Here is a 50941-nt window from a genome sequence, read left to right on the forward strand (position 1 = left end):
GGGGGGGGCGGGGTGAGGCTTGGCTTTTACGCTGTGTCCGCGGACGGGACAGTATGCGCGTTAGCTTTTCCCCTCCCCAACTCTAGAGGCCCCCCCGCGATGAGCATCAAATCGGACAAGTGGATTCGCCGCATGGCGCAGGAACACGGCATGATCGAGCCATTCGTCGAGCGCCAAGTGCGCGGCGAGCAGGACAGCCGGGTCATCTCCTTCGGCGTCTCCAGCTACGGCTACGACGTACGCTGCGCTGATGAATTCAAAGTGTTCACCAACATCAACTCGGCCACCGTCGACCCGAAAAACTTCGATGCCGGCAGCTTCGTCGACGTCAAGAGCGATGTGTGCATCATCCCGCCCAACTCCTTCGCCCTGGCCCGTACCGTCGAGTATTTCCGTATTCCGCGCAACGTTCTGACCATCTGCCTGGGCAAAAGCACCTATGCCCGTTGCGGCATCATCGTGAACGTGACGCCGCTGGAGCCTGAGTGGGAGGGCCATGTGACGTTGGAGTTTTCCAACACCACTACCTTGCCGGCGAAGATCTACGCCAATGAAGGTGTGGCGCAGATGCTGTTCCTCGAATCCGATGAAGAGTGCGAAGTGTCGTACAAGGACCGTGGCGGCAAGTACCAAGGGCAACGCGGCGTTACCCTGCCTCGCACCTGATCCGACGAGCGCGGGGAATTAGTTTCGACCTTGGCACTCCAACAGATTGAACAGTGCTGATACGTATGCAACGTGTCGGCCCTAGTCAGGAGTTGCCTATGAAACTTGACCCCGCAATCAGTGCCAAGCTGGCTGTCATGCAGCCCAACCAGATTGGGTTGCTGGCCTGGTCAGTACTCGCGCATCCACTTCCCCTTCAGGCCGGTGGTGTGCCGCACCAGCCCGATCCTGATACGCCGCAACCTACACAGCCTGGCGATACGCCCAATGAGCCGGGTAACCCCACCCGCCCCGATGATCCGCCTCCTTCACCCGTAGTGTGACTGCTAGGCCAGCGCCCAGATCTGGTCGCCTCCAGTGAGGTAGACGCGGGCGCCATGGCCGGGCTCAACCAACCATCCACCGGTGAACTCCCCGAAGGCCGGTAGCAGGCTGACCTGTGCGTCCATGAGGAAGCACGGCAGCCTGAGCCTTTGCCGTGCGCGCCCACGCAGCAGGTATGCCGGATGCACGTGCCCGGCCAGCACCGGGTACTCTGGATGCGGTTGTGGCTCATGCTGCAAGGCAAAAGGAGCCATCAACAGGGGCTCGTCCTGTACCTCTATGGCTAATGTGGCAGGTGGGTCCCCTGCATGGTGGTCATGGTTGCCACGTACCAGTACGATCTTCAACCGACCATGCCGGGTTCTCCACTCATGCAGCCTGGCCAGGGTGGCCGGGGCGTGGGCTTTGCGCGCATGCAGGAAGTCGCCAAGGATGATCAACTGCTCGCACGGGTACTGCTGCAGCAAGGCGTCCAGGCGCGCCAGGGTCGCCGATGTGGTGCCGCGGGGAACGGGTTGATGCAGCGCTCGGTAACTGGCTGCCTTGCCGATATGCACGTCGGCCACCAGCAGGGCGCGATGTGCTGGCCAATAGATGGCCTTGTCCGCCAGCAACCAGAGCGTCTCGCCGCAGTGTTCGATAACCAGGTGATTACTCGTCATCGATTGGCCGCTTTTTCCAAGTCTGCCACCATGCGCGCGATACGGTCTGCCAGCTTTTCAGTACTCAAGGTTTCCCGCATGCCCTCGACCAGCAGAGCGAAAGCCAGCGGGCCAGGCCGCTGCAGCGGGCGCAGGTCCAGTTGCAACTGCTGCATCTTGGTTAACTGACGGTGTAGTCGTTCGATTTCCAACTCCTCGTTAAGCACCTCATCGCGCGCCTGGCCAAGCAGCAAGTTGCCAGCATCATGCTTGCGGAACACTTCGTAGAACAGGCCGCTGGACGCCTGGATCTGCCGTGTGCTTTTTTGCGCGGCAGGGTACCCACCGAACACCAGCCCGGCGATCTGAGCGATTTCACGAAAACGCCGCAGCGCCATTTCCCCAGCATTCAGGCTGGCCATCACATCCTCCAGCAGGTTGTCGCCGCCAAGCGCATCCGGCAAGCAACCGGCCCAATCCACATCGCTAGGGCTGAGCAGTTCGAAACCGTAGTCGTTCACAGCGATGGATACCGATAACGGCTGCTCTCGGCTCACCCGCCAGGCGATCAGGTTGGCCAGGCCCAGGTTGGCCATGCGCCCGGCGAATGGGTAGAGAAACAGGTGCGAGCCCTGGCGGGTGCTGAGCGTTTCTGCCAATAGGGTGTTGCAGGTTGGCAAGGCTGACCACTGCGCCTGCAACGTGAGCAGGGGCCGTACCGCTTGCATCTCTGGCCCTCGGAACTGTTCCTGTGAGGCAGCATCGAGCTGTTCGACGAGTGCGTCAGCCAGTTCGCTGGACAGTGGCATGCGCCCCCCATTCCAGCGCGCCAGCGCAGCCTTGCGCGAAGTGCTGCGCCGTACATAGGCGGTCATGCCTTCAACCCGCACCAGCTCCAGGATACGGCCGCCGAATACCAGGCTGTCACCGGGCCGCAAGCGGGCGATGAAGGCTTCTTCGACGCTCCCCAGGTGTTTGCCGCCGCCGCCCTTGCTCCAGTATTTGAGCTGCAGGCTGGCCTCGCTGACGATGGTGCCGATACCCATGCGCTGGCGGCGCGCCAGGCGTTCGCTGGCTACCCGCCAGACACCGTCGGGGTGTGCCTCGACGCGCTGGTAATCCGGGTATGCGGTCAAGGCGTGGCCGCCGTGGTTGACGAAGTCCAGCGCCCAGTGCCACTGGCTGTCGCGCAGCTCGCGGAACGCCCAGGTACTGCGCACTTCGGCGAGCAATTGGTCCGGGCGAAAACCACTGCCCAATGCCATGCTCACCAGGTGCTGGACCAGCACGTCCATACACAGGCGTGGCGAGCGACGCGCTTCGATATGCCCCTCAGCCAGTGCTGCCCGGGCTGCGGCGGCCTCGACCAACTCTAGGCTGTGGGTCGGCACCAAGGTGATGCGCGAACGCCGCCCTGGGGCATGGCCAGAGCGACCGGCGCGCTGCATGAGGCGGGCAATGCCTTTGGTCGAGCCGATCTGCAGCACACGTTCCACCGGCAGGAAGTCCACGCCCAGGTCGAGGCTGGAGGTGCAGATCACGGCCTTGAGCGTGCCCTGCTTGAGGCTTTGCTCGACCCAGTCACGTGTTGCCCGGGCCAGCGATGCATGGTGCAAGGCAATCTGCCCGGCCCAGTCGGGGCGGGCATCAAGCAATGCCTGGTACCAGAGTTCGGCCTGGGCGCGGGTGTTGGTGAATACTAGGCTGCTGGTGCTGGCATCGAGTTCATGGGCAACCTGGTCAAGCATTTTCAGCCCCATGTGCCCGGCCCAGGGAAAGCGCTCAATCGCTGTGGGCAGCAAGGTGTCGACCAGCAATTGCTTGTCCTGGCGGCCTTTGACCAATTGGCCGCCACCCGGTAGCAGCACCTCCAGGGCGTGGGACAGGTTGCCTAGAGTCGCTGACAAGCCCCAGGTTACCAGCCCCGGGTGCCATCGACGCAAACGCGCCAATGCCAGTTGCAACTGCACGCCACGCTTGTTGCCGAGCAGTTCATGCCACTCATCCACCACCACCAGGCGCAGGTTAGCGAAGTCTTCAGCCGCCTGAGCTCGGGTCAGCAGCAGTGTCAGGCTTTCTGGTGTGGTGATCAGGGTGCTTGGCAAACGCCGGGCCTGCCGAGCGCGCTCGGCGCTGCCAGTGTCGCCACTGCGCACGCCAACCGTCCAGTCCAAGCCAAGCTCATCCAATGGCGCCTGCAGGGCGCGCGCGGTATCTGCGGCCAGTGCGCGCATTGGGGTGATCCATAACACCTGCAGCGGTGCAGGCTGGCGCCCCTTGGTTGGCTTGGCGAATGCGCGCAGCGCTGCCAGCCATAGCGCGTAGGTTTTGCCTGCCCCGGTGCTGGCATGCAGCAGCCCGGATTCGCCGCGACCTACTGCTGCCCACACCTGGCGCTGAAACGCGAATGGCTTCCAGTTGCGGGCTTTGAACCAGGCATTGGCTAGGTCGGAATGAGCGGGCATGGTGCCGAAGGTCCTGAGAGATCGTGTTCTACAGACCACCGGCCACCAGTATTGGTTTTAATCGATCAATTGGCCAAGAGGTAACCGCTGCGGCACACCTGCTCGCCTGCGACATGGGCAATCACCATGCCTGCTGTGGCCATGCGCCGAACATTGCGCGCATACAGCAGGCCCGGCTGGCTGTTGCGGATTGCGCTCACACGGTCGCTCAACGGGTCAATGACTTCGGCGATCAGTTGCCCTGCCTGCAGATACTGGCCAGGGCGCGCGTGGTACACCAGCAGCCCACCGAGCGGGGCAATCACCGGCTCCACAGCGGCCAGCGGGGTGGCTGGGTGAGGCAGCGCTGGCAGTGGGGCAGGGGTGCCCTGGATGACTTTCGTGTGGGTCAGGTAGTCGAGTATGGCCTGGCTGTCCTGATTGGCCAGCTCATGGGTCACATCCGCCTGGCCGCGCAGCTCCACAGTGACCGCGAGGCTGCCCAGTGGGATCGGGAAGCGCTTGCCAAAGCGCTGTTGCAGTTGCCACCACACCAGGCTGAAACACTCATCAAAAGACTGCCCGCCTGAGTCGGTGGCCAGCAGGCTCGCCTGCGCCCCCAGGTAGCGCGCCAGTGGCTCGACCTGAGGCCAGGCTTCGGGGGTGGTGTAGAGGTGCTCGACTGCCTCGAAATCACAGTGCAGGTCCAGCACCATGTCGGCATCGCACGCCAGACGTTGCAAGGCCAGGCGTTGAGACTGCAGTGGCGTCTGCGCCGTCTGGGCATCCAGGCCGCGACGCAGATACTCGCGTATCAGTGCCCGGTTGTGGGCTGGGTCTTGAGTCAGATGGCCTTCGATCTGGTCACCGATGCTGTCGGAGAGGTCGACGAAGTTGCGGTTGAAGTTCTCCCCGCTTTGCAGCTCGAAACGGCCCAAGGGGGCGTCCAGCATCACCTGCGCCAGGCCAACCGGGTTGGCCACCGGTACCAGGATGATCTCGCCGAGCAGGCGGCCTTGCTGTTCAAGTTCGCTCAGGCGGCGTTTGAGGTGCCAGGCTACGAGCATACCGGGCAGTTCGTCGGCGTGCAGCGAAGCCTGGATATACACCTTCGCCCCCCCTTTTGGGCCGAAGTGGAAGCTGTGCAGTTGGCGGGTGATGCCCGGCACGGGCGAAAGCAGTTCGTGGGTCGAGTGATGCATGGTGGTCCTGGCTGCGTGGCGAAAACGGTCTGCGACACGGGTCGGCAGAAAGATAGAAGCATACTTTCTGCGATAGCGCCTCACCGTGTGCCCTGTTCAGACCAGCAAGGCCTGCAGACTGGCCAGGTCGTCGGCTTCGTCCACCGGCTTGTCCAGGCGCCAGCGCAGCATCCGTGGAAAGCGCACGGCGATGCCGCTCTTGTGGCGTTTGGAGAGTGCAATGCCCTCGAAGCCCAACTCGAATACCAGCGTAGGCTTGACGCTTCGCACTGGCCCGAACGTCTCCACCGTGGTTTTGCGAATGATCGCGTCGACCTTGCGCATTTCCTCGTCGCTAAGCCCGGAGTACGCCTTGGCGAATGGCACCAGGGCCCGGTCGGGAGTGCCGGGTGGCGCATTCCACACAGCGAAGGTGTAGTCGCTGTACAAACTGGCACGGCGGCCATGCCCGCGCTGGGCGTAGATCAGAACCGCATCGACGCTGAACGGGTCGATCTTCCACTTCCACCACAGGCCCATGTCTTTGGTGCGGCCTACGCCGTACAGGGCATCGCGCTGCTTGAGCATCAGGCCCTCGACACCCAGAACACGGGACTGCTCCCGTTGTTGGGCCAGGTCGCCCCAATCGTTACCTTCGAGCAAGGGCGAAAGCAGCAACGGCGCCAGTGGCTGGTCCTGCACCAGACGCTCTAGCTGTTGACGCCGCTCGTGTTGCGGCCGGCTGCGCCAGTCTTCGCCTTGCCATTCCAACAGGTCATAGGCTTGCAGCACTACCGGAGCGTCGGCCAGTAGTTTCTTGCCCAAGGTTTTGCGGCCGATGCGTTGCTGCAGCACCGCGAAGGGTTGCACGGCCGGCACATCAGGGTCGCCAGCGGGCTTCCAGACCAGAATCTCGCCGTCCAGTACTGTGCCGTCAGGTAGGCTTTCAGCCAATGCATGCAGCTCGGGAAAGCGGTCGGTGACCAGCTCTTCGCCGCGTGACCAGATCCACAGCTGGCCCTCACGCTTGACCACCTGGGCACGTATGCCATCCCACTTCCATTCGATCTGCCATTCAGAGGGCGGGCCGAGCTGAGCCTGAAACTCCTCAGCCGGGGCTTGCAGCGGGTGAGCGAGGAAGAACGGATAAGGCTGGCCGCCGCGCTGGCTGTGTTCATCGGCGGATTCTTCAGCGACCAGCTTGTGGTAACTGGTGGCCGTCGGCCGATGGCTGATGTCGGTGTAGCCTACCATTCGCTGAGCGACGCGCTTGGCGTCCAGGCCTGCGAGTTGGGCCAGGGCGCGAGTGACCAGCAATTTGGAAACGCCTACGCGAAAACTGCCCGTGATCAGCTTCAGGCATAGCATCAGGCTAGGGCGGTCCAATTGTGCCCACAAAGGCGGCAGTCGCTGCTGGATGACCTCTGCGGGCAGCCCACGCAAGGGCAGCAGATGAGTTTCGACCCAGTAGGCCAGGCCCTCGTCGCTGCCCTGGCTAGCGTCAGGCAGCAGCAGCGAAATGGCTTCGGCCAAATCGCCTACGGCTTGATAGCTCTCTTCGAACAACCACTCAGGCAAACCGGCCATCGCCGTTGCCAGTTCACGCAGTGTCCGTGTGGGCACCAATTGCCGAGGGCGGCCCCCAGCAAGAAAATACACAGCCCATGCAGCATCTTCGGCAGGCGCCGATGCGAAGTAGTCGCGCAACGCCTCGAGCTTGGCATTGCTGGACGTAGTGGCATCCAGGCGCAGGTAAAGTTCGGCGAATGCTTTCATGCCTCGGGCTCCGTGGCCGGGGTGTCATCCTCTTCGCCATACTCGGTGACGAAAGCCCGAGCATCCAGGCCTTGCTCATTGAGGTAGCGCACCAGCACGTTCACTGAGCCGTGGGTCACCATGACCCGCTCGGCGCCAGTCTGGCCGATGGCCCAGAGCAGCCCTGGCCAGTCGACATGGTCGGACAACACGAAGCCGCGGTCCACACCGCGGCGCCGCCGTGTTCCGCGCAGCAGCATCCAGCCGCTGGCGAAGGCGTCGCTGTAATCGCCGAAACGGCGCATCCACGTGCTGCCAGCGGCCGAAGGTGGCGCCAGCACCAGCGCTTTTTGCATCAGTGGGTCTTTGCGCGGAATGTCGCCGGCATACCGAGTAGGCGGCAGGTACACCCCAGCTTCGCGGTAGACCCGGTTCAGTGGCTCGACAGCGCCATGCACCAGGATCGGGCCGATGTCCGGGTCCAGGCCATGCAGAATCCGCTGCGCCTTGCCGAAGGCATAGCAGAACAACACACTGGCCTTGCCTTGCTCACAATTGCTGCGCCACCAAGCATTGATGCCGGCGAAGATTTCCGCCTGGCTGGGCCAGCGGTAAATGGGCAGGCCGAACGTGGATTCGGTGATGAAGGTATGGCAGCGCACCGGCTCGAAGGCGCTACAGGTGCCATCCGGTTCGACTTTGTAATCGCCCGACGCGACCCACACTTCGCCTTGGTATTCCAGGCGCACCTGCGCCGACCCCAACACGTGGCCGGCCGGGTGCAGGCTTAGGGTGACGCCATGGTGCTGGATGCGCTCACCGTAGGCCAGGGTCTGCAAGTCGATGCCCTGGCCCAAGCGGCTGCGCAGGATGCCCTCACCGGGTGCAGCGGTCAGGTAATGGCTATTGCCCGTGCGGGCATGGTCGCCGTGCCCGTGGGTGATCACGGCGCGCTCGACCGGGCGCCAGGGGTCTATGTAAAAGTCGCCGGGCGGGCAGTACAGGCCTTCGGGGCGGGCGATGACGAGGTCCATGGCATGCCTGTGCTGGTTGTGGGTTACCAGTTAGGAGCTTTGGCCACGGGGGGAAGTTCGTATGGAATTGGCTCACAGCTGCCTGGCCTGGCTAAGGCGGCGGCTGGAGTGCAGCCGGCTGCTCGATCCCTCAGGCGCTGAAGATGCTGAGGCGTGCCCACTGACACGCCTCGCTTTGCGTCATTGTGCTGCAACCCTCAACGCCCCGGCACCAAGGTCAAGCGCTGGCTGCCATAAGCCCGTGCGAAATGCTGCGGCTGCAGCGGCAGGCTCATGAAGCGCCCTTTGAACCAGGCATCCAGGCCGTCGGCGTAGTGCGCGCTGGCCGGGTTGCCGGACTGTCCGCTGCTGGTCAGCACCTGTAGGGGTTCGGCCTGGCTGAAATCGACGATCATTCGTGCCGAAGCCGGCAGGCGCGTGTCGAAATCGCTACCCCAGGCGTATGGGGTCAGGCTCAGCGTGGTGAAGTCGCCACCGGCGGCCAGTGGTGAGTGGCTAAGCGCGTCACCCAGGCCGTGATAAGCGGGCGCCGGCCAGCGATACTGGTGCAGCTTGCCCCATTGCCAGGCGCTTAGGTCGCTGCCCAGTTGCGCGGAGCCAACATCTACCGCAGCTGCCAGGCTGCGGGCGAGGATGGCCGGTTTGTCCTCTTTTTGCGCTGTGCTGCGATCATCCCAGAATGGGCTGTCGTCGCGCCCCAGCAGGTGGTCGGCCTGAGCCGAGTAAGACAATCGGGCATTACTGACGAATGCTTGCCAGGCAGGGCCCGACTCCGGGCCGAGGTCGTCGAGGAAGGTCTGCCGAGTGACTTCCTGAAGGAACAGCTCGTAAAGCGCTGCATCCGCCGAAACCGGGCTCAGGCGGCCATCGAATGCCTTCAGACGAGCAAGCGCGTTACGCGCTTTTTCGCGCTGAGCCGGCGGCAGAGCATCGATGGCCTGCTTGAGCGGCTGGGCCATGCCGGGAGCCTCGAACATCTGCTTGAGCTTGGCGGCCATCAGCGTCACCTGATCATTCTGCATGGCCATCAGGCTGCGCGCGTCGTGTCGGCCGTTGCCGGCCAGCTGGGCCAGGCGCTCTGCACGCTCAGGGTAGTACCAGGTGCTGGACAGCTGCATGCCATAGCCACGGGGCAGGCTGCGCTGGTTGGCGTGGGCGATCCAGCCGGCCGGAGGGTCCTGGTCATAGGGGTGCAGCATCGGGTCGGCATAGCCGTCCCAGTCATAGCGCCCATCCCAGCCTGGCGACGGCAGCAGACCCTGGCCCTCACGGCGGTTGGGGTAGCGGCCGCTGACCTGCCAGCCGATGTGCTCAGGTTCGGCGAAGACGAAGTTCAGGGCAGCGCTGGCCACCTCACGGGTACTGTCGAAGGCACGCTCCACATTCTGTGCCCGGGTCAGGTCGAACAGTGCGTCGAGGCTGCGGTCGCCCTTGAACTGTGGCAGGCTCAGGGCCAGGCCTAGGCTCGGGTTGCCGGCCTGGGGCAGCAGGGTGCCGTGGCGAGTGTCGTACATCACTTCGCGCTGTGGGCGCTGGCCGCGTACGAAGAACGTCTCGCTGCGCGCCCGCGCCGCTAGCCATTTGCCGTCGGCCAGGTAGCTCACCTGGCTGCCGGCATGCCGCAGTTGCTCCAGGTACAGGTCTTGGTTATCGGCCATTACTGCGCTGCTGCTCCAGGCCAGTTTGCCGTTGTAACCGGCCAACACGATGGGAAAGCCCGGCAGAGAAAGGCCCGCGACCTGATACTTGCCCGTGTGGATCTGCACCGGGCTCAAGGCCCAGGTGGCGCGGCTGTCACTGGCCAACAGGCTCTTGCCACTGCGGCTGCGCTGCGGGCCGAGCGCCAGGTTGGCAGACCCAGGGCTGCCGAGCAGGTCGAGGTCGGCGAGTTTCTGGCTGGCTGCCGCCAATGCGGGCAAGCCTGGTAATTGGCTGCCCAGGTTCAGGCCTTTGAGTTTCTCCACCTCGGCGTCAGGCAGAGGTTCGTCCGGTGCGCCGGGCAGCAGCCAAGGCAATTTGGCGCTGCCCACCTTTTGCGCCAGGGTCAGAGCGCTGAGCTCTTCGTGCAAATTCACCGACTGGCTGAAGGCGTAGAGGCTGAAAATCAGTGCCGAATCCTCAGGCTTCCAGTACTCCGCCCGATACCCGGTGCTGGCCAGGTTCGCTGGTAGTTTGTCGCGGTATCGGAACAGGTAGGCATTGACGCCTCGTGCATACACCTCGAAAAAGCGCTTCAAGCGCGGCGAGGCATCGGCGTATTGCTGGGCAGCACGCTGCTTGAGGTTGGCGGCGCGCATCAGGCGGTCGATATCCAGCGCCTCGCTGCCGGCCAACTCTGCCAGGCGGCCTTGGGCCAGCAGGCGCATGGCGAGCATCTGCTCGATGCGATCACCGGCATGCACATAGCCAAGGGTGAACAGGGCATCATGGAAGCTGCTGCTTTCGATCAGCGCTGCACCCATGGCGTTGCGCCGTACCGATACGTTCTGGGCCAGGCCCTTGAGCGGCTGTACCCCCGTGGTTGGCGGCACGCTGTCCTGATAGCCCCCCATCTGGCAGCCGGCCAGGCCGAGCATGCCTAGCAAGGTGGCGGCGGCGGTGAACCGCAGGCGGAAGGGAGGGCGGACGAGGGCGGCCATGACAAGGGCTCCTGCAAGGCGTGGCGAGGTTGGAAAGGCGCTAAGGTAGTGAGCGCGCAGGCGCCGTGCAAGGTGTGCGCAAGCTTTATTTACCAGCGGTCGCTGCAGCGCATTCGGGCAACTGCAGCGACCGGCATTCAAGGTGTCAGGCGCCGTGGCACTTCTTGAACTTCTTCTCGCTGCCGCATGGGCATGGATCGTTGCGACCAACGTCTTTCAGGGCGTTGCGCACCGGCTCCTGGTGGCCGTGGTTGCAGTGCGGGCCGTGCACATGGCCGTGGTCGTGATCATGATGATCGTGACCGTGGTTGCAGTCTGGGCCATGAACATGGGGTTGCTGGGTCATTGCTGGTTACTCCGGTTTGAGATCGCCGGGCATTATCTCACCACTGCGGCGCAAGTGCAGGTCCTGATGGATGATCAGCCCGGTTTCGAGCTCGCCTTGCAGGCGATAATGCAGCGCCTGGTTGCTTTTGAGTAATTTGACCAACGGCTTGAGATGCTGCCATAGATTGGTCCGCGCGGTGATCTTGAACGTGCGCCGTGCGTGCCCGCCAACACTGCGCCAGAGGCTGACATCATCCTGCACCAGCAAAAGGTCGTTCAGCCATACCGAGTAACTGAGGTTGCGGATGAACAGGCGGCTGTCATTGGGGTTGTCGACGCGAAGGTGCAGGACGAACTCCTGTTGCAGCAACCGTGCCTTGACCGTTTCGACCTTGTCCAGGTGTAACTGAGGTTCGCGCCAGTCGTCATCGCCCCAGCTCGCACAGCCTCCCAGCAGCACCAGAAGGACACTTAATAGGAGCAAGCGGCTGGCGGCAATCATGCTCAATTACCGACGTAACTGGCGCAGCATTTCTTGAACTTCTGCCCGCTGGCGCAGGGGCAGGGGTCGTTGCGACCGGCCTTGAGTGCGACGGTGGGGTCGATGAAGTACCAGCGCCCCTCGTGCTGCACGAAAGCGGAGCGTTCTCGGTGTTGATGGTCGCCTTGCAGGTCATGCCAGCGCGCGATGAAGGTCACGAAGGCGTGCTCGGGCTTACCGCCAAGCACTTCAGCGCTCTGCACCTGTAGGCCCAACCAGGTGCTCTGGGCGCTCCAGGCTGCAATCGCATCACGGTCCAGTTCGTCTTGTTGGGCAGGCAGCGTGGTAGCCACCAGGTAGTCGACCAGCCCCAATACATAGGCGCTGTAACGCGAGCGCATCAATGCCTGGGCGTCGGGAGCCGGGGTGCCGGCGTGGTAATGCCCACAGCAAGCCTCGAGCAAATTGCCGCTGCCACACGGGCAAACCGAGACACTCATCATCACCACCAATACTTGCCGAAATTTTCAGGGTTGGCCCAGAACTTGGCGTTGAGCCAGTCCGGGACCTGCTTGTAGTCATGTAGATCATAGGTGAACAAGCTCAAGACCTGCTGGTCACGGCGGAATTTCTCGCTGGCCGACAGTGCCAGGGAGAAGAAATCGGTATCCCGCCAGCCACAGGCGGGTAGGTCGGCCAGTACCGCCACGCGGCTGGCATTGAGGTTGCGAATGCCGCCCAACAATTGCAGGCCCGTGCGTTTGGGCAGGTGCTCCAGGCAGTCCACCAGTACGGCCAGGTCAAAGCGCTGAGCCGCCACCGTTGCCGGCAAGGGCCCTGGCGGGCAGGTTTCGATCGTGACCTGCGGGTGAGCATCGGCAAAGGCGTCCAGGGCTGGGAAGCGGGTGCCCACCAGCAGCAGGCGCTGCGGCGTGAAGCGTTCTAGCAGGGCGGCCAAAGCTTGTTGCGGGGTGCGCTGGGAAAAACCGTCGGTCATTGCCAATCCTCGTTCTAGACACCCAAGACTAGCGGGCCGTTGCCCGTCGGCATAGAGGAAAGTGGCTGCGCAGTGGCTTATTGCTGGCAGGGATGGATAGTGCCGTCTTTACTCCGAAAGATCGGCCTTGAGTCGATTCCCCTAGGAGAAGCTACGAAATGAGCATAGTACGCACAGCGTTACCCTTGGTGTTGCTCACCAGTGTGTTGACTGGTTGCGCAGGTTTGCAAAAAACCGACTGGCCGAAGTGTGCTGCCGTCGGGGGTATCACCGGAGCCGGCCTGGGCGCCATCGAAAGCTCCAGTTGGGCGGGTTGGGGCGCGCTGCTTGGTGGTGGTCTGGCCGCGGGTTATTGCTGGGCTCATGGCGACGGTGACGAGGATGGCGATGGCGTGCCGGACAGCCGCGACAAGTGTCCAGGCACGCCCCGCGGCGTGAAGGTCGATGCCAACGGTTGCCCTCCACCAGCGCCGGCTCCGGTGGTCGAGGAAGTAGTTGTTGTGAAGGAGGAAGTGATCGTCATTCGTGATGTGCACTTCGAGTTCAACTCGTCACGCCTGACGGCTGCTGACAAAGACCGCCTGAATACTGTTGCCACTCGCCTCAAGCAAGAAGCGCCGAGTGCGCGCCTCAGTGTGACCGGCCACACCGATAGCGTGGGCTCGGACGCCTACAACCAGAAACTCTCCGAGCATCGTGCCCATGCGGTAACCGACTACCTGATCGACAGCGGCGTACCGCGCTCAAGCTTCGTATCGGTGGTGGGTGCTGGCGAGACCCAGCCAGTGGCAGACAATGCCACCGCCGAGGGCCGCGCCATGAACCGGCGTACCGAGATCAAGATCCAGCGTTGACCGCCTTGCGCCCGTGCCTCGAAAAGGGGCACGGGCGTTTTCACTCCTGTTATTGGGCCTCAGCCGATGGCTCAGCAGCACTCACCCCGATGCAATAGCGCAGGCAGTGTCGCCATTGCCGAGGGTGCCGGCTTGCGCCAAGGCTGCGCCATTCACAACGACGTGATGCGCTGTTCAACGGACAAGCTGGCGCATGCTGCGTCATTGCAGTTAGTGTTGGTTGCGCGGCTCGCTTGCCAGGGCCGCTTGAGCCTGACAATAAACAGATACGAAGGGGCGGGGTATGAAGTTCATTCTGGGCCTGGGCAAGATCCTGACCGTAGCATTTTGGGGCGTCGTGCTATTCAATCTGATGACGCCGCAACCGGTGCCGTTGAACCTGCTGATCAATGCGCTGGGCATTGTCGTGCTGAGCCTGCACGTTCTTGAGGTGCTGTTTTTCAATGCCAGCTTGCGTGGCCGAAGCCACCGCTGGTTCGATCGGCTGCAGATTCTGCTGACCGGTATCTTTCATGTCATGTCCATTCCCCGTCCGCAGGAGGCGCCTCGCCATGCGTAAATTGATAGTGCTGGCGGCATTGGCCGCGCCCGTGGTCCAGGCCCAGAGCCTGGAGGTTGCCTCCCACTCCATATTGCGCCTGCCCAGCAAGTCGGCCGCGGTGCACCTTGAGCAGTTACGTGTGGCAGATTCTGCCACCTTACTGTTACCGGCCTCGTTGACCGAACTGCGAGTCGACCACCTGCAGTTGGGGCGCGATGCGCGTATTGCCATCGCCCCGGCCGAAGCACCTCTGCTTATCGACGTCGCTAGCGCTGTGCTGGGTGAGGGCAGCGAATTCAGTGCGCCGGGTGCGCCTGGCACCTATGAACGGGCCGCTCGCTCTGGGCGAAGCCTTGAGTTGAAACTGACCGAGGTCGATGCCGAGCGCCTGGCCATCGATGCCCGGGGCGGCGCAGGCGCACCGGGTTACGTGGGCCTGGATGGTGCCAATGGCCAGGCCGGTGGTTGCGCGTGGGGTCAGGCGAGCAGAGGGGCCAACGGCGATGACGGTGGCAATGGGCATGACGGTGCCCCCGGCGGGCATGTCCGGCTGAGCCTACCGCAGGATTTTCCCCAGGATCGCGTTCTGGTTCGATTGGACGGCGGGGCACCGGGTAAGCCAGGTGCCGCAGGTAAACCGGGTAAAGGCGGGGCGAGCAAGGGCTGCCTGGTGTATCGCACCGATGCGGGGGCCAATGGTCGACCGGGCCAGGAGGGGCAGCCCGGGCTGGCCGGCGCGCAGGGTGAGTTGATCCTGCAGCGCTTGTGAACGCCTGCGTGCGCCCGGTTCAGGGCGCGCCAGCCTTTAGGTCATCAGCCGCGAGCTGGCGACCGCGACCACCGCCAGGCCGAGCAGCAGATTCAGGCCCACCAACCGGCGGATACGCCCGAGCACCGCAGCGCCCGCCGGCCAGTTCTCGGCGTGCACTGCCGCCTTGAGCTCGGGCAGCAGCAATGCCTGAATGCGCATGAACAGCGCAAACATCGCTATCGCGCCACCGATCATCACCTGCACGTACTTGGGCGCGGTTTCCAGGCCGCTGAAGCGCATGTGCAACATGCCGATGCCACTTATCGCCAGAATCGCTATTGCTAGCCAGACCCAGACGAAGAAGCGTCGGAAAACTTCCACCCATAGCTTCAACCGGGCAGGCCCCTCAAGGGCTGCGACGGTTGCTGGGCGCAGAACGAGCCAGGCGAAGAACATGCCGCCGACCCAAACCAGGGCGGCAAGTACATGCAGTGCATAGGGCAAGGCAAAGGCAACCATCTGGATCTCCATGCGGCACAAAGGGCAAGAGCGGGGTATGATAGCCGGCCCATGCAAAACACTGAAAATATATCCAGCCCTTCGGGCGCCTGCAGACCATGATCAGCAACGAACTCAAAGCCACCATCCAGGGCGCCTATACGCGTTTTCTCGAAGCCAAGAGCCTCAAGCCGCGTTATGGCCAGCGCCTGATGATCGCCGAAGTGGCCAAAGTGCTCGGCGACATCGCCTGCGACGATGAAGGCCGCCGCGCGGGCGAGCCTGCCGTGGTCGCGGTGGAGGCGGGCACCGGTACCGGCAAGACGGTCGCCTATGCGCTGGCGGCGATCCCGGCTGCCAAGGCCGCCGGCAAACGCCTGGTGATCGCGACCGCAACCGTGGCGCTGCAGGAGCAGATCGTCATCAAGGACCTGCCAGACCTGATGCGCAACAGCGGCCTGAACTTCAGCTTCGCCCTGGCCAAGGGCCGGGGCCGCTACCTGTGCCTGTCCAAACTCGACATCCTGCTGCAAGAAGGCCATGCGCAATCGGCCACTGCGCAGTTGTTCGAAGAAGAAGGCTTCCATATCGAAGTCGACGAGCGCAGCCAGAAGCTGTTCAACAGCATGATCGAGAAGCTCGCTGGCAACCGTTGGGACGGTGACCGCGACAGTTGGTCGGAGGCCATCGAAGACCAGGACTGGGCGCGCCTGACCACCGACCATAGCCAGTGCACTGGCCGTCACTGCCCGAACTTCCAGCAGTGCGTGTTCTACAAGGCCCGCGAAGGTATGGGCAAGGTCGATGTGATCGTCACCAACCACGACATGGTACTGGCGGACCTGGCGCTGGGCGGCGGCGCGGTGCTGCCTGACCCTCGCGACACGCTCTACGTATTCGACGAAGGCCACCACCTGCCAGACAAGGCCATCGGCCATTTCGCCCATTATTCGCGACTGCGCTCCACTGCCGACTGGCTGGAGCAGACCGCCAAGAACCTGACCAAGCTGCTGGCCCAGCATCCGCTGCCGGGCGATTTGGGCAAGTACATCGAGCAGGTCCCGGAGTTGGCGCGGGAGGTGCGTACCCAGCAGCAGTTCATGTTCACCTTGTGCGAGCAGGTTGCCGATTTCCGTCCCAGCGAGGACACCGAAGGCCGCGAGCGCCCGCGCTATCGCTTCGAGGGTGGTGTGGTGCCCGAGCAGATCCGCGAAGTGGGCATCGAATTGAAAAAGGGCTTCGCCCGCCTCAATGACCTGTTCACGCGCCTGGCCGACCTGCTCAAGGAGGGCATGGACGGCGAAGTCAACATCGGCATCGCCAGCCACCAGGCCGAGGAGTGGTACCCGCTGTTCGGCAGCCTGGTCACCCGTGCCCAGGGCAACTGGGAGCTATGGACCGCCTTCACCGCTGAAGACCCGGAGGACAGCCCGCCCATGGCCCGGTGGCTGACCCTGGCCGAAAGCGGAGCCTTGTTCGACATCGAGGTCAATGCCAGCCCGATTCTGGCTGCCGAGATGCTGCGCCGCAGCCTGTGGAGCGTTGCCCATGGCGCGTTGGTGACGTCGGCCACGCTGACCGCGCTGGGCAAGTTCGATCGCTTTCGCATGCGTTCAGGCTTGCCCCGAGATGCGGTTACCTGTGTGGTACCAAGCCCGTTCGTGCACGGCGATGCCGGCTTGCTGCGGGTGCCCGACCTCAAGGCCGACCCGCGTGACGCTGCCGCGCACACCGCGGCGATCATCCGCGAGTTGCCCGGCATCGTGGAGGACGCCCGTGGCGCACTGGTGCTGTTCTCTTCGCGCAAACAGATGCAGGAAGTGTTCGACGGTGTTGACCGCGAATGGCGCAAGCTGGTGCTGATCCAAGGTAACTTGTCCAAGCAGGAAACCCTGAACAAACACAAGGCTCGGGTCGACGACGGCCAGCACAGTGTGCTGTTCGGCCTGGCCAGTTTCGCCGAAGGTGTCGACCTGCCAGGCGCCTACTGTGAGCATGTGGTGATCGCCAAGATACCCTTCGCCGTGCCTGACGACCCGGTCGAGGCAGCGCTGGCCGAATGGATCGAAGCCCGCGGTGGCAACCCGTTCATGGAAATCGCCGTGCCCGATGCTTCGCTGCGCCTGATCCAGGCTTGCGGTCGCCTACTGCGTACCGAGCAGGACCGAGGGGTCATCACCCTGCTGGATCGACGCCTGGTCACGCAGCGTTACGGCAAGGCTATCCTCAATGCGCTACCGCCCTTCCGGCGGGAGATATCCTAAGGGCCGGAGCACGATGCACCGGCCTGTTGTCCATTACTCAGTCGCGGGCTCAAGAGGGCCTGGAAGGAGACCCCCAGCCCTATGATCCGCCGAAGCTTGCCCGTGGTACTCACCCTGTTGTTCAGCACGTCCGCGTGGGCCGGGCAACAAACTTTGTTCAGCTTCGTGCGCCCGGCCTCGGTGGTCAACGTGGCGACCGAGGGGGCCGGCATGCCGCAGTACAATGCCGAGCAGACGGCCGAGGGCGAGGTACTCAGGCGGGTGGTGTTCAGCCCGGTCGAGCGGCCAACCTTGCGCTTGAGCCCGCAGAGCGGTGTGTGGGACTGGTCGACAGGGCGGTTTCTGACCCTGCGTATGCAAAGCGCCCAAGACTGGGCCTTGACCGTGGATGTGACCATCGTTGGCAGCGATGGGCGCAAACTGACCAGCCGTATCGACCTGCCGGCAGGCCCTGCGCAAACCGTGATGGTGCCGCTTACGGCCAGTTCGCCGTTGAGCCAGGGCATGCGTGCCGGCCCGCCCATGCCGTGGGTCTACGAAGGGCAGCGGTTACTGTTGACCAGCAGCGCCGGGGAGCTCGACCTCAAACAGGTGGCCGCTGTCAGCCTGACCATCCCCAACCCGAAGGTGGCGCAGAACCTGCTGATCGAAAAGGTAGGGCTCCAGGATGATGACGTGGCCTTTCAGGCTGCCTACCGCGAGCTGATAGACGCCTATGGGCAATCCACCCGAGGCCAATGGCCCGAAAAAATCACTCAAGACGATCAACTCAAGGCCGCTGACGCCCGCGAACAGCAACAGCTCAAGGTTTGGCTGGCCGAGCGCGAGAAACAGCAACTCGATAGCTACGGCGGTGTGCTCGGTGGGCCTGCATTCGAAGCCCAAGGGTTCTTCCGCACGCAAAAACGCGATGGCCGCTGGTACCTGGTGACGCCCGAGGGGCATCCGTTCTTCTCGCTGGGGGTCAATGCCGTGGCTGCCGATGGTGGGCGCACCTACGTTGCCGGTCGCGAAGCCATGTTCAAGGGTTTGCCAGCCGATGGCGACACGCTGGCGGCGTTTTATGGTGAGGGCAACAATGACGATGGCAACGCTTCGTCCATCGGGCGCAGCTTCAAGCAGGGCCGCTGGTTCGACTTCTACGCCGCCAACCTGCAGCGCACCTACGGCAAACCCTGCCCGCCTGCAGGCACCGAGCAAGCCGCCGCGCCATGTCCTGCACCGCAACTGGATGCCGAGCGTTGGCAGGCCCACACGCTGGACCGCTTACAGGCCTGGGGCTTCAACACGTTAGGCAACTGGAGCGACCCAGGCATCGGCCTGGTCAAGCGCATGCCTTACACCTTGCCGCTGTCGATTGTTGGCGACTATGCAAGCATCAGCACGGGCATGGACTGGTGGGGCCGCATGCCCGATCCGTTCGACCCGCGCTTTGCCATGGCCACCGAGCGTGCTGTGGCGATCGCCACACGCGATCACCGAGACGATCCTTGGCTAATAGGCTACTTCGCCGATAACGAACTGGCCTGGGCTGCGCCAGGCAACGACCCAAGGGCCCGGTATGGCCTGGCCTACGGTACGTTGCGCCTGACCACCGACGTGCCGGCCAAGCGCGCGTTTCTCAAGCAGTTGCGCGACAAGTACCGTAATCAACAAGGGCTGTCCAAGGCTTGGGGCATCGAGTTGCAAGCCTGGGAGTTGATGGAAGACCCAGGCTTCGAGGCGCCATTGCCCGATCCTGAGCATCCGGAGATCGAGCGTGACTACCAGTACTTCCAGCAGGTATTCGCCGAAACCTATTTCAAGACCATTTCCGATGCGCTGAAGTGGCATGCGCCCAACCACTTACTGCTGGGCGGTCGCTATGCCGTGAGCACGCCCGAAGCCGTCAAAGCCTGCGCCGAATTCTGCGATGTGCTGAGTTTCAATTTCTATACCCTTAAACCCGAAGATGGCTATGACTTCGCAAAGCTTGCCGAACTCGACAAGCCGGTACTGGTGTCGGAGTTTCAGTTTGGCTCCCGCGATCGCGGGCCGTTCTGGCCAGGGCCAGTTGAAGTGGCAAGGGAAGAAGACCGGGGGCCAGCCTATGGCAACTTCCTCAAGGCCGCTCTGGCGCAACCGATGATCGTCGGCGCACATTGGTTTCAATACCTCGATCAGCCAGCCAGCGGGCGCTTGCTCGATGGGGAAAATGGCCATCTGGGCTTGGTTGCAATCACTGATGTTGCATACCCAGGTTTCGTAGAGGCCGTGCGCAAGAGCAACCTTCAGGCCATTGGTCAGTTGCGCGCAGAGGCGCAGCAAAAAGCCCCGTAAATCTCAAAGCGGGGCATGCAATGCCTCTGGCGCCGATGAAACGGTTATCTGGGGGCAGGCCGCTGGGCCTTGCCCAGTAGGCAAAACGGCCAACTACTGAAACAATGCACGCCCTTGTCGGCAAGATGTACGGAGAACAGTGGGTGCAGATCCAGGGTCACTATGAGCTGAAGTTCGAAGCCGTGCGCGAGGCATTCGCCGCGTTGTTCGAGGATTCTCAAGAGCGTGGAGCGGCGCTGTGCATCCAGGTCGGTGGCCAGACTGTGGTCGACCTCTGGGCCGGCAGCGCCGACAAGGATGGCCAGCAGGCTTGGCACAGCGATACCATCGCCAACCTGTTCTCCTGCACCAAGACGTTCACCGCCGTCACCGCGCTGCAGTTGGTCGCAGAGGGCAAGCTTGAGCTGGACGCCCCAGTCGCGCGCTATTGGCCAGAGTTCGCTCAGGCCGGCAAGCAGCATATCACCCTGCGTCAGCTGCTCAGCCACCGTGCCGGCCTGCCGGCCATACGCGAGCTGCTACCGGCGCAGGCCCTCTACGACTGGCAGGCCATGGTTGACGCCCTGGCTGCCGAAACGCCCTGGTGGACACCCGGCACGGAACACGGTTATGCCGCCATCACCTATGGCTGGCTGGTCGGGGAATTGATCCGCCGTGTCGATGGCCGTGGCCCTGGGGAGTCGATCGTCGCGCGCACCGCCCGGCCGCTAGGCCTGGACTTCCACATTGGCCTTGCCGACGAGGAGTTCCACCGCGTGGCGCATATCGCCCGGGGCAAGGGCAATGCAGGCGATGCTGCGGCCCAGCGCCTGCTGCAGGTCACCCTGCGTGAGCCAGAGGCGTTGTCGACCCGCGCCTTCACCAATCCGCCGGCAATCCTTACCAGCACCAACAAGCCTGAGTGGCGGCGCATGCAGCAGCCAGCGGCCAATGGCCATGGCAATGCGCGCAGTCTGGCCGGGTTTTATACGGGCCTACTCGACGGCAGCCTGCTCGAATCCGAGCTGCTCAACGAGCTCACTCGCGAGCATAGCCTGGGCCAGGACCGCACCCTGCTGACCCAGACCCGTTTCGGTCTTGGCTGCATGCTCGATCAGCCTGAGGTGGCCAATGCCACCTTCGGCCTCGGTGCCCGTGCCTTCGGTCATCCAGGTGCTGGGGGCTCGGTGGGCTTCGCCGACCCGGAGCATGATGTGGCCTTTGGCTTCGTGGTCAACACCTTGGGCCCCTATGTGCTGATGGACCCCAGAGCCCAGCAGCTGGTGCGGGTGCTCGGCAATTGCCTTTGATCGGGTAACACGGGTGTTAAGCCATCCCTTTGACTATCCTCAATGCCACCGCCCCCTGTGCGTGGGCAAAATATCTTTCAATTTCATGGTGTATCGCTGATGTCTTCACATAAAACCTTAGCTCTCGCACTGTGCCTGACCGCAATGACCGGTTGTGCCAGCCATTCTCAGGACGGCGCCAAGGATGGCAGCAGCAGCTGGTGGCCGTTCGGTTCGGACAAGGTTGCCGACAAGGAAGTGAAGGCAGCGGTGACTGAAAACGTCGCCAAGGCTGATGCCAAGTCTGACAGCGCCAGCCGCTGGTGGTGGCCGTTTGGTGGTGACGACAAGCAGGCCAAAGGGCCAGTTGTGCCAAAAATCGATGAAAAAGCCACTCAGGCCTGGCTGGATCAGTACGAGCCCAAGCTGCGTGAAGCGGTCAAGGACAGCAAGCTGGAGTTGGAGCGCCGTGACAACGTGCTGGTGGTGATCATCCCAGTGGACGGCTCGTACAACCCAGACCGCCCGAACATGCTGCTGCCGCTGACCTTGTCGCCGATCACCCGGGTGGCCAAGGCTGTCGAGGGCGATGCCAAGACTGCGGTGCTGGTGCTAGGCCATGCTGACAGCAGCGGCGCTGCTGCTGCCAACCAAAAGCTGAGCCTGGAGCGTGCCGCTTCGGTATCGGCCATCTTCCGCCTGAGCGGCCTGCAGCGTGACCGCCTGTCGCTCAAAGGGATGGGTTCGGTGATGCCGCGTGCTGCCAACGACAGTGCCGAAGGACGTGCCCTGAACCGTCGGGTTGAAATGCTCTTCACCCCGCAGAACACCATGCTTGCCTTGCTGGCCAAGTACCAACAGTCAGCGCCAGTGGCCACCCCGGCGACCTTGGTCGCGGTACAGGATGCCAAAGCGCCAGCTGCCAAGCCTGCTGAAACCAAGAAGGCGGCGGCCAAGCCTGTCGCCAAGAAGGCGGCTGCCAAACCGGCGACCAAGGCCACAGCCAAGAAAAAAGCCACATCGGCCAAGCCTGCCGCCAAGAAAGCTGCTACCGCTGACAAAAAGGTAGCCGCCAATACCTCTGCGAAGACCAACTGATCGCCAAGGAAGCGCAGCCATGACCCAATCTTTGGCCGATATGCGCCGCGATTACACCCGCGATGGCCTGGCAGAAGCCCAGGCCCCGGGTGAGCCGTTCGCGCTGTTCCACCAGTGGTTTGCCGATGCAGTCAAAACCGAGCAACCTCCGGTGGAGGCCAACGCCTTGACCCTCGCCACCGTCGATGCCGAAGGCCGCCCGCATTGCCGGGTGCTGCTGCTCAAGGGCCTTGATGACCGTGGCTTTACCTTTTTCACCAACTATGACAGCGCCAAGGGCCAACAACTGCTGGCCAATCCATTCGCGGCCATGACCTTCTTCTGGCCAGCGCTGGAACGCCAGGTGCGGGTTGAAGGGCGGGTAGAAAAGGTCACGGCCAAGGAGTCGGATGACTACTATCAGGTGCGCCCCCTGGGAAGTCGCCTGGGTGCCTGGGCTTCGCCGCAGAGCCGGGTGATTGCCGACCGTCAGGAACTCGAGGGGCTGGTCAAGGCAGCCGAGGCACGGTTCTCCCAGACCCAACCGCATTGCCCGGAACATTGGGGCGGCTACCGGTTGTTACCCGAGCGGGTGGAGTTCTGGCAAGGCCGTGCCAGCCGCCTGCATGACCGCTTGAACTACCGACTGGTCGATGGCCAATGGTTGCGCGAGCGACTCGCGCCATGACTGACAGGGGCCGCATTAGCGGCCCTTGGTTTTTCTGTGGGCACCGTGCTGCATACGACGATGCAGTAATCAGTGGCTATCCTTGGTCTGAGCTGTAACGTCGGCATTACTGCCGACCGAAGGCTGTACAGGGCCTGAATGGAAATACTTTTTTTACCTGCGCGCCGTGACAGCCGTCTATGCGCAGCGTCTAATGGACACCTGTTTTCTGGAGATTGTACCCATGCGTAAATCCGCTTTGCTGGTGGCGACTTTTACCGCCATGTCGCTGCTTCTCGGTGGCTGTGCCTCGAGCTTGACTGGTGACAGCTACTCCCGTGATGAAGCCCGTCGCGTGCAGACCGTACGCATGGGTACCATCGAATCCCTGCGCCCGGTGAAGATCGAAGGCACCAAGACGCCGATCGGCGGTGGCGCTGGCGCAATCGTAGGTGGTGTTGCCGGCAGTGCAGTCGGCGGTGGCCGTGGCAGCATTGTCGCTGCCGTGATCGGTGCCGTAGCTGGTGGTTTGGCGGGCTCTGCCGCCGAAGAAGGCCTGACCCGTACCCAGGGTGTGGAGATCACCGTCCGTGAAGATGATGGCAGCATGCGTGCCTACGTGCAGGCCGTGCAGGAGAATGAAATCTTCCGTGTCGGCGACCGCGTCCGCATCATGACCGTGGACGGCACCAGCCGCGTCACGCACTGACTGGCGCTTGAAACGCAAAACCCCGAACCGGCGTGAGCTGTTCGGGGTTTTTGGTTTTCTGGGCCGGCCTGTTCGCGGCTAAACCCGCTCCTACAGGGTTTGGGCAGGCTGCGGGTTCATCCGTGAACCGGCCTGGCCTGGCCGCACGGGTCAGAGCCCGAGAATATCCCGCGCTACTGCCTCGGCAATGCGGATACCATCTACACCGGCCGAAAGAATCCCCCCGGCATAACCTGCGCCTTCGCCTGCCGGGAACAGCCCCTTGAGGTTCAGGCTTTGCAGGTCCGCACCACGGGTGATGCGCAGCGGCGACGAGGTGCGGGTTTCGATGCCGGTCAACACTGCGTCGTGCAGGTTGTAGCCTTTGATCTGGCGGTCGAATGCGGGCAGTGCCTCGCGGATCGCTTCGATGGCGAAGTCCGGTAGGCTTGGCGCGAGGTCACCCAGGGTTACGCCTGGTTTGTAAGACGGCTCGACGCTGCCCAGGGCCGTGGACGGTTTGCCCGCCACGAAGTCACCTACCAGCTGAGCCGGCGCTTGATAGTTACTGCCACCCATGACGTAGGCATGGGCTTCCAGGCGTTCCTGCAACTCGATGCCTGCCAGTGGCCCGCCCGGATAGTCGCGCTCGGGGTCGATCCCGACGACGATGCCGGAGTTGGCATTGCGCTCGTTACGCGAGTACTGGCTCATGCCGTTGGTGACCACGCGCCCCGGTTCGCTGGTGGCAGCTACCACGGTGCCGCCTGGGCACATGCAGAAGCTGTAGACCGAGCGGCCGTTCTTGGCGTGGTACACCAGCTTGTAGTCAGCGGCGCCCAGCTTAGGGTGGCCGGCGTACCTGCCCAGGCGCGCTTTGTCGATCAGCGTCTGCGGGTGCTCGATACGGAAACCGACCGAGAACGGCTTGGCCTCCATGTACACCCCTCTGGCGTGCAGCATGCGGAAGGTGTCACGGGCGCTGTGGCCCAAGGCCAAAACCACATGGCGCGAATGCAGTTGTTCACCGCTCTGGAGCACAACGCCAGTCACCTGACCGTCTTCGATCAGCAGGTCGGTGACCTTTTCCTGGAAACGCACTTCGGCGCCGAGGGCTATCATGTCCTGGCGCATCTGCTCGACCATGCCGGTCAGGCGGAAGGTACCGATGTGCGGCTTGTTGATGTACAGGATCTCGTCCGGCGCGCCGGCCTTGACGAACTCTTCCAGCACCTTGCGACCGTGGTGCTGCGGGTCTTTGATCTGGCTGTAGAGCTTGCCGTCGGAGAAGGTCCCGGCGCCGCCTTCGCCAAATTGCACGTTGGACTCAGGGTTGAGCACACTTTTGCGCCACAGGCCCCAGGTGTCCTTGGTGCGCTGGCGCACCTCTTTGCCACGTTCGAGAATGATCGGCTTGAAGCCCATCTGCGCCAGCAGCAGGCCGGCGAAGATGCCGCAGGGGCCAAAACCGACCACGATCGGGCGTTGCTGCAAATCGGCTGGGGCTTGGCCAACGAACTTGTAGGTGACATCCGGTGCCACGCCGATATTGCGATCATCGGCGAACTTGCTGAGCAGCTCGGCTTCGTTGCTGGCTTCAAGGTCAATGGTGTAGATGAACAGCAGCTCGCTGTTCTTCTTGCGCGCATCGTAACTGCGCTTGAACAGGTTGAAGCTCAGCAGTTGCTCGTCGCTGATGCCCAGGCGCTGGACGATGGCCTCACGCAGGGCTTCGTCGGGATGGTCCAGGGGCAGCTTCAGTTCGGTGATTCGTAGCATGGCAGGGTCCAGTATCCCGGCCATGGGCGGCCGGCGGCTTTACACAAACCGCCAAGTATAAGCTGTTAGCCGCCATGACTGGCAGGATAAAACGTGCCCGGTGATCAGTTGTCCCGTGCGCCACCGTAGTAACCGCAGCCTTGCAGGGTCTGGCCGTCGATACGCAGCTCAGCGCGCAGGTGACGCACGGCGCCCGTCGCACCATCGACGCATCGCTGCGGGGCGACCCACAGTTCCACGCGCTGGCCGTTGGCCTCACTGCTCAGGGTCAGGCCGCCGCCGGGTACTTCTTCTTCGAGGAATGGCAACGGCAGTGGCTCCTTGCCTGTGCGGTTGAGCACCATGCCTTTACCGCTGGCCTTGATGTCCCAGTCAGGTTCGTGGCCGCTGGCTCGCAGGGTCAACTGCTTGAAGTTGGGGTCATCGCACGCGCGGGTGGACGATTCCAGACGGTACAGCCGGCTGACCTGTAACTGGCCATCATTATCGGCCTGCTTGCTGCCGGTCAGGCGCCCGCGCACATCGCCGAACAATTTGGCGTTGGCGTCCTTGGCCAGGTTGACGGACTCTTGGAGGATGCCGGTGCCGGCCACGTCGTTGACCACAAAACGGCGGCTTTCGCCACACGGCTTGAACAACAGCCGCCCACCGCCCGCGCTCAGTTCGCCCTGCATGCGGGTGGTGCCGATGTTTGGGTCACGTGGCTGTTCGGCCAGCATCTGGCAGCCAGCGAACATCGGTAGCAGTGCACTGAGCAGCAGGGTTGGGGTGACGCGCATGGGAGTGGGCTCCGGAGAATCTTTGCCAAAGAGCTGGCCACGTTACTCAGGCTTGCGGCGGATCTCAAGTTAATGGTGGCCTGTTCCGGCTTCTTTGCCGGTGAACCCGCTCCTGCAGGGGCCGCAGCAACTGTGGGTGCGGGTTTATCGGCAGTCAGGCCAATACATTCGGTGCGAACCAGGCAGAAAAAAGGGCCAGTAAATGGCCCTTTTGGGATCAACCCCCGAGGTACGCGTCGCGCACCTTCGGGTCGGTCAGCAGTGCCTCGCCGGTGCCTTGCATCACCACCCGGCCGTTTTCCAGCACATACGCCCGGTCAGCGACCTTCAGTGCCTGGTTGGCGTTCTGCTCCACCAGGAACACCGTCACGCCGTCGCGGCGTAGCTGTTCGATGATGTCGAAGATCTGCTGGATGATGATCGGCGCCAAGCCCAAAGAAGGCTCGTCGAGCAGCAGTAGCTTGGGCTTGCTCATGAGCGCCCGGCCGATGGCCAGCATTTGCTGCTCGCCGCCGGACATGGTGCCGCCACGCTGCAAGTAACGCTCTTTCAGGCGCGGGAACAGTTGCAGGACCTTGTCCAGTTGCTCTTGGTAATCGCCCTTGTCGGTGAAGAAACCACCCATGGCCAGGTTTTCCTCGACGGTCAGGCGAGCGAACACGCGGCGGCCTTCAGGCACCACCGCGATGCTTTTGCGCATGATGTGCGAGGATGGCTGGCCGACCAGTTCCTCACCCAGGTATTTGATGCTGCCGCTGTGGGCCTGAGGCGAGCCGCACAAGGTCATCAACAGGGTTGATTTACCCGCACCGTTGGCACCGATCAGGGTGACGATCTCGCCTTGGTTGATTTCCACGTTGACGCTGTGCAGTGCCTGGATCTTGCCGTAGAAGGTGGAGACGTTTTCGAACTTCAGCATTTACGCTTCCCCCAGGTAGGCTTTGATCACTTCAGGGTTGTCGCGGATCTCCTGCGGCGTGCCATGGGCCAGGGGTGTGCCCTGATTGATCACCACGATGTGGTCAGAGATGCTCATCACCAGCTTCATGTCGTGCTCGATCAGCAGGACCGTGACATTGTGCGACTCGCGCAGGTAGGCGATGAGCGCCTTGAGGTCGTCGGTTTCCTTCGGGTTCAGGCCCGCAGCCGGTTCGTCAAGCATGATAATCCGTGGCTGGGTCATCATGCAGCGGGCGATTTCCAGGCGGCGCTGCTGGCCGTAGGCGAGGGTGCCTGCGGTACGGTTGGCGAATTCGGTCAGGTTGACCTTCTCCAACCAGTATTGCGCGCGCTCCATGGCCTCCTTCTCGCTGCGGCGGAAGCTCGGGGTCTTGAACAGGCCTGCGAAGAAGTTGGTGTTCAGGTGGCGGTGCTGGGCGATCAGCAGGTTTTCCAGTGCAGTCATTTCCTTGAACAGGCGTACGTTCTGGAAGGTCCGCACCACGCCCCTGCGGGCAATCTGATGGCCGGCCAGGCCTTGGATAGGCTGGCCGTCGAGCAGAATGGTACCGCCGCTTGGCTTGTAGAAGCCGGTCAGGCAGTTGAACACCGTGGTTTTGCCAGCGCCGTTCGGGCCGATCAACGCCACGACCTGTTTTTCCTTGACGGTCAGGCCCACGCCGTTGACCGCCAACAAGCCGCCGAAGCGCATGCTAAGGCCGCTGACTTGCAGAATTTCGCGGCTCATCGACGCAGCTCCATGTGGGGGCGTTGCATTGGCAGCAGGCCTTGCGGACGCCAGATCATCATCAACACCATCAGCGCACCGAACATCAGCATTCGGTATTCGCTGAACTCTCGCATCAGCTCAGGCAGCAGGATCATCACGATGGCCGCGAGAATCACGCCCAGTTGTGAGCCCATGCCGCCGAGCACGACGATGGCGAGGATGATCGCCGACTCGATGAACGTGAACGACTCGGGGGTCACCAGGCCTTGGCGTGCAGCGAAGAAGCTACCGGCAAACCCTGCGAAGCAGGCACCCAGGGTGAACGCCGAAAGCTTGATCACGGTCGGGTTCAGGCCCAGCGCGCGGCAGGCGATCTCGTCCTCGCGCAGCGCCTCCCAGGCACGGCCGATAGGCATGCGCAGCAGGCGGTTGATGACAAACAGCGCCAACAGCGCCAGCAGCAAGGCAACCAGGTAGAGGAAGATGACCTTGTTGATCGAGTTGTATTGCAACCCGAAGAACTCGTGGAAGGTCTGCATCCCCTCGGCAGCCCGGCGCTCGAAGGTCAGGCCGAAGAGCTCCGGTTTCGGGATGTTGCTGATGCCGTTGGGGCCGCCTGTCCAGTCGGTGAGGTTGCGCAGGAACAAACGGATGATTTCGCCAAAGCCCAGGGTCACGATCGCCAGATAGTCACCGCGCAGGCGCAGCACCGGGAAGCCCAGCAGGAAGCCGAAGGTGGCCGCCATGAGGCCGGCGATCGGCAGGCAGACCCAGAAGCTCCAGCCCAGGTAGTGCGAGAGCATCGCGTAGCTGTAGGCGCCTACGGCGTAGAACCCCACATAGCCAAGGTCCAGCAGGCCAGCCAGGCCGACCACGATGTTCAGGCCCAGGCCCAGCAACACGTAGATCAGGATCAGCGTGGCGATGTCGACGGCGCCGCGCGACCCGAAGAACGGCCACACCAATGCCACGATGATCAAGCCAATGATCACATAGCGCTGGGTTTTCGGCAGCGTCAGGTAGTTGCTGACGGCTGGCGGGATCAGTTTGCGCTCCGAGCGACGCCCCATCACCGCGTTCCACTGCTTGTCGAACAGCACGCGCAGGAACATCAACACCGAACATACGGCGATGATACTGATGGTGAACGAGCCCTGGCTATGCACCACCAGGCTGATACCGTCGATGCTCAGTTTAAGGCCCAGTACCGGGAAGGCCACGGCCCAGACCAGCAAGGCGCTGAATAACGCCTGTTTGATATTTCTGTTCATACTTTTTCAACCTCCGGGCGGCCCAGGATGCCGGTCGGCCGGAACAGCAGGACAAGAACCAACAAGCCGAATGCCACCACGTCCTTGTACTGGTCGCCGAAAATATCGGCACCGAAGGCTTCGGCCACGCCCAACACCAGCCCGCCGAGCATGGCGCCCGGAATACTGCCGATGCCGCCCAGTACCGCCGCGGTGAAGGCCTTCAGGCCCACCAGGAAACCGGCGTTGGGGTTGATTACCCCGTACTGCATGCTTAGCAGCACGGCCGCCACCGCCGCCAGGGCGGCGCCGATGACGAAGGTCAGGGCAATGATGTTGTTGGTATTGATGCCCAGCAGGTTAGCCATCTTGATGTCCTCGGCGCAGGCGCGGCAGGCGCGACCCAGGCGGGAACGTGAGATGAACAGGGTCAGGCAGGTCATGGCTACCAGGGTGACCACGAACACCAGGATCTGCATGTAGGAAACCAGAACTTCCTCCGCACCCCCTGGCCCGAAGGAGAAGCTTCCTGGGATCAGGTTGGGAATGGATTTGTCCTTGGAGTCTTGCGACAGCAAGACCGTGTTCTGCAGGAAGATCGACATGCCGATGGCAGAAATCAGCGGAATCAGGCGGTTGCTGTTGCGCAGGGGGCGGTAGGCAACCCGTTCGATGCTGTAGCCATAGGCACTGGTGACGCAGATCGTCGCGACGAAGGCGACGGTCATCAGGATCGGCAGCGAATGGATACCCATCATGGCCAGCCCTGCCAGGGCGATGAAGGCCACGTAGGAACCGATCATATACACCTCGCCGTGGGCGAAGTTGATCATGCCGATGATGCCATACACCATCGTGTAGCCGATGGCGATCAAGGCATAGGTGCTGCCGATGGTCAATCCATTAACCAGTTGTTGGAAGAAATGGTAGATCTCAGGCATTACAGCGCTCCTAAAAACCTGATTTGCATTTCGCTGGCAGGGGTACGGCCAGGAAACCGCGGGTGACGGTTTTAAGATTTTCAGGTGAGCCCGCCCCCGGATCGCGGGGATCGAGCCCATGAACCTCGTAAAACAAAGCCCACTGCTCGCACAGTGGGCTTTTACGGTCAGCTATTAGTCACGCAGTTACTGAGGGGAGACTTCGGTCTTCGGCTTGCCGAAGTGCCATTCGTAGACCACGAACTTGAAGTCTTTGAGGTCGCCCTTTTCGTCGAACGACAGCTCGCCGGTCGGGGTCTTGAACGAACCTGCGTGGATGGCAGCTGCCACCTTGTCGGTGTCTTCGGACTTGGCCGCTTCAATACCTTTGGCGATCAGCTCCACAGCCGAGTAGGCCGGGAACACGAACGGGCCGCTTGGATCTTTGCCGTCGGCCTTGATGGCGTCGACGATGGCCTTGTTTTCCGGGTCTGCATCGAACGACTTCGGCAGGGTGACCAGCAGGCCTTCGGAGGCATTCTGGGCGATCTGCGAGATGGAATCGTTACCCACGCCTTCCGGGCCCATGAACTTGGCCTTCAGGCCTTTTTCCTGGGACTGGCGCAGGATCAAGCCCAGCTCTGGGTGGTAGCCGCCGTAGTAGACGAAGTCGACGTTGTTTTGCTTGAGCTTCTGGATGATCGAGGAAAAGTCTTTGTCGCCAGCGTTCAGGCCTTCGAACACGGCAACCTTGACGCCTTTCTTCTCCAGGGTCTGCTTGACCGCGGTGGCGATGCCCTCGCCGTACTGCTGCTTGTCGTGCAGCACCGCGACCACTTTCGGTTTCACGTAGTCGGCGATGTAGTTGCCGGCCGCCGGGCCTTGGGCGCTGTCCAGGCCAATTGTACGGAAGATCATCTTGTAGCCACGGGCGGTGATGTCCGGCGAGGTGGCCGCTGGCGTGATCATGATGACGCCTTCGTCTTCATAGACGTCGGACGCAGGTTGGGTGGAACTGGAGCACAGGTGACCGACCACGAACTTGACGCCGTCGTTGACCACTTTGTTGGCGACGGCCACGGCCTGTTTAGGGTCGCAGGCGTCGTCGTATTCCACGGCTACGAGTTGCTTGCCATCCACGCCGCCCTTGGCGTTGATGTCCTTGATAGCTTGTTTCGCGCCGATGAACTGCATGTCGCCGTACTGGGTCACAGGCCCGGTCTTAGGACCGGCAATGCCGATTTTGATGGTATCGGCGGCAAACGAATGGCTGGCTACCCCGGCCAGTACCATTGCGGCGAACAGCTTGGAAATCTTGATCATAGTGCTCCACTCATTCTGTTGTAATTCTTATAGTCCTGGCGGCCAGGGCTACAGACCGGGCGGGCATTGCGATATGGCCACGCCATACTGCATGCCCACCTTCCCCCGGAACATGTCCCGGAACTGTACCGGTACAGTGTAGAGCGCTGTTTACGCGCTTGAAAAGCGGGCAAAAAGTGCCTGTTCCACGGGTTGTCGCATGATCGACACAAAGATACAGAAAAGCGCCATCACTTTGCCTGCATCCTCTGCTCTACCCCTCAGTTTCAGAGCCAATCGACCAAATTACATATTTGAAACCGGGTTTTTCTGCAAAAATGCCGGCCTTTTTAATTGGCCGAATTTGCGGGTAAAACCCATGACTGATGACACAAGCACCCTCTATGCCAAACTGCTGGGTGAGACGGCGACAATCGAGTGGAAAGCTTTGGAGCGTTTCTGGGCCAAAGGTGACCTGATTTGGGTCGACCCCGGGCTCGACCTCATCGAGGTGGCTACAGCAATGGCCGAGAATCGCAGCGAAATCGTCGCCAAGTGGCGTAGTGCTGGCACTGTTGGGCCGGTCACCGCAGAGCAAGCGCTCGACCTGCAAAGCCGCGATCCAGAGATCTGGGCCGTGGTCGTTTCACCGTTCATCGTAATTCAGGTGAAACAATAAGAATAACGATGCCTCGTTTCAGTGCTTGAAAATACACAAACGCCCCAGTTTGGTGCTTATTGACGCTCACGTAAGGTGGAAGTAAGTAACAACGGCCGAGTGATTCGGCGGGGCGGTAACAGTTTACGGCATGCGTAATGCTGCCACCTTTCCATCCTCTGCCAGGAGTCGTTCATGAGTGCTGCACTGCCTTCGCTTGGGTTTGCCGGTATCGGCCTGATGGGCTTGCCAATGTGCCGGCGTCTGTTGGCCGCCGGTTTTGGCCTGACGGTCTGGAACCGTAGCCCGGAAAAGTGCGATGCGTTGGTGGGCGCAGGCGCGCGCTTGGCCGCCAGCCCCGCCGATTTGTGCCGTGAAAGCGATATTGTGCTGCTGTGCCTGGCCGACACAGCGGTGGTGCGCGAGGTGGTGTTCGGCGAGCAAGGCATCGCCCAGGGCGGGCGCAGCGGGCAACTGCTGGTTGACTTGTCGAGCCTGGAGCCTACAGCTACCCGGGAAATGGCTGCCGAACTGGCTGCCCTGTGCGGTATGGCTTGGTTGGATGCCCCCGTATCTGGCGGCACGCCAGGGGCTGAGGCTGGTACGCTGGCGATCATGGTGGGTGGCGAAGCTTCTGACTTGCAGCGTGCGCTGCCGATCCTGCAGGTACTTGGGCAACGGGTGACGCACATGGGCGGGGTAGGGGCAGGGCAGGTGACCAAGGCCTGCAATCAGATGATCGTGGCATGCAACGCGTTGGTGATCGCTGAGGTGGTTGCCCTGGCAGAGCAGTCCGGTGTTGACGCGACTTTGATCGCGCAAGCCCTGGCCGGTGGATTTGCCGATTCCAAGCCGCTGCAGATCCTGGCCCCACAGATGGCCGAAAGCCGTTTCGAACCGATCAAGTGGCACGTACGCACGTTGCTCAAAGACCTTGACGGAGCAGTAAAGCTTTCCCGGGAACAGGGCACGGCAACGCCGCTCAGCGGCCTCGCCGCGCAGTTGATGCGCCTGCACGGTAGCCAAGGGTATCTGCAAAAAGATCCGGCGACCCTTGTAGAGCTATATCGCAACAGGGAGTGAATGCTGGGGCTTGGCGCTCGAGCTGGTCGAGCATTGGCCGCAGTTCGCTCATGGGTACGGGGCGGCTGAGTAAGTAGCCCTGCAGGTAGTCGCAGCCATTTTCGGCCAGAAACTCGTATTGCTCGACGGTCTCTACGCCTTCGCAAACCACTTCCAGGTGCAGGGTGTGAGCCATGGCGATAATGGCTTGAATGATTTGGCGATCCTTGAGGATGGCGGGCACATCCTGCAGGAACGAGCGGTCGATTTTCAGCACGTCCAGTGGCAAGCGTTTTAGATAGGCCAGAGACGAGTAGCCAGTACCGAAGTCGTCGATCGACAGGCCCACCCCATAGTTTCGGATGCGTTTAAGCAGTTTGACGGTCTGCTGGATGTCGCCCATCAGGGCGTTTTCGGTGACTTCAAGTTCCAGACGGCCAGGCGCCAGGCCCGCCTCAAGCAATGCCATCTCTACTTCGTTGGGCAAGTTTTCGTGGCCCAAGGTTACAGCCGAGCAATTGGCCGTAATCTTCAGGCCGGCGTAGCCGTGCTGGTGCAGGCGAGCCAGATCCTGGCAGGCGTGGCGCAACACCCACAGGTCGAGATCGATGATCATGCCATTGGCTTCGGCAATGCCGATGAACTTATCTGGCCCGATCAGTCCATGCAGAGGATGCAGCCAACGCACCAATGCCTCCAGCTTGGCCACCTGGCCTGTGCGCAGGTCGAAGATGGGTTGGTAGTGCACGCACAGGCCACGCTCTTCGAGCAGGGCAAGCCGTAGTTCCTCCTCCAGTTGCAGTGCCAGAGTGGCGCGGTTTTTCAAGCTGCTGTTGAAGAAGTGCAGGCTGTTGCGCCCGCTGCCCTTGGACTGGTAGAGGGCCAGGTCGGCATTCTTGAGCAGTTCTTCGGCCGTCTGACCGTCGTCAGGGTAAATGCTGATGCCAATGCTGGTGGTCATGACCATGCGCCGGCCACCCAGCTCGATTGGCTCCTTCATCCGTTGCATTATCCGCTGAGCCAAGTGGCAGGCTTCGTCCCGGTTATGCAGGCTGGTGACCACGCAGAATTCGTCGCCGCCCAAGCGTGCAACCAGGTCTTGGCTGCGGGTGGCGGCCTTGATGTGATCGGCGATCACTTTGAGAAGCTCGTCGCCCACGTCGTGGCCCAAGCTGTCGTTGATCCGTTTGAAGTGGTCGATGTCCAGGAACATCAATGCCAGGCGCGTTTGATCTGAACTTTGTTGCGCCATGCGTTCGGCAAACAGCTGGTTGAAACCTCGGCGGTTGACCAGATTGGTCAGGGCATCATAGTGGGCCGCTTGCTGCAATGACGCGCGTGCCTGATCCAGCTGGTTGAGCAGCACCCCGTAACGGCGCAGGTCTTCTTCCTTGCTTTGCAGTTTTTTGTCGGACAGGGCGGCACTGATGCTGCTGGCACTGATCAGCAGCGTGATCAAGGCTACTGTCAGCCCCAGTTGCAGGCTGTTGTCGGTAGAGGGCAGGTACAGTGCAGTGGTGTCGGGGAGCACCAGGGTCATGCCGGCCATGGCGGTGAAATGGGTGGCGACGATGCCACTGGCCATCAGCAAGCTGGCACCATACTTCATGGCTTGATGCAAGGTTCCGCTACCATTGCGAAAATAGCGAGCCAGCAGCAACGCCGCCAGGCTGGTCAACAGCGCGATCGCAGTGCTGGCCAACAGCAAGCTGGTTTTGTAGTACTGCTGGGCTCCTATCTGTAGTGCGGCCATGCCAACGAAATGCATCAGAACGATGCCCAGGCCGATCAACAGCGCGCTTTGCAGGTAATGATGCAGGCGCATTTGTGTGCGGTCCAGGCTGGTCATTGCTAGCCAGGCCGCCAGCAGCGCGATGACCAGCGACAGGCCGGTCAACGTTACGTCGTAGTGCATTTCGATCGGGGCTTGAAACGCCAGCATGCTGATGAAATGCATCGCCCAGATACCGCCTGCCAGGCAGCATGCACCAAGCATGCGCCATTGCCGCTGGGCGGTGCGGTGTTCGCTATTAGATTGACGCTCCGCCATGTCCAGGGTTGCGAAGCAGCCTGCGGTGGCCACCGCGAAGGCGATGACGATGAGCAGCGGCTCATGGCGGCAGTCGATGAGGGTGCGCCCGGCATCCGGCAGTTCAGTGAACAGTTGCAAACCCAGCCAATCCATTGCTAGCCCTTTGCTCGAGTTTTCACTCGTCTCCTTCAAAGCCATTTGGAGACTGTCGTGGGGCAGTATAGAAAGTACGGGTTAAAACATCACCGATAATGGCACTTTGGCTTCAACGATTTGGTTATTCGTTAAATAGCCGTCGGGCATAACAAACCGAGGCCACTTGGGCCTCGGTTATAGAGCGGGTCGATCAACCAGCCACGAGTACGCGTATCGCTTCCAGTCGCAGTGCTGCCTTATCGAGCATGGCCAGGCCTTGCTCGCGCTGCTTGCGCAGGGCTTCGATCTCGCTGTCACGTACGCTGGGGTTGACGGCCTGCAGGGCAGTCAAGCGGGCCAGTTCCTCATCGGCTTCGGCAGCCAGGCGGCGCTGGGCTTCAGCCACGCGCTCGACATGCACCGGCATGACCTTCGCTTCACCACCGCTGATGCGCTTGGCCAGCACGTCACGCTGAGCCTGAACGAACTTGTTTGCGCTGGCCCGTGGCACGCTTTCGAGTTGGTCGTTGAGGGTTTCGAAAGCCACCCGTGCAGCCAGGTCGTTGCCATTGGCATCGAGCAGGCAACGCAAAGCCGCCGGCGGCAGGTAGCGGCCCAGTTGCAGGCTGCGGGGTGCGACCACTTCACTGACGAACAGCAGTTCGAGCAGCACGGTGCCGGGCTTGAGCGCCTTGTTCTTGATCAACGCTACCGCGGTGTTGCCCATCGAACCGGACAGTACCAGGTCCATGCCGCCCTGCACCATCGGGTGCTCCCAGGTGAGGAACTGCATGTCTTCACGCGACAGTGCCTGGCCGCGGTCGTAGGTGATGGTCACGCCTTCGTCGTCACCCAGCGGGAAGCTGGCGTCGAGCATCTTCTCGCTCGGTTTGAGGATCAATGCGTTTTCCGAGTGGTCCTCACTGTCGATGCCGAAAGCGTCGAACAAGGTTTCCATGTAGATCGGCAGGGCGAACTGGTCGTCCTGTTCAAGGATGGCCTCGACCAGCGCCTGGCCTTCGCCGGCGCCACCGGAGTTGAGCTCCAGCAGGCGGTCACGGCCGCTGTGCAACTCGGCTTCCAGGCGCTCGCGCTCTGCACGGGCTTCACTGACCAGCCCCGACCAGGCTTTGTCATCGCCACCTTCGAGCAGTGGCAGCAGGCGCGGGCCGAACTGATGCTGCAGGGCATTGCCGGTCGGGCAAGTATTGAGAAATGCGTTGAGAGCCTCGTGGTACCACTGGAACAGCCGCTCCTGTGGGCTGTTCTGCAAGTACGGGATGTGCAGTTCGATGGTGTGCTTCTGACCGATACGGTCCAGACGACCGATACGCTGTTCGAGCAGATCCGGGTGTGCAGGAAGGTCGAACATCACCAGGTGGTGGGCGAACTGGAAGTTACGGCCTTCACTGCCGATCTCCGAGCAGATCAACACCTGGGCACCGAACTCTTCGTCAGCGAAGTAGGCGGCGGCGCGGTCGCGCTCGAGGATGCTCATGCCTTCGTGGAACACCGTGGCTGGGATGCCGGAACGCACGCGCAGGGCGTCTTCCAGGTCCATGGCGGTTTCGGCATGGGCACAGATCACCAACACCTTGGTGCGCTTGAGCATCTTCAGGGTGTCGATCAGCCAGTCTACGCGTGGGTCGAAACGCCACCAGCGTTCGTCGTCACTGATCTCTCCCTGGGCCTGGAAGGCCACCTCTGGGTACAACTCGGCATGCTCACCGGCTGGCAGGTCCTGATATTGCTCAGGATTGGCCAGCGGATACGGATGCAGCTGGCGCTCAGGGAAGCCCTGAACTGCCGCACGGGTGTTGCGAAACAGCACGCGGCCGGTACCGTGACGGTCGAGCAACTCGCGGATTAGCCGGGCGCTGGCCTGAGTATCGCCATCGTTGACTGCTGCCAGCAAGGCTTCGCCCTCTGCGCCCAGGAAACCATGGATCGTGGCATGGGCCTTGGGTGACAGGCGGCCCTGTTCGAGCAGTTCCTGTACGGCCTCGGCGACCGGGCGGTAGTTTTCACTCTCGGCGCGGAACGCGGCGAGGTCGTGGAAGCGATTTGGATCGAGCAGACGCAGGCGTGCAAAGTGGCTGTCCTGGCCGAGCTGTTCTGGGGTGGCGGTCAGCAGCAGCACGCCCGGGATCACCTGAGCCAGTTGCTCGACCAAGCCGTACTCGGCGCTGACCTGTTCTTCATGCCACACCAGATGGTGCGCCTCGTCGACCACCATCAGATCCCAGCCAGCGGCGAACAATGCGTCCTGGGCCTTCTCGTCATCGACCAGCCATTCCAGGGCCACCAGCGCCAGCTGGGCATCCTCGAAGGGGTTGCTGGCGTCGCTTTCAATGAAACGCTCGGCATCGAACAGGGCCACCTGCAGGTTGAAGCGCCGGCGCATTTCCACCAGCCACTGGTGCTGGAGGTTTTCCGGAACCAGGATCAACACGCGGCTGGCACGGCCCGACAGCAACTGGCGGTGAATCACAAGGCCCGCCTCGATGGTCTTGCCCAAGCCCACTTCGTCGGCCAGCAAAACGCGCGGGGCGGTGCGGTCTGCGACTTCGCGGGCGATGTGCAACTGGTGGGCGATCGGTTGCGCACGGCAACCCCCCAGCCCCCACAGCGACGATTGCATCTGCTTGCTGGTGTGGTGCAGGGTGTTGTAACGCAGGCTGAACCAAGACAGCGGGTCGATTTGCCCGGCGAACAGGCGGTCGCTGGCCAGGCGGAACTGGATGAAGTTAGACAGCTGGGTTTCCGGCAGAGTGCGCGGTTGGTTCTGCCCGTCCAAGCCGTGGTAGACCATCAGCCCATCGATGTCCTCGACTTCGCGTACGGTCAGCTTCCAACCCTCGAAATGGGTGATCTGGTCACCCGGCGAGAAGCGCACGCGGGTCAGCGGCGCATTGCGCAGGGAATACTGGCGAGTGTCGCCAGTGGCCGGGTAGAGCACGGTCAGCAAGCGGCCATCCTGCGCCAGAATGGTCCCAAGGCCAAGCTCCGCTTCGCTGTCGCTGATCCAGCGTTGCCCCGGTTGATACTGCTGCGCCATACTGCGTGAACTCCCGCGATGAAAAAGCCGACTATGTTAACGGATAGGCCGGGCGGACCATAGACCAGAAGTCCAACAGTCTAGCCGTTTCATCGCAGAACACCGTTTTGCTGACGAGGGCCACGCACCGATATGCCGCTCAAGCACCGCTGGTTGAACACTTCGCTGGCCTTGGGCGGCTTGCTGCTGCTGGGTGCCTGTGAGCAGAAAAATTTTGAAATGCTGCCAGCGATACCTGTCGAGCAGCTCGAAGTGCTTGGCGTACAGACGCCGATCAAGAGCGTGCACTTTCGTGACCACGACGGTGAAGGGCTGTTGGTGCTCAGCCGCAGTGATGGCCAGGCCGTAGACGCCGAATCGGAGCAGGAAGTCGACAAGGTGGTGCTTAAGGCCACCTTGTATGGGCGTGCCGCTGAGCGCGATGCGTTCAAGCCGCGCTGGCAGATCGAGCAGGAAACCACGTGCCCTGGGCTGGACCTGGATGTCGATTTCTATGCCGACGTCAGCGATGTCACGGACCTTGACAAGGATGGTACGGCGGAAGTGACCGTGGCCAGTCATGCCTTTTGCGGAGGGGGCATCGACCCCCATGACATCGCCATCGAAATGCGCGAGGGGCAGAACGTCTACACCATCACTGGCCAGTCGCTGATCACCCCCGCCGGTGAAGATCCGGTCGGCGGCGAGCGCGAAGACAGCGCTTCACTGAAGCAAGCTCCCGAGCTATTGCGCCAGCATATGGATTCGGTTTGGCAGCAGGTCTATAAACGGCCCTGGAGCGAAGTCAGCGCACCGACCGACGACGACCTCGATGACGATAGCGAGTAGCCGCTAGCTATACTGGCTAGGTATGGTCTTCAAAGGCCGCCCATTGCTCACAAGTCCCTCAAGCTGGCTGACGCACGGCCGATACAGTGGGCACAGGAGAATTCCCATGCTGCCGCCACTCATCCCGCTCAGTGCTGCTCCGGTGACCTCGCAAATGGACCCGGTCAAACCGACACCCGACGTCAAGCCGGTGGTGCCTGTGCAGCCTTCATCCAATGAGAGCGCAATCGACCTCAAGCAACAGCGTGACCCGCAAGAGCAAGTACTGTTGCTGCGCGAGGAACAGCGCCGCCAGCAGCGGCGGCGCAACAAAGACGATGCGCAGCTCTACAGTGCCGTGCCCGGTGATGAGGTCAATGCCGACAACACCGTGCCGGTGGCGCCGTTGATGGGGGAAAGCCCGCGTCAGGGCCTGCTGGTCGATATCGAAGTCTGACACGGGGCTGGTCAGGGCCAGCGCCCGGTTGCATGATGCAATCCTCTGTAGACCATCGAGCCTTCCCATGAGCCAAGACAACCTCATCGATTTCGATGCCGAACGTGCCAAGCGCATTCATGACCTCAAGGAAAAACGCCTGAACGAAGTGCGTCAGGCGTTCGAGCAGGCCATGCCGCTGGGTGCGGCGAAGAAAAAGAAGCCCAAGGGCAAGCCCAAAAAGCGTTGAAACATGACGCAGGTCAACCCTGCACCTGCCTTCTGTGCCCGGCCCTGGGCAACATTGACCCTGATCAAAACTTCCCGCTGCGCTAGTCGTTACCTTGCATCCATCGGACAACGGCAAACGAATCGGGAGGCCAGCATGTTCTTCGACAACGTGGTTATCGCGGGCGTGGTAACGGTCGGGTTGATGCTGATTTTCTTTGCCGGTCTGGGCATTTTCATCTGGAAGGACTCGCACAAGCGCAAGTCGCGCTGACCTTTCAGGTTCACGAGCACGCAAGGCATTTAGGGCGACTTCGGTCGCCTTTTTTTTGTTCCTGCTTTTCATCATGCATAGATGATTAGCTAGCTAATTAAATAGCTTCGCAGTATTCTCCATTCCGTTGTCTATCGTTTAATTGCCTACCCTCCGCAAGGTCCGATTCGTGCCCATCACCTTCCAGGCCCTGTTCGCACCCAATAGCGTCGCTATCAAGTTCGCCATCAAAACCCTGCTCGGGGCTGGCCTGGCACTGTGGCTGGCTATGCGCTGGGGGCTGGAGCAACCCTCATGGGCGCTGATGACCGCGTTCATCGTTGCTCAGCCGTTGTCTGGGATGGTGGTGCAGAAGGGCCTGGCACGCTTGGCCGGCACCTTGGTCGGAACTGTGATGTCAGTGGTGTTCATTGGCATGTTCGCCCAAACGCCCTGGCTGTTTCTGATCAGCCTGGCGCTGTGGCTGGCACTGTGCACTGCGGCTTCCACGCAACTGCGCAGCGCCTGGGCTTATTCGTTTGTGCTGGCAGGCTATACGGCGGCCATCATTGCCTTGCCTGCAATCAGTCATCCTTTGCAGGTGTTCGACCAAGCCGTGGCGCGGTGTACCGAAATCTGCCTGGGTATCTGCTGTGCGACCGCCAGCAGTGCTTTGATCTGGCCGATGAGAGTCGAGCAGCAGCTTGCCGGCCAGGCGCGCCAGGCCTGGCAAAATGGCCTGCAGGCCGCCAGCGCCATGCTGGGCGGCGAGGATGAGGCGCGCAAGGGCTTGCTCGAAAGCCTTGGGCGAATCGTGGCCATCGATACTCAGCGCGAGCATGCCTGGTTCGAAGGGCCACGCGGCCGGCTGCGGGCCAAGGCCATCCGCGGGTTGAGCCAGAAGCTCATGGTACTGCTGCGTATTTCCCGCTCTGTGCGCCGGCAGTGGCAGCAATTGAGTGTGCACGAAGCCGAACGCCTTGCCCCCTGGCTCGAACAGCTGCGCGGGCAGTTGGCCAATACCGAGCAGAGCGGCGCTTTGTTGCTGCGACAGCGGATTTGGGACGCCGCGCAGGATGAACAGATAAGCTCTGCCGAGCATTACTGCCTGGCGCGCATGGCCTTGTTGCTGGACTACACCATGGCCGCCACCCAGGCCCTGGACGATGTAGAGGCGGGCAGGGAGCCCAAGAATGTCGCCAAGGGCCTGGCGGTGCACCGCGATTGGTCGCTGGCTCTGCTGTTTGGCTCACGCAGCGCCCTGGCGTTTCTGACGATGAGTGGCTTTTGGCTGGCCACTGCCTGGCCGTCGGCACCTGGCGGCCTGGTGTTGACGTGCGTGGTGTGTAGCCTGTTTGCCAGCCGCGAGAATGGTGCGCAGATAGGCCTGAGTTTTTTGCGTGGAATCCTGCTGGCCATTCCCGCAGCGTTTCTGGTCGGGGAGATTCTGCTGCCACAGTGGAGTAGTTTCGCCATGCTCTGCCTGGGCATGGGCGTGCCGCTGTTTTTCGGTGCCTTGGGTATGGCGCATCCGCGTACTGGAGCAACAGCCACATCCTATTGCCTGCATTTCATCGTGCTGGTGGCGCCGCTCAACGTCATGGCGTTCAGTGTGGCTACCCTGCTCAATAATGCCTTGGCCATGTTGGTGGGGGTGGGCGCGGCAGTGTTGGCGTTTCGCTTGTTAGTGTTCCGCAACCCGGCCTGGCTCGGCCGGCGCTTGCGCGCGGCTACCCAGAGCGACTTGGTGCGCCTCACTCGGCGTGATCTGCGTGGAGCCGATACCTGGTTCGGTGGACGCATGGCCGACCGCTTGATGCAATTGGCTCGGCATGCCAGCGAGCTACCGGCCACCGAGCGCAAGCGCTGGGATGACGGCCTGCATGGCTTGGACATGGGCGATGAGCTGGTGCACTTGCGTATGTGCCTTGCCGTGGCACAGGCGCCGTTGGCCGGTGCCGAGCGCGACTACCTGCAGCAAGTCGAGGCCGTGCTCGCCCAGGGGCCGGGCGCCGGGCGTGAGCAGCGCCTGGACCAGGCCAGCGAGCGATTCTTGGCGGTTTTGCAGCGGGCGCCGGCCAGCGATCCGTTGCGCCTTGCCCAGGGCGCTGTGTTGCAACTGCAGAAAAGCTGGAGGCGGTGGTGCCGTGCGCAGGAGGATGCCCATGGGCTTGCGTGAATGGGAGTTTGGCGGGGTATTGCTAAGCCCGTTTCTAATTTATGTATTGGTGGCGCTGGCGCTGACAGCGGGGTTGCGCCTGCTGCTGCATGCCACGCCATTGGCGCGCTGGATCTGGCATGAAGCACTGTTCGATGCAGCGCTGTTCGTATGTGTGCTGTACCTGGTCGTTCGCCTGATGGGGCTTTTGTAAGGAGCTATTCGATGCGTGCCGTCGTCCGTACCCTGGTGACCCTGTGCGTGGTCGCCATCGCCGTTCTGGCTGGCTACAAACTCTGGCAATACTACATGCTCACGCCTTGGACGCGCGATGCACGGGTGCGCGCCGATGTGGTGGTGATCGCCCCGGACGTGTCTGGCTGGGTGCGTGAACTCAAGGTTCAGGACAACCAGCAGGTCAAGGCAGGCGACCTGTTGATGACGATCGATCGCGAGCGCTTCCAGGCTGCGTTCGATCAGGCCAGTGCGGTGGCTGAAACCCGTACTCAGCAGTTGCACCTGCGCGAGCGTGAAGCCGCACGGCGCACGGCATTGGGCCCTGAAGCGATCAGCGCCGAGCTGCGCGAGAATGCCCAGATCAACGCCGCCATTGCCCGGGGCGAACTGCGTGAAGCCCAGGCGCAATTGCAAGTGGCCCGAATTAACCTGGCCCGTAGTGAAGTACGGGCGCCGCGCAGTGGGCACATTACCAACCTGCGCCTGGCCCAGGGCAACTATGTGAACACCGGCCAATCGGTCATGGCGCTGGTGGATGACTCGACGTTCTATATCCAGGCTTATTTCGAAGAGACCAAGTTGCCGCGCATCCGGGTGGGCGATGAGGTCAAAGTCTGGCTGATGGGGGCGGGTGAACCGATGCAGGGCCACGTGCAAAGCATCAGCCGGGGTATTACCGACAGCAATAGCAATCCCGACGACCAGCTGCTGCCGGTGGTCGAACCGACCTTCAACTGGGTGCGGCTGGCCCAACGCATCCCGGTGCGCATCAGGCTCGACCAGATTCCTGAAGGTGTGCATTTGAGCGCCGGGATGACCGCCAGCGTGCAAGTAAATGAGGACAAGGCTGACCAGTGACTGGCAGTGCGCCGCTGGCCAGGCCGTTTGCTTGAACCTCAGAGGAACATGCCTCCAGACACCTCCAGGCGCTGCCCGGTGATCCAGCCGTTACCGTCTTCGAGCAGCAGTGCAATGGCTGCCCCAATGTCGTTGGGCAACCCAACCCGCCCTAGCGCAGTATTGCTGGCGAGGAAGTCGTTGACCTGCTGATTGTCCCTCACCACGCCGCCACCGAAGTCTGTTTCGATGGCGCCGGGCGCGAGGATGTTGACGCGGATGCCCCGTGCACCCAATTCCTTGGCCTGGTAGCGGGTCAGTACCTCCATTGCCCCTTTCATGGCTGCATAGGCGGCATAACCGGGTAGCGCGAAACGCGCAAGACCGGACGATATGTTGACGATGCGTCCACCATCGACCAGCAGGGGTAGCATTCGCTGGGTCAGGAAGAACGGGCCCTTGAGCTGGATGTTCATCAACTGATCGAACTGCGCTTCGCTGGTTTCGTTGAAGGGCACGTTCAGCCCGATGCCGGCATTGTTCACCAGGAAATCGAAGCGTTCGCGGCCAAACTGCTGTTGTAAAGTTGCACTCAGGCGCTCGGTGAAAGAGGCGAAGCTGCTGCTGTCGCTGACATCCAGTTGCAGCATGGCAGCCTTGACGCCGGCAGCTTCCAAGGCCTGTGTGACCTGTCGGGCTTGTTCGGCGTTGCTGTGGTAGGTGCCGATGATGTCTATGCCGCGGGCCGCCAGATGTTCGGCAGCATTGCGTCCCAGGCCGCGACTGGCACCGGTGATAAGCGCGATTTTGCGAGTCATGACTTGTTCCTCGTGGCTGTTGAATGAACGAGAGCTTATTGATCGCCCAGCAGCTGTTAAATCCTGCAAGTTCGGAAATACTGTTCGCCTGAGCCGAACAGAGGGCAGGGCATGAACAAGCTGGAACTGCTGCGTGTTTTCGTCCGCGTGAGTGAGCTACGCAGTTTTACCCTGGCCGCTGAGAGCCTCAGCCTGCCGCGCTCGACGGTGTCCGAGCAGGTCAGAGCCCTGGAAGCGCTGCTCGGCACGCGTTTGTTCAACCGCACCACCCGGCGTGTGCAAACGACCCAGGACGGGGCTTTGCTGTATGAGCGCAGCAAAGACCTGCTGTCAGGCATGGACGAGATCGAAAGCCTGTTCCGCGCTGACGATGCTGAGCTTACCGGGTGCCTTCGAGTCGATATGCCGACGATGATGGCGCGGCGGGTGATCATCCCTGCTTTGCCAGCATTCCTGTCGCGGTTTCCCAGGCTTGAGGTCGAGATCAGCTGTACCGACCGCCAGGTCGATCTGCTGAGGGAGGGTTTCGATTGCGTGATGCGTATCGGCGCGCTCAGTGACCTAGATGTGGTCGCGCGCCCGATCGGCCAGTTGAGCATGCGCAATTGCGCCAGCCCCGATTATCTCGCCCGTTTCGGTGTTCCGCAGAGCCTGGATGACCTGGCAGAGCACCGCCTGGTGCACTATGTGCGCAATTTGGGGGCTCGCAGTTCAGGCTTTGAATACCTGCAAGCCGGCCAAGTACGCTACCAGGCCATGGCCGGTGTGGTCACGGTCAACAATGCCGAGGCTTACTCGGCAGCCTGCCTTGCAGGCCTGGGCCTGATCCAGGTGCCGGGGGTTGGCGTTGAGCATCATTTGGCGAGCGGGCTGCTGATCGAGGTGATGCAGTGTTGGCCAGCTCAGGCCATGCCAGTGTCGTTGTTGTATGCTCGTCAGCGCCACGTGCCGCGCCGAGTTCAGGCATTCATGGGCTGGCTGGGCGAGCTGTTGGCCTCGCAAGTCGACGCTGTTTCGCAGGAACGCTAGCTTGGTGTACAACGCATTTAGGCTGCGGCTCAGCCGTCACCGGCGGGCACTGCTTGGGTATTTTTCAGTAGCTCTTCGAGGCCGGCCTTTTCCAGCGGCCTACTGAGATAGAACCCTTGCACTTCGTGGCAGCGATCGCTCTGCAGGGCCCGCAGTTGTTGCTCGGTCTCGACGCCTTCGGCGGTGACCGTCAGCCCCATCGCCTCGCCCAGGTTGATGATCGCCTGCACTACCGCGCGATCGTTACCGCTGGGGTTGGTAAGCCCGGCGATAAAGCGCTTGTCGATTTTGATGCTGTCGAATGGGTAGGTGCGCAGATACCCCAACGAGGAATACCCTGTACCGAAGTCATCCATGTTCAGCCTTACCCCCAACTCTTTGAGCGCGAGCATGGTGCCCAAGGCACCCTCTATGTCGTTGAGCATTACGTTTTCGGTAATCTCCAGTTCCAGCCTCTGCGCAGGGAAGGAGGTTTGCAGAAGGATATCCCGCACATCTGCCACGACATCGCTGCGCAAGAACTGCGCAGGCGACAGGTTGACCGAAACCAGCAGGTGAGCCGGCCAGCCCAGCGCGGTGCGGCAGGCTTCGTGCAGTACCCAGCGGCCCAGGGGGACGATCAGTTCGCTCTGCTCGGCAAGGGGAATGAAGGTATCAGGCGCCAGCAAACCCTCTTGTGGATGCTGCCAGCGCAGCAAGGCTTCGCATGAGGCGATGCGCAAGTCACTCAGGCAGTAGCGTGGCTGATAATGCAGGACGAACTCATTGTTCTTCAGCGCACGGCGCAGGTCGTTTTCCAGTTTGCGTCGGTATTGGATCTGCTGGTTCATATGAGCCGCGAAGTAGCGCCAGGTGCCTTTGCCATCTGCCTTGGCCTGGTACAGGGCTATATCGGCGCAGCGGATCAGTTCCCCGGCATCCAACCCCTCGCTACGTGTTTGCGCGATGCCAAGGCTGGCGCCGATATGAAGCGCCTGGTTTTCATACCAGATGGGTTGCTGCAGCAGATCGATCAAGCGCCGGCACAGGCGGTCGATCTCGCTTCGATTGTCGATGCCTTGCAGCACCAGGACGAATTCGTCAGCGCCCAGGCGTGCCACCAGATCAACGTCGCGGGTGGTGTCGCGCAGACGTGCGGCCACCTCCTGCAGCACTGCATCGCCGGCTGCGTGGCCCAGTGAGTCGTTGATGGCTTTGAAGTTGTCCAGGTCGATGAGCAGCAAGGTCAGTGGCGGCGAGTCGCTGCCGCGCGTCAGCGCCAGCTCCAGATGTCGGGCCAGCTTGTTGCGGTTGGCAAGGCCGGTCAGTGGGTCGTGCAGCGACAGGTGCTGAATGCGTGCATGGGCCTCGACCTCGTCGGTAATGTCGCTGGCAGTACCTCGAAAGCCCACGAGCTCCCCACCGAGCTCAATTGCTCTGGCCGATAAACGACAATAGCGGCTCATGCCCTTGTGATCCCGATAGACGCAACGCAAGTTTGCCGGTTGTTCGCCTTCGCTACCGACCTGCCCATCGAGCCAGGCTGACAAGGGCGTGGTTTCACAACTGAGCAGTTGATTCAACGGCTGGCCAAGCCAGACTTCTATCGGGTCAGCGGTCACACTGACGAAACGCTGGGACAAGTACGTGAGCCTTTGTTGTCGGTCAGTTTCCCAGATCCAGTCAGACGTCGCCTCCGCCACTTCGCGAAAGCGTTGCTCGCTGGCTTCCAGCGCCAGGTTGCTCTGTTGCAGGCGTTCAACACTAAGATCGATGGCCCGGGAGCTGCGCAACGCATGGCGAAACAGGTAGAGCATGACCAGCCCAAGTACCGTCAGCACACCCAGCAACGGTGGCAGCACGGCCCATAGCAGCTGCCTGCCCGGTAGCGGGCTGATCCAGGCCAAGCGATAGCCGGTGTCGCCCAGTGGCACGTGTTGATGGCCGATGTCGTGTTCTTCGGTCTTTTCGACATGCATACCTGCAAGGCCAGCGCGCTGCCCCAACTGGGCCAGCTTAGCTTCGGTGAGCTGGTCGACGAACAGCATCACGGGGGCCTGGCGCACCTGCGCTTCGGTGACCTGACTGTCAGGGTGTATGACAGCGGCGCTGAGTATGGCGGGCCAATGATTAAAGAGAACGAAATGGCTCACATGTTCGCGGGCGCTGGCGGCTGCTCGCGCAGCGGCGATGATCTGCGCCAGGGGAGCATCGATCAGGCTGCCCGCAGCGGCTTCGATCATTGCGCCTTTGAATAGCCCATAGGTGGTGCGCTGATCGTTGACCACGAAGACGCCTTCATAGCCATTGACGCTGTACAGCGATTCCCCAAGGTTCTTTTCTGTATAGGCCCATTGCCGGTCAACTTCGCCCGACAGGTGCGCGGCGGCGTCGTCCCACACTGCATAGCTGTACAGATAATCGCTGGAAGCCTGCAAGCGTTGTTCCAGCGCTTGGGTGACATGGAATGCACTGCGCTGCTGCTCTTGCTGATCGAGAGTGGCGGCAATATTGAACAAAGCGCCCAGGGTGACCAGGCATGCCAGGCCGAAGACCACGCAGAAAACCGCGATGAGCCGGCGGATCTGAACGCGTGGGGGAGGGGGGGCGGTCCTGGCCATGCGCGCGCGACTCCTTGATGACTACAGGCCCCCGCCTAGGCAGCAGCAAGGCATTTCAATCAGGATAGGCCAGCCTGAGCGGGGTGGGTTCGTCCTGGGCAAAATTGACCCGGTCGCGCCCACGATGCTTTGCACTGTACAGCGCCTTGTCAGCCTGTTCCAGCCAGTGCTCGGGAGACTGCAGGCCGGCGTTGAACGGGGCGATGCCGATGCTCAGGCTGATGCGCAGATGCGGCAACGCTGGGTTGCGGTAGCTGGCGACATCTTCGCGCAACCGCTCCATGGCCTGCCAGGCCTGCGCCTCACTGGCAGCGGTCAGTATCACGCAGAACTCATCACCTCCATAACGGCCAGCCCTGTCGGCATCACGCAGATTGCGCTTGAGTGCTTCACTTATCTGGCGCAGTACGCAATCCCCCACCACATGGCCGAAAGTGTCGTTGATCGATTTGAAATGATCGATGTCGATCAACGCTACCATGCTGGGTAACTGCTGCTGCCGGCATGTCTCGAACCTGATCAGCAGCAGGTCTTTCCAGGCCCCGTGGTTCAGCAGGCCTGTGAGGCTGTCGGTCAAGCTCAGGGCGCTGAGGCGGCGTTTGTGCTCGGCCAATTTGATCGCCAGGTAGTAACAGACCCCGCCCAGAGCCATCGGATACAGGGTGAGCATCGGCAGGCAGGCATAGATCTGTAATGGCGTGGTATGCAACTGCAGCCCGGTGCCCAGCAGGGCACTGCCCAGTAGGATGCCCGCCACTTGAGCGATGAAGCCACGAACGATCAAGCGCTTGCCGCCTGCGGCCACGTTGTTCATGGTCATCATCGACAATACCGTCACGCTTGGCAGGGGGTTGAAGTGCATAGCGGCGGCCCAGAAGCCGCCCGTCAGCGAGTCCAGCACCAGGTTGCGTTGTTCTGCCTGATAAGGGGAGGCCGAACGCGAAGCCCAGCGGTAAGCGACATGGGGCCACAGCAAACCGTTGATCAACATCAACAGCCAGACCCAGGGCGGTGGCGAGAGCGGCGCTACGGCGGCGGCTACGCACAACAGGCCCATGGCCATCCCGAGGATGCGTGGCAGGTAGATACGCTTGACGAATGAAAGTCCTTTGCCGCTGCGATTATCCATCATGGTCATGCTCTTCTGCCGGGGTGCCGTTTATCGCATAAATGCGGTGAATATTGTCGGGCAGCGTCGGGTAGATGAAAAATGACCTTACAAGCCAATTCACGGTTGATGTGACTCCAGTGGGGTAGCATGAAGCCTTTCTTCTTGCTTGGAGTGATGCTGCTAATGGCTCCCATGGCTAACCCTGGCGACCAGTCGGCGCCGCAGCGGGACGGACGTTTCCACAATCAGGCCAGCCTGCCCCAGGATGGCGTGCTGAAGAAACTACGCATCGGTTTGAAGTACCTGCTTCTGCGCAAACCACCGCAAACTCGGCCGGCGGCACCGATCAGCCTGCAACCCATGACTCGCCAAGAGGTACTCGAGGCCCCAGATCGCAGCCTCTGGCGCCTGGGGCATTCCACAGTGTTGCTGAAGTTGCGCGGGCACTATTTCATCACCGACCCGGTTTTCGCCGAGCGCGCCTCGCCCGTGCAATGGGCAGGGCCCAAGCGGTTCCATGCCCCGCCCCTGGCGCTCGATGATTTACCGCCCCTGGCAGCGGTCATTCTGTCCCATGACCACTTCGACCACCTCGATGAACAGGCGATCCGGTGTTTGGCCCCGCGCACTCGGCAATTTCTGACGCCGCTGGGTGTGGGAGATCGCCTAATCGGGTGGGGTGTGCCCGCAGTTCAAGTCACGCAACTGGATTGGTGGCAGGAAACCGAGATTGAGGGGATACGCTTTGTCGCCACACCCGCACAGCACTTTTCTGGGCGCGGGCTGTTCGACAGCAACCGCACCTTGTGGGCGTCCTGGGTGCTGATAGACCAACAGACTCGGGTGTTCTTCAGTGGTGATACCGGTTATTTCCCAGGTTTCGCGCAAATCGGCGAGCGATTCGGCCCGTTCGACCTGACCTTGATAGAGACCGGCGCCTACAACCAGGCCTGGCCAAACGTGCACATGCAGCCGGAACAGAGCCTGCAGGCGCACCTGGATTTGCGCGGGCGCTGGATGCTACCGATTCATAACGGCACCTTCGATCTTGCCATCCATGGGTGGCAAGAGCCGTTCGAGCGCATCGTTGCCCTGGCCGGTGCTGCGCAGGTACGCCTGAGCACACCGCGGATGGGAGAGCGGTTGAGCATCGATTCGCCCCACGAGGGGCAGAACTGGTGGCAGCCCCACCCAGTGCCTCGGCGCGGCCGGAACGCGGAGCCGGAGCTGCTGGCACGCTGAATTCAATCGCGGCGTTTATCCTGCTTGGCTGGCGGTTCTGGCGGAGTGCCGCTTTCGCTGCGCACCTGGGCATGGCTGATCAGGGCGAAGATACAGCTCCCGCCGATGATGTTACCGGCCAGGGTCGGCAAGGCGAAGGTGAACAAGAAGTTGCGCCAGGTTTCCTCGCCAGCCCACACCAGATAGGAGACCTCGGCTGAGCCAACGACGATGTGAGTAAAGTCACCCAACGCCATCAGGTAGGTGATCATGATGATGATCCAGACCTTGGCGCTTTCCATGGACGGTATCATCCAGACCATGGTGGCGATCATCCAGCCCGAGATGATGCCTTTGGCAAACATCTGGCTGATGTCGTTTTCCATCACCTTGCGGCCTACCTCAAGAAATGCCTCGTCGGTCTTGCTGTCGAAGATCGGCAGCTCGAGCATCACCCAGGCAACCAGTAGCGTGCCTACCAGATTACCCAGCAGCACAACCCCCCAAAGGCGCAGTAGGCGCCCGAAGTTGGCCAGGGTTGGAGTGGTCATGACGGGCAGTACGGCGGTAATGGTGTTTTCGGTGAACAGTTGCTGGCGTGCGAGGATAACTGCCAGAAAACCTGCGCTGTAGCCGAGGCTGGCGATAACCTGAGCGCTTTCACCCTCGGGAAGGCGTGAATAAAGCAAGCCCATGGCCATCAATGACAGGCCCATCGTCAAACCTGCTGCCAAGGCCGACCACCACAGTGCCCCCAATGTGCGCTCCAGTTCATGATCGCCCTGGAAACGAATGGTCTCGTGCAGCACGGCCGCTCGTGGTGGCTGATTATCACTGATCTCCTTTTCTTCATCTGCCGACAGGCCAGGGGTTTTCTCGCTTTCTACGTCGCTCATTGCCGCTTCGCTCCACGGGTGGGTTTCTCTACAGAGCGATACTTGATGCATTTAGTTGCCAGAGCCCTGTGATGAAGAAACGAAGTTTTTTCAGTGCAAGGTGTTGACTCTGATTTCAAAGGGCGTATTATTCGCCTCCTCGCAGCGTTGAACGCGGCGAGGCAAGCGGTAAGTTGTTGAAGTAGAACGGTTTTGAGAAAAACGGCTCGCAAAAAACTTCAAAATAAACGCTTGACAGAAAATGAGGAAG

At 61.7% G+C, this 50941-nt stretch carries 46 protein-coding genes; 22 read left to right on the forward strand and 24 right to left on the reverse strand.

What is annotated here, in order from left to right; all coding sequences use genetic code 11:
* The first annotated feature begins 99 nt into the window (after positions 1-99).
* On the forward strand, positions 100-666 hold the full coding sequence (gene dcd / locus ACK59H_RS15245) for a dCTP deaminase (protein WP_008096785.1): 567 nt from the start codon (positions 100-102) through the stop codon (positions 664-666).
* A gap of 98 nt (positions 667-764) precedes the next feature.
* Entirely contained in the window at positions 765-989 is a 225-nt protein-coding gene (locus tag ACK59H_RS15250) for a hypothetical protein (RefSeq protein WP_261744937.1), read from the forward strand.
* A gap of 3 nt (positions 990-992) precedes the next feature.
* Here the strand turns inward: ACK59H_RS15250 and pdeM are convergent, their stop codons facing one another.
* The 10 genes from pdeM to ACK59H_RS15300 all read right to left on the reverse strand — a co-directional run bounded on the left by pdeM (position 993) and on the right by ACK59H_RS15300 (position 12489).
* On the reverse strand, positions 993-1652 hold the full coding sequence (pdeM, locus tag ACK59H_RS15255; RefSeq protein WP_409264595.1) for a ligase-associated DNA damage response endonuclease PdeM: 660 nt from the start codon (positions 1650-1652) through the stop codon (positions 993-995).
* On the reverse strand, positions 1649-4096 hold the full coding sequence (locus ACK59H_RS15260) for a ligase-associated DNA damage response DEXH box helicase (RefSeq protein ID WP_409264596.1): 2448 nt from the start codon (positions 4094-4096) through the stop codon (positions 1649-1651). Before ACK59H_RS15260 ends, pdeM begins: the two co-directional genes overlap by 4 nt.
* A 65-nt stretch (positions 4097-4161) precedes the next feature.
* Complete coding sequence (locus ACK59H_RS15265) at positions 4162-5277, reverse strand: succinylglutamate desuccinylase/aspartoacylase family protein (RefSeq protein WP_409264597.1); 1116 nt, start codon at positions 5275-5277, stop codon at positions 4162-4164.
* A 96-nt stretch (positions 5278-5373) separates the two neighbouring features.
* A complete protein-coding gene (locus tag ACK59H_RS15270; RefSeq protein ID WP_261744940.1) occupies positions 5374-7032 on the reverse strand; it encodes an ATP-dependent DNA ligase in 1659 nt (552 codons plus the stop codon).
* Positions 7029-8045 (reverse strand): ligase-associated DNA damage response exonuclease, encoded by a 1017-nt coding sequence (locus tag ACK59H_RS15275; RefSeq protein WP_409264598.1) that lies wholly within the window; start codon positions 8043-8045, stop codon positions 7029-7031. The genes ACK59H_RS15270 and ACK59H_RS15275 overlap by 4 nt, the downstream gene beginning before the upstream one ends.
* Before the next feature lie 197 nt (positions 8046-8242).
* Positions 8243-10684: a penicillin acylase family protein gene (locus ACK59H_RS15280; protein ID WP_409264599.1), complete on the reverse strand. Its 2442-nt coding sequence runs from the start codon at positions 10682-10684 to the stop codon at positions 8243-8245.
* A 145-nt stretch (positions 10685-10829) separates the two neighbouring features.
* Entirely contained in the window at positions 10830-11030 is a 201-nt protein-coding gene (locus tag ACK59H_RS15285; protein WP_060477824.1) for an SEC-C metal-binding domain-containing protein, read from the reverse strand.
* 6 nt (positions 11031-11036) lie between these two features.
* Entirely contained in the window at positions 11037-11513 is a 477-nt protein-coding gene (locus ACK59H_RS15290) for an LEA type 2 family protein (protein WP_060477823.1), read from the reverse strand.
* A gap of 2 nt (positions 11514-11515) precedes the next feature.
* Positions 11516-11992, reverse strand: a complete 477-nt coding sequence (locus ACK59H_RS15295; RefSeq protein WP_060477822.1) for a YchJ family protein — start codon at positions 11990-11992, stop codon at positions 11516-11518.
* 2 nt (positions 11993-11994) lie between these two features.
* Positions 11995-12489, reverse strand: coding sequence for a DUF6231 family protein (locus tag ACK59H_RS15300; protein WP_060477821.1), 495 nt, complete (start codon positions 12487-12489; stop codon positions 11995-11997).
* 158 nt (positions 12490-12647) lie between these two features.
* Between ACK59H_RS15300 and ACK59H_RS15305 the strand changes: the two genes are divergently transcribed.
* The 3 genes from ACK59H_RS15305 to ACK59H_RS15315 all read left to right on the forward strand — a co-directional run bounded on the left by ACK59H_RS15305 (position 12648) and on the right by ACK59H_RS15315 (position 14653).
* Positions 12648-13343: an OmpA family protein gene (locus ACK59H_RS15305; protein WP_186477606.1), complete on the forward strand. Its 696-nt coding sequence runs from the start codon at positions 12648-12650 to the stop codon at positions 13341-13343.
* A gap of 283 nt (positions 13344-13626) precedes the next feature.
* Complete coding sequence (locus ACK59H_RS15310; protein WP_060477819.1) at positions 13627-13902, forward strand: DUF1145 domain-containing protein; 276 nt, start codon at positions 13627-13629, stop codon at positions 13900-13902.
* Positions 13895-14653, forward strand: coding sequence for a collagen-like protein (locus tag ACK59H_RS15315; protein ID WP_409264600.1), 759 nt, complete (start codon positions 13895-13897; stop codon positions 14651-14653). The genes ACK59H_RS15310 and ACK59H_RS15315 overlap by 8 nt, the downstream gene beginning before the upstream one ends.
* 36 nt (positions 14654-14689) lie before the next feature.
* Here ACK59H_RS15315 and ACK59H_RS15320 read toward each other — a convergent pair whose 3' ends face one another.
* Complete coding sequence (locus ACK59H_RS15320) at positions 14690-15154, reverse strand: CopD family protein (protein WP_060477817.1); 465 nt, start codon at positions 15152-15154, stop codon at positions 14690-14692.
* Between the two features lie 98 nt (positions 15155-15252).
* Here ACK59H_RS15320 and dinG point away from each other — a divergent pair, with 98 nt between their 5' ends.
* The 6 genes from dinG to ACK59H_RS15350 all read left to right on the forward strand — a co-directional run bounded on the left by dinG (position 15253) and on the right by ACK59H_RS15350 (position 23437).
* Positions 15253-17397, forward strand: coding sequence for an ATP-dependent DNA helicase DinG (gene dinG, locus ACK59H_RS15325; RefSeq protein ID WP_060477816.1), 2145 nt, complete (start codon positions 15253-15255; stop codon positions 17395-17397).
* An 81-nt stretch (positions 17398-17478) separates the two neighbouring features.
* Positions 17479-19716 (forward strand): beta-agarase, encoded by a 2238-nt coding sequence (locus tag ACK59H_RS15330; protein ID WP_409264601.1) that lies wholly within the window; start codon positions 17479-17481, stop codon positions 19714-19716.
* A 143-nt stretch (positions 19717-19859) separates the two neighbouring features.
* Complete coding sequence (locus ACK59H_RS15335) at positions 19860-21005, forward strand: serine hydrolase domain-containing protein (RefSeq protein ID WP_060477884.1); 1146 nt, start codon at positions 19860-19862, stop codon at positions 21003-21005.
* Between the two features lie 99 nt (positions 21006-21104).
* Positions 21105-22082: an OmpA family protein gene (locus tag ACK59H_RS15340; RefSeq protein WP_060477814.1), complete on the forward strand. Its 978-nt coding sequence runs from the start codon at positions 21105-21107 to the stop codon at positions 22080-22082.
* A 19-nt stretch (positions 22083-22101) separates the two neighbouring features.
* On the forward strand, positions 22102-22749 hold the full coding sequence (gene pdxH, locus ACK59H_RS15345) for a pyridoxamine 5'-phosphate oxidase (RefSeq protein ID WP_261744946.1): 648 nt from the start codon (positions 22102-22104) through the stop codon (positions 22747-22749).
* Between the two features lie 223 nt (positions 22750-22972).
* Positions 22973-23437, forward strand: coding sequence for a glycine zipper 2TM domain-containing protein (locus ACK59H_RS15350; RefSeq protein WP_060477812.1), 465 nt, complete (start codon positions 22973-22975; stop codon positions 23435-23437).
* 150 nt (positions 23438-23587) lie between these two features.
* Here ACK59H_RS15350 and ACK59H_RS15355 read toward each other — a convergent pair whose 3' ends face one another.
* The 7 genes from ACK59H_RS15355 to ACK59H_RS15385 form a co-directional block, all read right to left on the reverse strand.
* Entirely contained in the window at positions 23588-25195 is a 1608-nt protein-coding gene (locus tag ACK59H_RS15355; protein ID WP_409264602.1) for an NAD(P)/FAD-dependent oxidoreductase, read from the reverse strand.
* 104 nt (positions 25196-25299) lie between these two features.
* On the reverse strand, positions 25300-25974 hold the full coding sequence (locus ACK59H_RS15360; RefSeq protein WP_060477810.1) for a COG3650 family protein: 675 nt from the start codon (positions 25972-25974) through the stop codon (positions 25300-25302).
* A 217-nt stretch (positions 25975-26191) separates the two neighbouring features.
* A complete protein-coding gene (locus tag ACK59H_RS15365) occupies positions 26192-26893 on the reverse strand; it encodes an ABC transporter ATP-binding protein (protein ID WP_046787727.1) in 702 nt (233 codons plus the stop codon).
* Positions 26894-27661, reverse strand: a complete 768-nt coding sequence (gene livG, locus ACK59H_RS15370) for a high-affinity branched-chain amino acid ABC transporter ATP-binding protein LivG (protein WP_060477809.1) — start codon at positions 27659-27661, stop codon at positions 26894-26896.
* Positions 27658-28914, reverse strand: a complete 1257-nt coding sequence (locus ACK59H_RS15375) for a high-affinity branched-chain amino acid ABC transporter permease LivM (protein ID WP_060477808.1) — start codon at positions 28912-28914, stop codon at positions 27658-27660. The genes livG and ACK59H_RS15375 overlap by 4 nt, the downstream gene beginning before the upstream one ends.
* Entirely contained in the window at positions 28911-29834 is a 924-nt protein-coding gene (gene livH, locus ACK59H_RS15380) for a high-affinity branched-chain amino acid ABC transporter permease LivH (RefSeq protein ID WP_145187715.1), read from the reverse strand. Before livH ends, ACK59H_RS15375 begins: the two co-directional genes overlap by 4 nt.
* Before the next feature lie 186 nt (positions 29835-30020).
* Entirely contained in the window at positions 30021-31136 is a 1116-nt protein-coding gene (locus tag ACK59H_RS15385; protein WP_060477806.1) for a branched-chain amino acid ABC transporter substrate-binding protein, read from the reverse strand.
* Between the two features lie 358 nt (positions 31137-31494).
* On the opposite strand from ACK59H_RS15385, the gene ACK59H_RS15390 reads away from it, so the two are divergent.
* Both ACK59H_RS15390 and ACK59H_RS15395 read left to right on the forward strand, forming a co-directional pair.
* Positions 31495-31794, forward strand: a complete 300-nt coding sequence (locus ACK59H_RS15390) for a DUF2288 domain-containing protein (protein ID WP_060477805.1) — start codon at positions 31495-31497, stop codon at positions 31792-31794.
* 174 nt (positions 31795-31968) lie between these two features.
* Positions 31969-32856: an NAD(P)-dependent oxidoreductase gene (locus tag ACK59H_RS15395; protein ID WP_409264603.1), complete on the forward strand. Its 888-nt coding sequence runs from the start codon at positions 31969-31971 to the stop codon at positions 32854-32856.
* Here the strand turns inward: ACK59H_RS15395 and ACK59H_RS15400 are convergent.
* Complete coding sequence (locus ACK59H_RS15400; RefSeq protein ID WP_409264604.1) at positions 32756-35020, reverse strand: putative bifunctional diguanylate cyclase/phosphodiesterase; 2265 nt, start codon at positions 35018-35020, stop codon at positions 32756-32758. The two genes, ACK59H_RS15395 and ACK59H_RS15400, sit on opposite strands and share 101 nt — an antisense overlap.
* Positions 35021-35213: 193 nt before the next feature.
* Positions 35214-38060 carry an RNA polymerase-associated protein RapA gene (gene rapA / locus ACK59H_RS15405; protein WP_060477802.1) on the reverse strand — a complete coding sequence of 949 codons (2847 nt, stop codon included), beginning with the start codon at positions 38058-38060 and terminating at the stop codon, positions 35214-35216.
* Between the two features lie 132 nt (positions 38061-38192).
* Between rapA and ACK59H_RS15410 the strand changes: the two genes are divergently transcribed.
* The 7 genes from ACK59H_RS15410 to ACK59H_RS15440 all read left to right on the forward strand — a co-directional run bounded on the left by ACK59H_RS15410 (position 38193) and on the right by ACK59H_RS15440 (position 43037).
* Positions 38193-38888 carry a M949_RS01915 family surface polysaccharide biosynthesis protein gene (locus ACK59H_RS15410; RefSeq protein WP_409264605.1) on the forward strand — a complete coding sequence of 232 codons (696 nt, stop codon included), beginning with the start codon at positions 38193-38195 and terminating at the stop codon, positions 38886-38888.
* A 106-nt stretch (positions 38889-38994) separates the two neighbouring features.
* The gene (locus tag ACK59H_RS15415; protein WP_060477800.1) at positions 38995-39324 is read left to right on the forward strand and encodes a hypothetical protein; all 330 of its coding nucleotides are present in this window, start codon (positions 38995-38997) and stop codon (positions 39322-39324) included.
* A 67-nt stretch (positions 39325-39391) separates the two neighbouring features.
* Positions 39392-39553 (forward strand): hypothetical protein, encoded by a 162-nt coding sequence (locus ACK59H_RS15420; RefSeq protein WP_186477617.1) that lies wholly within the window; start codon positions 39392-39394, stop codon positions 39551-39553.
* Positions 39554-39688: 135 nt separating this feature from the next.
* A complete protein-coding gene (gene ccoM, locus ACK59H_RS15425) occupies positions 39689-39805 on the forward strand; it encodes a cytochrome c oxidase subunit CcoM (RefSeq protein ID WP_409264606.1) in 117 nt (38 codons plus the stop codon).
* Positions 39806-39974: 169 nt separating this feature from the next.
* On the forward strand, positions 39975-41963 hold the full coding sequence (locus tag ACK59H_RS15430; protein ID WP_409264607.1) for an FUSC family protein: 1989 nt from the start codon (positions 39975-39977) through the stop codon (positions 41961-41963).
* Complete coding sequence (locus ACK59H_RS15435) at positions 41950-42156, forward strand: DUF1656 domain-containing protein (protein WP_409264608.1); 207 nt, start codon at positions 41950-41952, stop codon at positions 42154-42156. The genes ACK59H_RS15430 and ACK59H_RS15435 overlap by 14 nt, the downstream gene beginning before the upstream one ends.
* An 11-nt stretch (positions 42157-42167) precedes the next feature.
* The gene (locus ACK59H_RS15440) at positions 42168-43037 is read left to right on the forward strand and encodes an efflux RND transporter periplasmic adaptor subunit (protein ID WP_409264609.1); all 870 of its coding nucleotides are present in this window, start codon (positions 42168-42170) and stop codon (positions 43035-43037) included.
* A gap of 38 nt (positions 43038-43075) precedes the next feature.
* On the opposite strand, the gene ACK59H_RS15445 is transcribed toward ACK59H_RS15440, so the two are convergent.
* Positions 43076-43834: an SDR family NAD(P)-dependent oxidoreductase gene (locus ACK59H_RS15445; protein ID WP_409264610.1), complete on the reverse strand. Its 759-nt coding sequence runs from the start codon at positions 43832-43834 to the stop codon at positions 43076-43078.
* A gap of 111 nt (positions 43835-43945) precedes the next feature.
* Between ACK59H_RS15445 and ACK59H_RS15450 the strand changes: the two genes are divergently transcribed.
* Positions 43946-44863 (forward strand): LysR family transcriptional regulator, encoded by a 918-nt coding sequence (locus ACK59H_RS15450; protein WP_409264611.1) that lies wholly within the window; start codon positions 43946-43948, stop codon positions 44861-44863.
* A gap of 29 nt (positions 44864-44892) precedes the next feature.
* Here ACK59H_RS15450 and ACK59H_RS15455 read toward each other — a convergent pair whose 3' ends face one another.
* Positions 44893-47463 (reverse strand): EAL domain-containing protein, encoded by a 2571-nt coding sequence (locus ACK59H_RS15455; protein ID WP_409264612.1) that lies wholly within the window; start codon positions 47461-47463, stop codon positions 44893-44895.
* Between the two features lie 55 nt (positions 47464-47518).
* Positions 47519-48601: a diguanylate cyclase gene (locus ACK59H_RS15460; protein WP_409264613.1), complete on the reverse strand. Its 1083-nt coding sequence runs from the start codon at positions 48599-48601 to the stop codon at positions 47519-47521.
* A gap of 120 nt (positions 48602-48721) precedes the next feature.
* Between ACK59H_RS15460 and ACK59H_RS15465 the strand changes: the two genes are divergently transcribed.
* Positions 48722-49816 carry an MBL fold metallo-hydrolase gene (locus ACK59H_RS15465; RefSeq protein WP_409264614.1) on the forward strand — a complete coding sequence of 365 codons (1095 nt, stop codon included), beginning with the start codon at positions 48722-48724 and terminating at the stop codon, positions 49814-49816.
* 2 nt (positions 49817-49818) lie between these two features.
* On the opposite strand, the gene ACK59H_RS15470 is transcribed toward ACK59H_RS15465, so the two are convergent.
* A complete protein-coding gene (locus ACK59H_RS15470) occupies positions 49819-50691 on the reverse strand; it encodes a formate/nitrite transporter family protein (protein ID WP_409264615.1) in 873 nt (290 codons plus the stop codon).
* Positions 50692-50941: the final 250 nt, after the last annotated feature.

It is taken from the genome of Pseudomonas sp. KCJK9000 (assembly GCF_046230725.1).
In the GTDB taxonomy this organism is placed as follows: domain Bacteria; phylum Pseudomonadota; class Gammaproteobacteria; order Pseudomonadales; family Pseudomonadaceae; genus Aquipseudomonas; species Aquipseudomonas promysalinigenes.

Excerpts from the sequence above, each read along its gene's own strand:
- dcd (WP_008096785.1), top strand. The coding sequence starts at position 100 with ATGAGCATCAAATCGGACAAGTGGATTCGCCGCATGGCGCAGGAACAC.
- ACK59H_RS15250 (WP_261744937.1), top strand. The coding sequence starts at position 765 with ATGAAACTTGACCCCGCAATCAGTGCCAAGCTGGCTGTCATGCAGCCC.
- pdeM (WP_409264595.1), bottom strand. The coding sequence starts at position 1,652 with ATGACGAGTAATCACCTGGTTATCGAACACTGCGGCGAGACGCTCTGG.
- ACK59H_RS15260 (WP_409264596.1), bottom strand. The coding sequence starts at position 4,096 with ATGCCCGCTCATTCCGACCTAGCCAATGCCTGGTTCAAAGCCCGCAAC.
- ACK59H_RS15265 (WP_409264597.1), bottom strand. The coding sequence starts at position 5,277 with ATGCATCACTCGACCCACGAACTGCTTTCGCCCGTGCCGGGCATCACC.
- ACK59H_RS15270 (WP_261744940.1), bottom strand. The coding sequence starts at position 7,032 with ATGAAAGCATTCGCCGAACTTTACCTGCGCCTGGATGCCACTACGTCC.
- ACK59H_RS15275 (WP_409264598.1), bottom strand. The coding sequence starts at position 8,045 with ATGGACCTCGTCATCGCCCGCCCCGAAGGCCTGTACTGCCCGCCCGGC.
- ACK59H_RS15280 (WP_409264599.1), bottom strand. The coding sequence starts at position 10,684 with ATGGCCGCCCTCGTCCGCCCTCCCTTCCGCCTGCGGTTCACCGCCGCC.
- ACK59H_RS15285 (WP_060477824.1), bottom strand. The coding sequence starts at position 11,030 with ATGACCCAGCAACCCCATGTTCATGGCCCAGACTGCAACCACGGTCAC.
- ACK59H_RS15290 (WP_060477823.1), bottom strand. The coding sequence starts at position 11,513 with ATGATTGCCGCCAGCCGCTTGCTCCTATTAAGTGTCCTTCTGGTGCTG.
- ACK59H_RS15295 (WP_060477822.1), bottom strand. The coding sequence starts at position 11,992 with ATGAGTGTCTCGGTTTGCCCGTGTGGCAGCGGCAATTTGCTCGAGGCT.
- ACK59H_RS15300 (WP_060477821.1), bottom strand. The coding sequence starts at position 12,489 with ATGACCGACGGTTTTTCCCAGCGCACCCCGCAACAAGCTTTGGCCGCC.
- ACK59H_RS15305 (WP_186477606.1), top strand. The coding sequence starts at position 12,648 with ATGAGCATAGTACGCACAGCGTTACCCTTGGTGTTGCTCACCAGTGTG.
- ACK59H_RS15310 (WP_060477819.1), top strand. The coding sequence starts at position 13,627 with ATGAAGTTCATTCTGGGCCTGGGCAAGATCCTGACCGTAGCATTTTGG.
- ACK59H_RS15315 (WP_409264600.1), top strand. The coding sequence starts at position 13,895 with ATGCGTAAATTGATAGTGCTGGCGGCATTGGCCGCGCCCGTGGTCCAG.
- ACK59H_RS15320 (WP_060477817.1), bottom strand. The coding sequence starts at position 15,154 with ATGGTTGCCTTTGCCTTGCCCTATGCACTGCATGTACTTGCCGCCCTG.
- dinG (WP_060477816.1), top strand. The coding sequence starts at position 15,253 with ATGATCAGCAACGAACTCAAAGCCACCATCCAGGGCGCCTATACGCGT.
- ACK59H_RS15330 (WP_409264601.1), top strand. The coding sequence starts at position 17,479 with ATGATCCGCCGAAGCTTGCCCGTGGTACTCACCCTGTTGTTCAGCACG.
- ACK59H_RS15340 (WP_060477814.1), top strand. The coding sequence starts at position 21,105 with ATGTCTTCACATAAAACCTTAGCTCTCGCACTGTGCCTGACCGCAATG.
- pdxH (WP_261744946.1), top strand. The coding sequence starts at position 22,102 with ATGACCCAATCTTTGGCCGATATGCGCCGCGATTACACCCGCGATGGC.
- ACK59H_RS15350 (WP_060477812.1), top strand. The coding sequence starts at position 22,973 with ATGCGTAAATCCGCTTTGCTGGTGGCGACTTTTACCGCCATGTCGCTG.
- ACK59H_RS15355 (WP_409264602.1), bottom strand. The coding sequence starts at position 25,195 with ATGCTACGAATCACCGAACTGAAGCTGCCCCTGGACCATCCCGACGAA.
- ACK59H_RS15360 (WP_060477810.1), bottom strand. The coding sequence starts at position 25,974 with ATGCGCGTCACCCCAACCCTGCTGCTCAGTGCACTGCTACCGATGTTC.
- ACK59H_RS15365 (WP_046787727.1), bottom strand. The coding sequence starts at position 26,893 with ATGCTGAAGTTCGAAAACGTCTCCACCTTCTACGGCAAGATCCAGGCA.
- livG (WP_060477809.1), bottom strand. The coding sequence starts at position 27,661 with ATGAGCCGCGAAATTCTGCAAGTCAGCGGCCTTAGCATGCGCTTCGGC.
- ACK59H_RS15375 (WP_060477808.1), bottom strand. The coding sequence starts at position 28,914 with ATGAACAGAAATATCAAACAGGCGTTATTCAGCGCCTTGCTGGTCTGG.
- livH (WP_145187715.1), bottom strand. The coding sequence starts at position 29,834 with ATGCCTGAGATCTACCATTTCTTCCAACAACTGGTTAATGGATTGACC.
- ACK59H_RS15385 (WP_060477806.1), bottom strand. The coding sequence starts at position 31,136 with ATGATCAAGATTTCCAAGCTGTTCGCCGCAATGGTACTGGCCGGGGTA.
- ACK59H_RS15390 (WP_060477805.1), top strand. The coding sequence starts at position 31,495 with ATGACTGATGACACAAGCACCCTCTATGCCAAACTGCTGGGTGAGACG.
- ACK59H_RS15395 (WP_409264603.1), top strand. The coding sequence starts at position 31,969 with ATGAGTGCTGCACTGCCTTCGCTTGGGTTTGCCGGTATCGGCCTGATG.
- ACK59H_RS15400 (WP_409264604.1), bottom strand. The coding sequence starts at position 35,020 with ATGGATTGGCTGGGTTTGCAACTGTTCACTGAACTGCCGGATGCCGGG.
- rapA (WP_060477802.1), bottom strand. The coding sequence starts at position 38,060 with ATGGCGCAGCAGTATCAACCGGGGCAACGCTGGATCAGCGACAGCGAA.
- ACK59H_RS15410 (WP_409264605.1), top strand. The coding sequence starts at position 38,193 with ATGCCGCTCAAGCACCGCTGGTTGAACACTTCGCTGGCCTTGGGCGGC.
- ACK59H_RS15415 (WP_060477800.1), top strand. The coding sequence starts at position 38,995 with ATGCTGCCGCCACTCATCCCGCTCAGTGCTGCTCCGGTGACCTCGCAA.
- ACK59H_RS15420 (WP_186477617.1), top strand. The coding sequence starts at position 39,392 with ATGAGCCAAGACAACCTCATCGATTTCGATGCCGAACGTGCCAAGCGC.
- ccoM (WP_409264606.1), top strand. The coding sequence starts at position 39,689 with ATGTTCTTCGACAACGTGGTTATCGCGGGCGTGGTAACGGTCGGGTTG.
- ACK59H_RS15435 (WP_409264608.1), top strand. The coding sequence starts at position 41,950 with ATGGGCTTGCGTGAATGGGAGTTTGGCGGGGTATTGCTAAGCCCGTTT.
- ACK59H_RS15440 (WP_409264609.1), top strand. The coding sequence starts at position 42,168 with ATGCGTGCCGTCGTCCGTACCCTGGTGACCCTGTGCGTGGTCGCCATC.
- ACK59H_RS15445 (WP_409264610.1), bottom strand. The coding sequence starts at position 43,834 with ATGACTCGCAAAATCGCGCTTATCACCGGTGCCAGTCGCGGCCTGGGA.
- ACK59H_RS15450 (WP_409264611.1), top strand. The coding sequence starts at position 43,946 with ATGAACAAGCTGGAACTGCTGCGTGTTTTCGTCCGCGTGAGTGAGCTA.
- ACK59H_RS15455 (WP_409264612.1), bottom strand. The coding sequence starts at position 47,463 with ATGGCCAGGACCGCCCCCCCTCCCCCACGCGTTCAGATCCGCCGGCTC.
- ACK59H_RS15460 (WP_409264613.1), bottom strand. The coding sequence starts at position 48,601 with ATGACCATGATGGATAATCGCAGCGGCAAAGGACTTTCATTCGTCAAG.
- ACK59H_RS15465 (WP_409264614.1), top strand. The coding sequence starts at position 48,722 with ATGAAGCCTTTCTTCTTGCTTGGAGTGATGCTGCTAATGGCTCCCATG.
- ACK59H_RS15470 (WP_409264615.1), bottom strand. The coding sequence starts at position 50,691 with ATGAGCGACGTAGAAAGCGAGAAAACCCCTGGCCTGTCGGCAGATGAA.